At 37.8% G+C, this 57,671-nt stretch carries 42 protein-coding genes and 1 pseudogene (2 of these 43 cut by a window edge); 29 read left to right on the forward strand and 14 right to left on the reverse strand.

The genetic code is table 11. From position 1 onward, the window contains the following. Nucleotides 1-636 carry the 5' end (the start) of a deoxyguanosinetriphosphate triphosphohydrolase gene (locus AC4CVF_RS04775; protein WP_004724400.1) on the reverse strand. 705 nt of this gene lie to the left of the window's left edge, so 636 of the gene's 1,341 nt are visible here — the first part of the coding sequence; its start codon is at nucleotides 634-636; its stop codon lies off the left edge, out of view. Nucleotides 637-1,127: 491 nt separating this feature from the next. Between AC4CVF_RS04775 and AC4CVF_RS04780 the strand changes: the two genes are divergently transcribed. The 4 genes from AC4CVF_RS04780 to AC4CVF_RS04795 all read left to right on the forward strand — a co-directional run bounded on the left by AC4CVF_RS04780 (nucleotide 1,128) and on the right by AC4CVF_RS04795 (nucleotide 6,715). Beyond that, nucleotides 1,128-1,868 carry a hypothetical protein gene (locus AC4CVF_RS04780; protein WP_336953990.1) on the forward strand — a complete coding sequence of 247 codons (741 nt, stop codon included), beginning with the start codon at nucleotides 1,128-1,130 and terminating at the stop codon, nucleotides 1,866-1,868. 185 nt (nucleotides 1,869-2,053) lie between these two features. Then, entirely contained in the window at nucleotides 2,054-5,887 is a 3,834-nt protein-coding gene (gene purL, locus AC4CVF_RS04785; protein WP_490789029.1) for a phosphoribosylformylglycinamidine synthase, read from the forward strand. Nucleotides 5,888-5,940: 53 nt separating this feature from the next. After that, on the forward strand, nucleotides 5,941-6,465 hold the full coding sequence (locus AC4CVF_RS04790; protein ID WP_419360489.1) for a hypothetical protein: 525 nt from the start codon (nucleotides 5,941-5,943) through the stop codon (nucleotides 6,463-6,465). A gap of 124 nt (nucleotides 6,466-6,589) precedes the next feature. Beyond that, nucleotides 6,590-6,715 carry a KGW motif small protein gene (locus AC4CVF_RS04795; RefSeq protein WP_490789030.1) on the forward strand — a complete coding sequence of 42 codons (126 nt, stop codon included), beginning with the start codon at nucleotides 6,590-6,592 and terminating at the stop codon, nucleotides 6,713-6,715. A gap of 152 nt (nucleotides 6,716-6,867) precedes the next feature. Here AC4CVF_RS04795 and AC4CVF_RS04800 read toward each other — a convergent pair whose 3' ends face one another. Continuing rightward, the gene (locus tag AC4CVF_RS04800) at nucleotides 6,868-7,155 is read right to left on the reverse strand and encodes a hypothetical protein (protein ID WP_419360487.1); all 288 of its coding nucleotides are present in this window, start codon (nucleotides 7,153-7,155) and stop codon (nucleotides 6,868-6,870) included. Nucleotides 7,156-7,421: 266 nt separating this feature from the next. Here AC4CVF_RS04800 and AC4CVF_RS04805 point away from each other — a divergent pair, with 266 nt between their 5' ends. Beyond that, complete coding sequence (locus AC4CVF_RS04805; protein WP_336953984.1) at nucleotides 7,422-7,748, forward strand: hypothetical protein; 327 nt, start codon at nucleotides 7,422-7,424, stop codon at nucleotides 7,746-7,748. Between the two features lie 138 nt (nucleotides 7,749-7,886). On the opposite strand, the gene gltP is transcribed toward AC4CVF_RS04805, so the two are convergent. The 5 genes from gltP to AC4CVF_RS04830 form a co-directional block, all read right to left on the reverse strand. Beyond that, nucleotides 7,887-9,176, reverse strand: coding sequence for a glutamate/aspartate:proton symporter GltP (gltP, locus tag AC4CVF_RS04810; RefSeq protein WP_419327940.1), 1,290 nt, complete (start codon nucleotides 9,174-9,176; stop codon nucleotides 7,887-7,889). Nucleotides 9,177-9,453: 277 nt separating this feature from the next. After that, complete coding sequence (locus tag AC4CVF_RS04815; protein ID WP_490789031.1) at nucleotides 9,454-10,563, reverse strand: ABC transporter permease; 1,110 nt, start codon at nucleotides 10,561-10,563, stop codon at nucleotides 9,454-9,456. After that, entirely contained in the window at nucleotides 10,556-11,689 is a 1,134-nt protein-coding gene (locus AC4CVF_RS04820) for an ABC transporter permease (protein ID WP_490789032.1), read from the reverse strand. Before AC4CVF_RS04820 ends, AC4CVF_RS04815 begins: the two co-directional genes overlap by 8 nt. 2 nt (nucleotides 11,690-11,691) lie before the next feature. Continuing rightward, nucleotides 11,692-12,948, reverse strand: coding sequence for an HlyD family secretion protein (locus AC4CVF_RS04825; protein WP_336953981.1), 1,257 nt, complete (start codon nucleotides 12,946-12,948; stop codon nucleotides 11,692-11,694). A gap of 13 nt (nucleotides 12,949-12,961) precedes the next feature. Continuing rightward, on the reverse strand, nucleotides 12,962-14,455 hold the full coding sequence (locus AC4CVF_RS04830; RefSeq protein ID WP_336953980.1) for a TolC family protein: 1,494 nt from the start codon (nucleotides 14,453-14,455) through the stop codon (nucleotides 12,962-12,964). A gap of 197 nt (nucleotides 14,456-14,652) precedes the next feature. Here AC4CVF_RS04830 and AC4CVF_RS04835 point away from each other — a divergent pair, with 197 nt between their 5' ends. Together AC4CVF_RS04835 and AC4CVF_RS04840 are read left to right on the forward strand one after the other, a co-directional pair. After that, on the forward strand, nucleotides 14,653-15,063 hold the full coding sequence (locus AC4CVF_RS04835; RefSeq protein WP_336953979.1) for an SRPBCC domain-containing protein: 411 nt from the start codon (nucleotides 14,653-14,655) through the stop codon (nucleotides 15,061-15,063). An 85-nt stretch (nucleotides 15,064-15,148) separates the two neighbouring features. After that, nucleotides 15,149-15,745, forward strand: coding sequence for a LysE family translocator (locus tag AC4CVF_RS04840; protein ID WP_336953978.1), 597 nt, complete (start codon nucleotides 15,149-15,151; stop codon nucleotides 15,743-15,745). Between the two features lie 40 nt (nucleotides 15,746-15,785). On the opposite strand, the gene AC4CVF_RS04845 is transcribed toward AC4CVF_RS04840, so the two are convergent. After that, nucleotides 15,786-16,598, reverse strand: a complete 813-nt coding sequence (locus AC4CVF_RS04845) for an AraC family transcriptional regulator (RefSeq protein ID WP_336953977.1) — start codon at nucleotides 16,596-16,598, stop codon at nucleotides 15,786-15,788. Between the two features lie 349 nt (nucleotides 16,599-16,947). Between AC4CVF_RS04845 and serC the strand changes: the two genes are divergently transcribed. Continuing rightward, nucleotides 16,948-18,027, forward strand: a complete 1,080-nt coding sequence (serC, locus tag AC4CVF_RS04850; protein WP_336953976.1) for a 3-phosphoserine/phosphohydroxythreonine transaminase — start codon at nucleotides 16,948-16,950, stop codon at nucleotides 18,025-18,027. A gap of 871 nt (nucleotides 18,028-18,898) precedes the next feature. On the opposite strand, the gene AC4CVF_RS04855 is transcribed toward serC, so the two are convergent. Continuing rightward, nucleotides 18,899-19,828 carry a hypothetical protein gene (locus AC4CVF_RS04855; RefSeq protein WP_419360542.1) on the reverse strand — a complete coding sequence of 310 codons (930 nt, stop codon included), beginning with the start codon at nucleotides 19,826-19,828 and terminating at the stop codon, nucleotides 18,899-18,901. Nucleotides 19,829-20,073: 245 nt separating this feature from the next. Here AC4CVF_RS04855 and AC4CVF_RS04860 point away from each other — a divergent pair, with 245 nt between their 5' ends. The 7 genes and pseudogenes from AC4CVF_RS04860 (at nucleotide 20,074) to AC4CVF_RS04890 (ending at nucleotide 28,318) form a co-directional block, all read left to right on the forward strand. After that, on the forward strand, nucleotides 20,074-20,574 hold the full coding sequence (locus AC4CVF_RS04860) for a YaiI/YqxD family protein (protein WP_336953975.1): 501 nt from the start codon (nucleotides 20,074-20,076) through the stop codon (nucleotides 20,572-20,574). Between the two features lie 203 nt (nucleotides 20,575-20,777). Beyond that, a complete protein-coding gene (locus AC4CVF_RS04865; protein ID WP_490789033.1) occupies nucleotides 20,778-21,686 on the forward strand; it encodes a DMT family transporter in 909 nt (302 codons plus the stop codon). Between the two features lie 745 nt (nucleotides 21,687-22,431). Beyond that, nucleotides 22,432-23,823, forward strand: coding sequence for an LLM class flavin-dependent oxidoreductase (locus AC4CVF_RS04870; RefSeq protein ID WP_336953973.1), 1,392 nt, complete (start codon nucleotides 22,432-22,434; stop codon nucleotides 23,821-23,823). Between the two features lie 329 nt (nucleotides 23,824-24,152). After that, on the forward strand, nucleotides 24,153-25,403 hold the full coding sequence (locus AC4CVF_RS04875) for an SfnB family sulfur acquisition oxidoreductase (RefSeq protein WP_419360477.1): 1,251 nt from the start codon (nucleotides 24,153-24,155) through the stop codon (nucleotides 25,401-25,403). Nucleotides 25,404-25,435: 32 nt separating this feature from the next. Next, nucleotides 25,436-26,410 (forward strand): annotated as a pseudogene (locus AC4CVF_RS04880) (acyl-CoA dehydrogenase family protein); the annotation flags it as partial. Next, entirely contained in the window at nucleotides 26,394-27,221 is an 828-nt protein-coding gene (locus AC4CVF_RS04885) for an SDR family oxidoreductase (protein WP_490789034.1), read from the forward strand. The pseudogene AC4CVF_RS04880 and the gene AC4CVF_RS04885, both read left to right, overlap by 17 nt. Nucleotides 27,222-27,367: 146 nt before the next feature. Then, nucleotides 27,368-28,318: a LysR family transcriptional regulator gene (locus AC4CVF_RS04890; protein WP_336953968.1), complete on the forward strand. Its 951-nt coding sequence runs from the start codon at nucleotides 27,368-27,370 to the stop codon at nucleotides 28,316-28,318. A 457-nt stretch (nucleotides 28,319-28,775) separates the two neighbouring features. Here the strand turns inward: AC4CVF_RS04890 and AC4CVF_RS04895 are convergent, their stop codons facing one another. Both AC4CVF_RS04895 and cysS read right to left on the reverse strand, forming a co-directional pair. Next, nucleotides 28,776-29,396 (reverse strand): TetR/AcrR family transcriptional regulator, encoded by a 621-nt coding sequence (locus tag AC4CVF_RS04895; protein ID WP_004822589.1) that lies wholly within the window; start codon nucleotides 29,394-29,396, stop codon nucleotides 28,776-28,778. Nucleotides 29,397-29,718: 322 nt separating this feature from the next. Next, the gene (gene cysS, locus AC4CVF_RS04900; protein WP_419360475.1) at nucleotides 29,719-31,140 is read right to left on the reverse strand and encodes a cysteine--tRNA ligase; all 1,422 of its coding nucleotides are present in this window, start codon (nucleotides 31,138-31,140) and stop codon (nucleotides 29,719-29,721) included. Nucleotides 31,141-31,337: 197 nt separating this feature from the next. Here cysS and AC4CVF_RS04905 point away from each other — a divergent pair, with 197 nt between their 5' ends. From AC4CVF_RS04905 to AC4CVF_RS04945, 9 genes are all read left to right on the forward strand, one after another. Further along, nucleotides 31,338-32,330 carry a KpsF/GutQ family sugar-phosphate isomerase gene (locus AC4CVF_RS04905; protein WP_419327953.1) on the forward strand — a complete coding sequence of 331 codons (993 nt, stop codon included), beginning with the start codon at nucleotides 31,338-31,340 and terminating at the stop codon, nucleotides 32,328-32,330. Between the two features lie 3 nt (nucleotides 32,331-32,333). Further along, the gene (locus AC4CVF_RS04910; protein WP_004822583.1) at nucleotides 32,334-32,873 is read left to right on the forward strand and encodes a KdsC family phosphatase; all 540 of its coding nucleotides are present in this window, start codon (nucleotides 32,334-32,336) and stop codon (nucleotides 32,871-32,873) included. Nucleotides 32,874-32,912: 39 nt separating this feature from the next. Continuing rightward, on the forward strand, nucleotides 32,913-33,458 hold the full coding sequence (gene lptC, locus AC4CVF_RS04915) for an LPS export ABC transporter periplasmic protein LptC (RefSeq protein WP_336953964.1): 546 nt from the start codon (nucleotides 32,913-32,915) through the stop codon (nucleotides 33,456-33,458). Nucleotides 33,459-33,468: 10 nt separating this feature from the next. Then, the gene (gene lptA / locus AC4CVF_RS04920) at nucleotides 33,469-34,011 is read left to right on the forward strand and encodes a lipopolysaccharide transport periplasmic protein LptA (protein ID WP_336953963.1); all 543 of its coding nucleotides are present in this window, start codon (nucleotides 33,469-33,471) and stop codon (nucleotides 34,009-34,011) included. Further along, entirely contained in the window at nucleotides 34,011-34,754 is a 744-nt protein-coding gene (lptB, locus tag AC4CVF_RS04925; protein ID WP_336953962.1) for an LPS export ABC transporter ATP-binding protein, read from the forward strand. The genes lptA and lptB overlap by 1 nt, the downstream gene beginning before the upstream one ends. Before the next feature lie 609 nt (nucleotides 34,755-35,363). Beyond that, complete coding sequence (locus tag AC4CVF_RS04930; RefSeq protein ID WP_490789035.1) at nucleotides 35,364-44,066, forward strand: BapA/Bap/LapF family large adhesin; 8,703 nt, start codon at nucleotides 35,364-35,366, stop codon at nucleotides 44,064-44,066. Nucleotides 44,067-44,179: 113 nt separating this feature from the next. Then, nucleotides 44,180-44,776, forward strand: a complete 597-nt coding sequence (locus AC4CVF_RS04935; RefSeq protein ID WP_336954402.1) for an IMPACT family protein — start codon at nucleotides 44,180-44,182, stop codon at nucleotides 44,774-44,776. Continuing rightward, the gene (locus tag AC4CVF_RS04940; protein WP_336954403.1) at nucleotides 44,769-45,386 is read left to right on the forward strand and encodes an acyltransferase; all 618 of its coding nucleotides are present in this window, start codon (nucleotides 44,769-44,771) and stop codon (nucleotides 45,384-45,386) included. The genes AC4CVF_RS04935 and AC4CVF_RS04940 overlap by 8 nt, the downstream gene beginning before the upstream one ends. A gap of 127 nt (nucleotides 45,387-45,513) precedes the next feature. Beyond that, a complete protein-coding gene (locus tag AC4CVF_RS04945) occupies nucleotides 45,514-46,356 on the forward strand; it encodes a universal stress protein (RefSeq protein WP_336954404.1) in 843 nt (280 codons plus the stop codon). A 378-nt stretch (nucleotides 46,357-46,734) separates the two neighbouring features. On the opposite strand, the gene AC4CVF_RS04950 is transcribed toward AC4CVF_RS04945, so the two are convergent. Then, nucleotides 46,735-47,400, reverse strand: coding sequence for an O-methyltransferase (locus AC4CVF_RS04950; protein ID WP_336954405.1), 666 nt, complete (start codon nucleotides 47,398-47,400; stop codon nucleotides 46,735-46,737). A 199-nt stretch (nucleotides 47,401-47,599) separates the two neighbouring features. Continuing rightward, on the reverse strand, nucleotides 47,600-48,652 hold the full coding sequence (locus AC4CVF_RS04955) for a Rieske 2Fe-2S domain-containing protein (RefSeq protein ID WP_419327735.1): 1,053 nt from the start codon (nucleotides 48,650-48,652) through the stop codon (nucleotides 47,600-47,602). 860 nt (nucleotides 48,653-49,512) lie between these two features. Between AC4CVF_RS04955 and AC4CVF_RS04960 the strand changes: the two genes are divergently transcribed. The 4 genes from AC4CVF_RS04960 to pstB all read left to right on the forward strand — a co-directional run bounded on the left by AC4CVF_RS04960 (nucleotide 49,513) and on the right by pstB (nucleotide 54,323). After that, on the forward strand, nucleotides 49,513-50,520 hold the full coding sequence (locus tag AC4CVF_RS04960; protein ID WP_419359514.1) for a substrate-binding domain-containing protein: 1,008 nt from the start codon (nucleotides 49,513-49,515) through the stop codon (nucleotides 50,518-50,520). A gap of 103 nt (nucleotides 50,521-50,623) precedes the next feature. Then, entirely contained in the window at nucleotides 50,624-52,003 is a 1,380-nt protein-coding gene (gene pstC, locus AC4CVF_RS04965) for a phosphate ABC transporter permease subunit PstC (RefSeq protein WP_490789036.1), read from the forward strand. Further along, nucleotides 52,000-53,394 (forward strand): phosphate ABC transporter permease PstA, encoded by a 1,395-nt coding sequence (gene pstA, locus AC4CVF_RS04970; protein ID WP_419327736.1) that lies wholly within the window; start codon nucleotides 52,000-52,002, stop codon nucleotides 53,392-53,394. Before pstC ends, pstA begins: the two co-directional genes overlap by 4 nt. A gap of 17 nt (nucleotides 53,395-53,411) precedes the next feature. Next, nucleotides 53,412-54,323: a phosphate ABC transporter ATP-binding protein PstB gene (pstB, locus tag AC4CVF_RS04975; RefSeq protein ID WP_336954409.1), complete on the forward strand. Its 912-nt coding sequence runs from the start codon at nucleotides 53,412-53,414 to the stop codon at nucleotides 54,321-54,323. 559 nt (nucleotides 54,324-54,882) lie between these two features. On the opposite strand, the gene AC4CVF_RS04980 is transcribed toward pstB, so the two are convergent. Further along, a complete protein-coding gene (locus AC4CVF_RS04980; protein ID WP_004719230.1) occupies nucleotides 54,883-56,229 on the reverse strand; it encodes a dicarboxylate/amino acid:cation symporter in 1,347 nt (448 codons plus the stop codon). A 619-nt stretch (nucleotides 56,230-56,848) separates the two neighbouring features. Here AC4CVF_RS04980 and sohB point away from each other — a divergent pair. After that, nucleotides 56,849-57,671 carry the 5' portion of a protease SohB gene (gene sohB / locus AC4CVF_RS04985; protein WP_336954479.1) on the forward strand. The gene runs 149 nt beyond the window's last position, so the window shows 823 of its 972 coding nt (coding positions 1-823); its start codon is at nucleotides 56,849-56,851; its stop codon lies beyond the right edge, outside the window.

Consider the following 57,671-nt stretch of genomic DNA (forward strand, 5'->3'; position numbering starts at 1 on the left):
AGCTTGATAACAGCCAAATTTAGCCCGTTTGCTTGCAGGAGTATTCCCTTGAGATTCGATGGTCTTAGAGAGCCAAGGATACTTTAAGTAAGCTCCTAACGTTGCGTAAGTAAGACGCATACCTCCATCATGAGGATGATAGTCAATTTTAGTAAGCAGTCTTAAACCTTGGGCATTACCTTCGAACTGTCGCACATCTGCTTGTTGTTCAGGGCTCAGGTCTTGTAAAAAATTTGTATGTGCAGCATCATCAAACCATTCACGAATCGCATATTCACCAGCATGCCCAAAGGGTGGATTACCAATATCATGTGCCAAACATGCAGCTTGAATAATTGCCCCTACATCTGCTGGGGAGATCCAAACGGGGAGTTCATTTTTGATTTTTTCAGCAGCGAGCATTCCCAAAGAACGGCCAATACATGACACCTCTAAAGAGTGCGTGAGCCGTGTATGAATACCATCATGTTGGGTCAGTGGATGAACTTGAGTTTTACGATTGAGTTGTCTAAAACTTTGCGAAAATATAATGCGGTCATAATCTTTATGAAATGGACTTCGTGCCTGTTCTGTACTTTGCTTTTTACTACCTAAACGAACTGTTGAAAGGAGTTCTAACCAACGCATTTGAGTCATTTATCATTATTCATTCTTTCGTTAATCGTATGATGCCAAATTTATTGAAAATGTACTAGGGGCGGGCGACATAAGTTGTCTTGGTCGGTTTATATTTGAGAAATATTTTCCCAGTATTTTTCACCCTTATATCCAAAATAATTCATAATGAAGTTATAAAAGTTGGCTTCAACACTAAACCAATCATCTCTCGCTGTAATTGGATTCACGACAACAACAGAGCCATAATCAGGTTTTTCAGAATCAAGGCGAATTAAAAGCTGTTCACCATCATCTAAAAATTATTCAATAATACAATTGTTGTTAATTTTTGATCTTTTCAATCCACTAAATATTGAGCAGTAAATTTTTGAATGATCTGTAAAGCAATTTATAATCTAGATAGTCCAAACATTAGGAAAATTTCCATGATTAAAGTTAATATGTTTATCCCTATAAACAGTTAAAATGAATAAACATTATCCTTGTATCACTTAAGAAATAGAGTACACATGAATAAAAATTTCTTCTTATTAACTATGATTATTCTATTTGCAGGGTGTAGCCCAACTGATAAAAATCTATCCAATCAAAACAAAGAAATCGAAACTCAGAAAAAAAATGAAGCGAGCAAAGCTGAAATCGAAGAAAGCATTCCTGCCAAGCCTGAACCAGTAGATCAAGCTTTCGCGACTTTTGCTTTTCAAGAAACGCCAGATGGTCATCTGACAAATAATTGTATTTGGACAGATGATCCAAATGCTCAAAATAAACAGTATTGGAGTATCTTACCGAGCAGTATGTTGAATGGAAAAGCTAAATTTACAATAGAGGATCTTACACCTAGCAAGGTAAAGATTGGGCAACCAATTAAAAACTGCAACGAAGCTTATAAAAATGATACGGCAAACTATGCGTATGCGATTAATAAAAGTGGCGATTTGGTTAATGCGGTGGCCCTCAAGCTTGATCGAATGACTCAAAATGCGGATCATACCTATACAATTGATCTGAATAAAAACTCGCATCCTGAAAAAATCTATGTGTGCTATAACATGGAAAGTTTAGATGTATTTTTCATTGACTCTGCATCTCAAAACTCATATTTAGAACATATAAATGTCCGATTATCCTATGATATTGATGGTGAAATCGATCCTGAGATTTCTTGTGGAAAAGTCTTTTATCAAAAAAGCGGAATCATTGCGAAAGAAGATCCTAAAACGGCTGAGTTTCATTATACAGCTCAATAATTCAATTGTTACGAATCATGTTTAAAGACGAAAGTCAAAGTAAATCGGATATTTAAAACCAAGATTTCAGCGTTTTTTAAGTGGGATATGACTAGCTGAAATCTTGCTTTCACAGTAGAATATGCGCTCTCTTCAAGTCACATTGAGGTGGGTTGCCAAAACCTGCCCGTGGAGCCAAAAACAGCATGTTTATCGTTGCCGGTGCACCTGCACACTCTTCTTTTAAGCAAACACAACTATTAACACGCCTTGCGTCGATCAGTTCTGTTCAATCAATAGAAAGCCAATGGGTTTACCTTTTCGACCAAACGCTCAACGAGCAACAACAGCAATCTGCTTTACAGCTTTTAAACGATGGCGCATCGTTTGAAGTTCGTCAGGCTGCAAGTGACGAAGTCCAGATTTTAGTCACGCCACGTGTCGGTACAATTTCACCGTGGTCATCTAAGGCAACCGATATTTTTGCCAACTGTAATACACCTGTACACCGCTTAGAACGCGGTGTTTTGTTTACTTTAAAGGGAATTTCTGAAATTTCTGATGAAGTAAAACAAATTTTACATGACCGTATGACAGAAAGCGTTTTCAATAAAATTGATGACGCAACAGCTTTATTCTCTGAAACTGAGCCTAAACCTTTATACTCAATTGATATTTTGGGGCAAGGTAAAGATGCACTGGTTAAAGCAAACTCTGAGTTTGGCTTTGCATTGTCAGATGAAGAAATTGATTATTTAACTGCAGCATTTAATAAGTTGGGGCGTAACCCGCATGACATCGAGTTGATGATGTTTGCTCAAGCAAACTCAGAACATTGTCGTCATAAAATCTTTGGTTCAGAGTGGACAATTGATGGTGAAAAACAACCATTATCATTGTTCCAAATGATTAAAAATACCTATAAAGAATCACCTACAGATGTTTTGTCAGCATATAAAGATAATGCTTCTGTAATTGTTGGTTTTGACACACAGCGTTTCTATCCGAAAAAAGATGAAGCCACGGGTCACCATATTTATAAATATAAGAGCCAAGCTGCCCACATTCTTATGAAAGTGGAAACCCACAACCATCCAACCGCAATTGCTCCATTTGCAGGTGCTGCGACAGGTTCTGGTGGTGAAATTCGTGATGAAGGTGCAACAGGCCGTGGTGGTAAACCAAAAGCAGGTTTAACGGGCTTTACGGTTTCTAACCTTAATATTCCAGGTTTTGAACAGCCTTGGGAAGAAAACTACGGTAAACCATCTCGTATGGCATCACCACTTCAGATCATGATTGATGGTCCTTTAGGCGGTGCAGCATTTAACAACGAGTTTGGTCGCCCTGCGTTAAATGGTTACTTCCGTACTTTTGAGCAAAATGTTAATGGCGAAGTAAAAGGTTTCCATAAACCGATTATGATTGCGGGTGGTTACGGAAATATTCGTCCTGACCATGTTGAAAAAGATGCAATTCAGCCCGGCGATTTACTGATTGTACTGGGTGGTCCTGCGATGCTCATTGGTTTGGGCGGTGGTGCAGCTTCTTCTGTAGATAGCGGTAAATTAGGTGAAAACCTAGATTTTGCTTCTGTACAACGTGAAAACCCAGAAATGGAGCGTCGTTGTCAGGAAGTGATTGATGCATGTTGGAGAATGGAAGACTTTAACCCGATCGTATCTGTACATGATGTGGGGGCGGGTGGTGTTTCCAATGCAATGCCTGAACTTGTGAATGATCACGAATTGGGTGCAACTCTTGATCTTCGTAAAATCCCATCGCTTGAACCAGGCATGTCACCAATGGAAATCTGGTCAAATGAAGCACAAGAACGTTATGTGCTTGCCATTAAACCAGAATCATTAGAGTTATTTGAATCGATTTGTGCCCGTGAACGTTGCCCATTTGCGGTATTGGGAGAAGCGACTGAAGCACGTCAATTGACTGTAAACGATCCATTGTTTGAAAACAAAGCAGTGGATATGCCAATGCAAGTCATGCTTGGTGGCACGCCACGTATGAGTCGTACATACGAAACGATTCAACGTAAAGGTGATGAGTTTGATGCATCTAAAGTCGATTTAAAAGATGCAATCTTCCGTGTATTGAAAAACCCGACAGTGGCTTCAAAATCATTCCTAATCACCATTGGTGACCGTTCAATCACGGGTATGGTATCGCGTGATCAGATGGTGGGCCGTTGGCAAGTTCCAGTTGCGGATGCTGCGGTAACCACAACAAGCTTACAAGGCTATACCGGTGAAGCAATGGCAATGGGTGAGCGTCCTCCTGTTGCATTGTTAAATCCTGCTGCTTCTGCACGTTTGGCCGTGGCTGAGTCCATCACCAATATCATGTGTGCCAATATTGAACAGATCAGTGATATTAAACTGTCTGCTAACTGGATGGCGGCCGCAGGTCAAAAAGGTGAAGATCAAGCATTATTCGAAGGTGTAAAAGCCATCGGTATGGAAATGTGTCCTGCATTGGGTATCGCAATTCCAGTGGGTAAAGACTCATTGTCGATGCGTACGACTTGGAATGACGAAGGCGAAGATAAATCTGTGACTTCACCAATGTCTGGTGTCATCACTGCATTTGCACCTGTGTTGGATGTTCGTAAAACATTGACACCTGAATTGAAAAATGAAGATTCAGTTCTAGTACGTATTGATTTATCTAAAGGTCAGTTCCGTTTAGGCGGTTCGATCCTTGCACAAGTGTATAAGGCAATTGGTTCTGTTACACCTGATGTTGATAACTTTGATGAGTTCAAAGCATTCTTTGCATTGGTTCAAGATTGGAATAATCGCGGTTTGATCAAGGCGTATCATGACATTGGTGATGGTGGCTTATTGGCAACTGTTGCTGAAATGATGTTTGCTTCACGCTTAGGTGTAGCACTTGAAGATCAATCTACTGAAAGCTTATTTGCCGAAGAAATTGGTGCAGTATTGCAAATTTCTAAAGCAGACTGGGCAAGTTTGACAGATGAAGTTGCAACTTCAAGTTTAAAAGAAGCGATTAGCGTTGTTGGTACTGTCAATGATTCTGATAAATTGTCAGTGAACGGTTTGATACTTGATCGCGCTGAATTGCAACAAGCTTGGACTGAAGTTTCTCATCAAATTCAACGTTTACGTGATAATGTAGAAACAGCTGATTCAGAATTTGCATTAATTGGTGATAAAAATCATAAAGGTATAATTGCATTACCAACATTTGATTTAAATGAGCCTGTTGAAGCTCCTTATATCAATGAACGCCGTCCAAACATGATGATTTTACGTGAACAAGGCGTGAATGGTCATGTTGAAATGGCTGCGGCATTCGATAAAGTTGGTTTTAATACTGTTGATGTTCACATGAGTGATTTACTTTCAGGCCGTGTAGATTTAGACGACTTTGAAGGTCTGGTTGCTTGTGGTGGATTCTCTTATGGTGATGTTTTAGGTGCTGGTGGTGGTTGGGCTAAGTCTGTGCTGTTTAATCCTAAACTTCGTGATCAATTTGAGAAATTCTTTAACCGGGACAATACTTTCTCTGTAGGTATTTGTAATGGTTGTCAAATGTTGGCTCAGCTTGCGCCACTCATTCCGGGTGCAGACAACTGGCCACGTTTCCGCCGTAATACTTCAGAAGTATTTGAAGCCCGTGTTGTGAATGTGAAAGTTGAGAAATCTCCATCGATTCTTTTAGAAGGTATGGAAGGCTCTATTTTACCAATCGCTGTTGCACATGGTGAAGGTCGTGCAGAAACTTCTGCTGAAAACTTTGCTGCGTTAAATGCCGGTAATCAAGTGATTTTACGCTATGTAGACAGCTTGGGTAATGCGACTCAACAATATCCACTGAACCCAAATGGCTCTCCTGAAGCGATTTCTGGGGTGACTTCAAAAGATGGTCGTGCAACGATTATGATGCCGCATCCTGAACGTAATTTCCGTGCAATTCAGCATTCTTGGAAGCCTGAAGAGTGGACGGAAGATGGTGCATGGTTACGTATGTTCCGTAATGCGCGTAAGTTTATTGGTTAATTAAATCCTAGGTCAATGAATTGTAAAAGCCCCGTAAGGGGCTTTTTTAATCTATGATGGTTGAAAATATTGAATACTTACTAAAAATGAAAAAAAGATTATTGGATGTGACAAGAGTTATTTTGGATAAGTTTAGCAATCGCTATCATGATTATTATGGCTTTTGGGGTATAGGCGTACTGTATACGCATGCAAGACATTTAAATACCTTTAGTTTTACTTTTAGATTATTGAATCAGCACCATGACATTAACGATAATTTTTTAGAGAAAGTCCATCAAAGATTTTCTAAATATTTAGTTGATTACTTAAGTGTCCATCATAAATTTCTTACTGATTTAAGTTTAGCCATGGTTAAAATTGACTTCGATCACGGTCATCTTTTAAAGCCCTCGACGTTATATGGGGATTATTTTTGTGTGCAAGTCGAGTTGATAGATCAAAAAGGTCAGCGTTTTTTTGCTGAATCGGATGGTTATTGTTTTCCTCATATTGAGTGGATTCAACAAAGAAAATTGATTAACTCATTGTCATTCGGAAAAAAATTTTACTGGGAAGCCTCGAATGAACATCAATGAAGGTATTGGAAATTTGTTACACTTTTAGGGTTGGTTTATTTTTTGCATGTTATAAATTGTCTATTAAAAGACCGATGTTTTGCCCCAAAGATGTTCCATGATGTAGCAAGAATGAGGTGATAAAATGATAAGAACAGTCAATTATTCAACAGCAGATAAGGTCATCCTTCGCCAAAAAGGCTGGAAATGGTTTAGTATTATTTTAGCTATACAAATGCTGATTATTCTCAGTGCATATTTAATCGCGTAGCTAACGAAATGAGTACGTTCTCTGATTGAGAGTTTTTAGTTGCTAATGACAAAAGGCACTTTATTGTGGTTTTTATCTCTGATAAAGATATGTTCATGAGATAAACACAAGAGCAAGCTATTTGCATGTTTACTGCAAATAGCACTTTCTATTCATTTTGATTTAGATGGTTTTTCTGTTGCTTGTGCTTCTCGTTCAGCAGCTTCTGCAGCATCAGCGGCTGCAGCCGCCGCATCTGAAGCAGCTGTACTTGTTGATATGTCAAAATCAACATTTTCAGCTTCCAAAGCTGCTTCCTGTATAGCATCAATAGATACAATTCCAGCCTCTGCGCCACTAGAAATATATTCAGAAGATTGTGCTACATCATCGTTTTTAGCATGTGCTTGACTTAAAAATATGTTTGATAGCATGACTGCAATTAAATAGCTATTTCTCATTGGTCTTTCTTCTATGAAATCTAAAATATAAAGGTAACTATTTAATAATTTAAAGTAAATATAAGCCGCCTTATTTGGATAGCTTATAGGGGAATACAAAAATGTCAGATGATGAAAATAAAAAAAATTATTAATATGAGAGAATTGATTTAGAAAAATCAAAATTTTTTTAAATAGATGAGATCATGAAAAGAAGCATATTTCTAGTACCAATACTGATTTCTTTAACTAGCTGTTACCCGATATATAAAACACAGAAGCCTCAAGTGACTGTGACTGTTGTAAATGAGCAGGGAGTAGCAATTCCTGATGTAAAAATCGTGTTAGTAACATCAGTACATCCTGCAAAAATAGATGATCAATATGATGAAAAATTCACAAATAAATTGGGGATAGTGAATTTTGAAAAACAGGCCGAATGGAAAGTTGAAAGCTTAGTAATTCATGGGGTGCAAGTTTATGATTGGAATTTATGCCTTGAAAAAGATGGTTATATCATCCAAGAATTTGTCAAAGTAGGTAAAAAAGCGCAGATTAAAATCATTTTAAAGAAGGGTAAAACGCCATTAAAACAGTATCTTGATCAATGCTAGAAAGTTAATTATTCTGCATATCATATATTCAATCTTTTGGAGCGATTAGTGGAATTGAAAGTAGTCTAAAAGGTAGGTAATCTCAGTCAAGCATGTACAAAAAAACCACCCGAAGGTGGTTTTTCTGATCTTAAAAAATTAATGTGTGGCATCAAAATTATAAGATTTTTGTTTCTCAGTATCGAATTTGCCTTCCCATTTACTAATTACAAGAACAGCAAGTGCATTACCAATCACATTTAATACAGTACGAGCCATATCTAAAATACGGTCAATACCCGCAATAAATGCTAAGCCTTCTAGTGGGATACCCACGCTGCCTAAAGTTGCCAATAGAACCACGAAAGACACACCAGGAACGCCTGCGATACCCTTAGAGGTAATCATCAGGGTCAAGACCAAAACAAGCTGTTGAGTGATGGTTAAATCAATACCGTAAAGTTGTGCAATAAAGATAGCAGCAATACTTTGATAGAGTGTTGAACCATCTAAGTTAAATGAATAACCGATAGGAACAACAAAACTGGTAATTGATTTTGGCGCACCATAAGCTTCCATTTTTTCCATCATACGTGGTAAAACGGTTTCAGAGCTTGCAGTGGAGTAAGCAAGAATAAGTTCATCTTTTAAGATTTTGATAATTGTCCAGATACTAAAACCACAGAATCTAGCCACAAAACCAAGCACAATAAAGATAAAGAACAGGATTGCCCCATAAACTAAAACAGCAAGTTTAATTAATGGTAATAATGAACTAAAACCAAAGTTTGCTACAGTCGCAGCGATCAAGCCGAATACACCAAATGGTGCAAACATCATGATCATGTGAGTTACTTTGAACATTGTTTCAGAAACAGCTTTTAACACGTCAATCAACGGTTGCTTGGTTTCTTTAGTCAATGAACCTAGACCAATACCGAAAATGACTGCAAAGAAAATAATCGGCAACATGTGCCCATCACCCATTGCCGCAAAAATATTCGGTGGGATAAGTGAAAGAACAGTATTTACTAAGCCATGAGCTTCATGGCTGACTTCCTGTGTCGTTTCTTTATATTGCGAAATATCAGAGGTTGTCAGTGTAGACATATCAATGCCTGCACCAGGTTGGAATACATTGGCAGCAACTAAGCCTACAATAATTGCAACTGTCGTAATAATCTCAAAATAAACAATGGTTTTAAAGCCAAGTTTACCGACACTTTTACTGTCACCCGCATTGGCAATTCCTAAAATCAGCATGGAAAGCACAAGTGGAATTACAATCATTTTGATCAGATTGATGAAAATCTTACCCAATGGTTGTAAAAAGTTTGCAATGATGTCACCGCGAATTTCAGGTGCGTTGTGCAAAAAAGCACCAACAAGAATACCTAAGAAGAGCGCAATAACAATTTGCCAAGCAAGGCTAATTCTCATTTTCTTCATACTGAGCCCTTAAAATTCAGATTTTGGCGAAAAGGAAAACTCTATCAAAAAAACACAAAAGAAATCCCGCTAAAGCATGTGGGCGCCTTAGGGTGGGAGATTCTGAGTATTCAGAGTATTTCGAAAATGGCCTATTCTGACGCTATTTGCGTCAGCAGTACTAACTTTTTTATCAAAAATGCGTTCAAATGATTAAAAATAGTTCAGTTTGATTAAAGGATTCGATTTTATTGTTAATTTTAATTCATTATATAAATTAAATTTCACACAACTATTCTTATTTTTTATATGTTTGCATTAGGCGTATATATGCCCATATCATCAAAATTCCTGTTAAGCATACGAGATAAATTAACTTTGGCATAACCACCTGAATCGGCACACCCATTTGATTTAACTGAATAAATAAATTAATTCCTTGAGTGGACGGGAAGAGATGAGCAAAATACTGCATCCAAGTTGGCATTGCTTGCAAGGGCCAAGCTGCACCTGACAGTAAAAACAATGGAATTGAGGTGAAAACGATCAGATGTCCAGCACGTTCTGAAATATCTAGATAGCTGGCTAAAAGCATTGCCATTGCAATCACGCAACTAATAAAAATCGGAACGGAAAACAACATGCCCCAAAAATTGCCGCCTCTCGGATAGTCATTGATCCAGTAAGTGAAACCAAATAGATAATAGCAGCCGAGGCAACCAATCGTGAGTGCTGCTAAATAGATTCCCAAAAACTCAGTAGTTGTGGCTCGCCATCGTCTTTCACGATACCCCGCAATCAACATGCACAATCCTAGAACAATAGTCTGGTGAATGATCAGAGGCGCAATTGCAGGAAAGATATAACTGCCATATCCTGAAAGTGTGTTAAACAGCGGAATTTGATGGATCGGAAGCGCGACTTGGAAATGTGAAATTTTGCCAAACCTTTCGGCTTGTTCTGCAACGGCATTTTCAATTGCAGTGGCTAAGCCTAAACCAATCTGTTTGGTTTTAAGAAAATAAGCACTACTGAGATATAGACCAATACCACCAGCCTCACCTCGAACCACACTATTGGATAGGTTCTCAGGTAATAACAAAATACCATCGGCTTTTTGCTCTTGAACCATCCGTTTTGCTTGTTCAAAATTTCCAGTGATTTCAGTAATTTTTATATTGGGACTTTTGGCAACTTCAGTAATGATGGTATTGCTCAGATAGCTTTGTTCTTCATCAACAATAATAATCGGCAAACTTTCAGCAGTTTGCGCTTTATAGGCTGTAGGATAAAAAATGCTATAAAAAAATACTGAAAGCACCATAGTGGTCAAAATAGACGAGTTTTTCCCAATATTTTTAAAAGTGTCTACATAGTATCGAGCGAGCTCTTTAAAGAATTTAATCATGTTTTACGCCCCTTAAATTTTTATTGAGGAGTAAACTTGATAATGCAAAATAGAAAATACAATATGCAGCAAGGATGGCTAAAGGAACCATCGAATTAAAACTAGGACTGCCAACAACCCATTGCTCAGTTTGTAATTTCGCATAAGGTGTATAGGGAATAATGTTGGCCCAAAATTTGGTAAAAATTGGTGCATTATTTAAGGGAAGCGTGACACCTGCAAAACTTAGCGAAGAGCCACCATAGACTGCAATAAATCCAAAAGTTTTAGATAAATTTTTAGTTGCGAGAACGACGCTACTACTGATCAGTACATAGGCTGAATAAAGTAAGAACTGTCCAAGTAAAATCATCCATAAACTACCAGCAATGAACCAACCTCGGATTACCACCAGCCAAAACAGCCATACCCAAGTCCAAAAACAGAAAATTAACACATAGACCATATTTTTTGCCAGAAGTGCATTTAATACAGATTTGTCTTGAACCCATTGATTTAATGTGCCGTATTTCAATTCTTGACCCACTGCAAAAGCCACACAACAACATAGCAATAAGTGCAAAATTGCTGGAATCATAAAGGGTTCTAAATAGAACTCATAACTGAGATTGGGATTGAACAGGGGAGAAATTTTTATATTTGCTGTGGAAAGTTCAGCATAAGGAATTTTATTTTCAAAATATGAATTCTTTGCAAAATCAGCAATCGCTTCAACCGTAGAGAGAAGCATCGCTGAAGAAATCCCATTGCCAATACTAAAATAAGACTGATTAAACGCAATACTGATCTGTGAATCTTGTGCTTGAACCAGACGTTGTTCAGCACCTGCTGGAATATGCACATATCCCCAAATCTTGGTCTGATTGAGCAGATACTCAACTTCATTGGGATTGTCTGATACAGTGTAGATTGAAACCGTATGATTATGACTAAGATACTTTTCTATATTGCGACTAAGTTCACTTTGATCTTGATCAATAATTGCAATCGGTAAATGTTCAGCTTTTCCTGCATAAAACATACTACTGAATAAAATAATCACAAAGAGCGGGGCAAGTGTGACTAAGCATAAATCCCATTTATGCTTGAGCAAATATTGAAGCTCTCTTAACATGCCCGTCCACATGCTTATTGGCTCTCTTTTAATTTAAAGATCACACTCATGCCTACTTTTAATTCAGGTACGGCTTCAGCGGGTGTAAGCTTAACTTTAAAACTACGAATATCATAACCACCTGTCTGACGTGTGGTTTTAATGGTTGCAAACTCACCTTCAGCATCTATATTTTTGATGTTAAATGACACTGTTTTATTGAGTGCGGGTATAAAACCATCTAAGCTTTTTGCTTGATAAACTTGGGTGTATTGATCTTCACGGACATTTAAACTGACCCAATTTTCTTCATCTTGAATAATACTCACAACAGGAACACCAATAGCCACCAGTTCTGAGGGTTTACCGTAAGTTTTAGATACAGTGCCGTTTACAGGAGAGTATAGTTTGGTTTCTGCATCTAAAGCATTGGCTTCCGCAACAGCGGCTTTCGCGATCTCGACTTGTGCATCAGCCCCAGATTTTTGTTCAGTGGTACTGCCGCGTTTTGCACGTGCATATTGCTGATAAGCAGCTTCACTCATTTGAGTGGCTGATTGTGCAGCGGCATGCATTTCATCACGTCGTTGACGCGAGATAACCCCTTGTGCAAAGAGGTTAGCCCCACGTTGGTAGGTCATTTTTGCAAGATTTTCTTGCGCTTTTACACTTTGCCAATTGGCATATAAGGTATCAATATTTTCTTGTTGAGAACCTCTGTCTGCTGTCGATTGTAAGGCTAAGGCGGATTGTAAACTTGCCAGGGCTTGTTGTTTTTTTGCAGCAATTTCTGGACTACTTAGAGTAACTAACAGTTGTCCTTTTTTAATTTTTTGACCATCGCTGACAAAGATGCCTTCTATCCGACTCGGAACTTTAGTGCTGACATGTAATGTTTCAGCTTCAACACGTCCTTGAACATCTACTGTTTTAGGCTGATAACTTTTCCATAGACCAAACGCAATCAATCCCAATAATAGAATAAAAATTATTGCGCCAATGACCAGAATAGTTTTCTTTTTAGAAGGTTTTTGATCGTTGTTGATGTTTGTCGCAGCACTTTGTTCCTGTGCCGAATCTTTGATTAGTGTGTCTTTTTCAGATTCAATTTGGTCGGCTGTAGGTTGTTGCGCTACAGTTGCATCAGATAAAGCGGTCGGATCTGTATTGTTTTGTGTATTCATTTCTGGATGAACTAAATTTTCATTTAATGAAATATCTGAGTTTGCATCAGCTTGCGAAGTTGAAGATGAATCATTTTGTCCATTGTGATGGTCATGCTGTTTTGTCATTTTATGCTCCATCTTAACGAATATAATCTGTATTAGTTTGATTGACGTAGTCTTTGAATTGTTCAATAGAACCATGGCTTTGTAGCAAAGTTGCTAGGGAGAGCACGTATTTATAGGCATTGAGTGCTTTTTCGGTTTTGAGTAGGCTGAGTTGATTCTGTGCATCGATGACTTGAGTGGCGGTGCCCATATCTTCTTTAAATGATAATTGTTGAATTCTTAAATTCTCTAACACTGCTTGTTCATTTTGTTGTAGTAATTGATTGGACTGCTGTGCTGTGGCGAGCTCACTATAGGATTTGTAGATAATATTCTCAATCTCTTGTTGGGTGCGCGCTGTCATAAGCTCTGTTGCATATCTCTGTAATTCAGCTGCTTGGACATTTTTGTTCTTATCAATCCCTGAAAATAGGTTGTAGCGAGCAGCAACACCCACAATCCAATTTTGGTTTTGATCTAAACTATATTCTCCAAACGCAAAAAGGGTTGGTTTTTTTGCGGCGCTCTGGATTTTGACATTCTGATTGGCAAGCTGTGTATCCATTTGCATTTTTCGAACTAGGCTTGAAGTTTCAGGATAAGAAGCAAGGAGTTGGTTGAGTGATTGGCTTTGCTGACGATTGACAAATAAAGGTGTCGTCAATTGATCAATTTTGGATTTATGCAATAAATTTTGAAGTTGGAACTGACTGGCTTGTAAATTTGCCGAAGCATTTTGTTCTGAACGCTGGGCATTATTGCGCGCAACTTCAAATTGCATGCGTTGTCCTTTGCTAATAAATCCCTGTTTTTCAAGTTTGAGTGAATTGTCATAGTGTTGTTGCATTGCACTCAGATTGAATTGACTGGCATTGAATAGCTGTTGTTGTAATTGCACATTAAAATACGCCTGAATCACTTCAAAACGTTGTGTATCTTGCTGTTGTTTAGCATCGAGTTGACTACGTTCAACTTTTAAATTGGCAATCTGCTTTGTTGTCGAGGTAATCCCGCCAGTATAAATTGGCATCATCACAGAAACTGTAGGGCGAACAACTTGATCTTCAAGGACAACATTGGCTGTATCTGGAATTAAGCCAATACCACTATGAATTCCTTGGTTTAGTCCTTGTTTTAAAGGATCTGTGATATTCGATGGAATGTTCTGTTCAGATTGCCATTGATCAACCCGATCATTCACCCCTTGTGAAAGCGTCTGTTCTAGATTATTTTTGACCCCATTTAGTGGAATATCTGTTTCAGTATGAAACTTATAGGCACGTACATTTAAATCGATGCGAGGTAGACCAATATTTTTGACGGCTTCTGCTTGAAGTTTAGAAGCTTGACTGAGTGCTTGATTGGCTTGGGTGGTATAAGAGTTTTCAAGTAAATATTGTTCTGCTTGTACATAGCTTAGATTTTCAGCAAACGTGACGGATACAAAGGCCGTATTTAAGGCTACAAAGCTGCTTACTTGTATCAATTTTGATAATGCTTTAAGTGAATAGCAAGTTCTAAATTTCATCTGAAAAATCATCAGCATTTGTTTAAATTTGAGACTATTCTAACCTTGAATGACTAGAATAAATAATCTAAATGTATACTTTAATATGTGTGGTTTTTGTAGTTTCGATAATGAGTATAGATGTGATTAAATTATAATCAAAACCATGATAATTCAATCAATAAATTGAATCTCAAAATAGATATAAGGAGAAAAAAATGGCAAGAATTACCGTTGAGTCTGTGGTGACAGCACCAATCGAATTAGTTTGGGATATTTATAATAATCCAGAGGATATACAACAATGGAATACCGCTTCAGCAGATTGGCACACAGTCAATTCTAAAAATGATCTACGTGTGGATGGTCAATTTTCAAATCGTATGGAAGCTAAAGATGGAAGTATGGGCTTTGATTTTTCGGGTACATATACTGAAATTATTCCCCTTAAAAAAATTGCTTATTCTTTTGGCGAACGAAATGCTGAAGTTTACTTTGAACAGAAAAATGATGCTGTTGTGGTGAGGATTAGTTTTGATCCTGAAACGGTATATCCAATTGAACAACAGCAAGCAGGTTGGCAAGCAATTTTAGATAATTTTGCACGCTATGTAGAAAATAAAAGCTAGTTCTGCACAAACGTACAATACAAAATATTTCCACAGACTTACTTTGATCTTTTGAAATTCGTCTAGATCAAAGTTGAGTGTTGTTGTGGAAATCTTTCTTTATACCTTGAGTGTGATGTATAGCCCTGGTCCTGTAAATTTCATTGGATTGAATTCAGGACTGCTTGGGCAGCTTAAACAATCCATTGGTTTTTTCATTGGGGTGGGTTGTGCAATGTTATTTCTATTTTTGACCTTGGGCTATGTTGGTGAGGCTGTTATTCCTCACAATTGGCTAGACTATATTTCTTTGGTCGGGGCGGTATATACCTTTTATATCGCCGTTAAAATGTTGACAGTATATTTAGAAACAACTGAAAAAGCCGAATACCAACTGACTTTCTTAAATGGTTTCTTAATTCAATTATTTAATCCTAAAGGAATTCTGGTGATTTTACCCGTCACGACAATTATGTATCCTGCGGCTAAAATTACTGGCGTGATGATTTTCGTTGTATCTTTAATCATTTCTATTGGTGCTGCTGGAGCGCCGTTCGTATATGCTTTGGCGGGTAAATTTTTAGGGGATAAAATTTCTGATCCTAAATGGTTTAATTATTTAAATAAAATTATGGCAATCATGCTGATTATTACAGGACTTGGAATGCTTCGAGATTTTATTATAGGAATGCATTTGTTTTGATAAATCAAAATCTTGAACTGAATCTGTATGTGTTTTACACCTAAGGCAAATGATTGATCTTTTTCCAATGCGCAGGGCTGAGTCCAAATGCTTGTTTAAAATGTCGAGTCATATGGCTTTGATCATAAAAGCCTGCATCTGTTGCAGCTGCAACTAAAGAAGCCCCTTTGATTAAATTGATTTTAACTTTTTCCAGCCTGCGCATGGTTAAATAACGATGTGGGCTGGTTCCAAACAATAAACGGAAGTCGCGTGATAAACTCCACCGGTCGCGACCAATATTTTTTTCTAAATCATCCAAGCTGATATTTCGTTCAGATAATGTATGAATAAATTCTCTGGCTTTTTCTGCTGCACGATAATCAAAACTTAGCCGTTGTGATAATGGTTGAAAAGAAATTTCATTTAAAGCCATGGCCAGATCATACAGCGCATCTTCTTCTTCCAAGACTTCCATATGATTTTCAATACTTTGTAGAAAAGTATTGGTGGCTTTAAATAATCGAGGATCTGTACTGATCCCATGTTCGATAAAGGGTAGAGGTTTACCCTTTAAAATAGATTGAATTTTTGCAGGTTCTATATACACCATGCGATAGCGGAAACCTTCTTGTGTACCTGATTCGCCATCATGTTTTTCATCTGGATGCAGCACCATTGTCATACCTTGCTGGCTATGTTGCATGACACCTTGATAATGAAAACTTTGAACGCCTGAAAGGGTGCGACCAATGGCATAGGTATCATGCCGATGCGGTTCATAGGCATGATCATTAAAAAATGCTTCGATACGTTCAAATCGATCTGTTTCTGATGCTGTCCGAATCCAATCCTGATGATTTGAGGCTGGCATTTACCATCTACCAATGAATAAAGTTTAAGCTGGATAAATTATAACTGAGTTAAGCTTATAAATTGAGTTTTTATCCGTATATGGATATGAGTAACGGATATTCTAGCTTTGTGCAGTCAGTAATAAAATCAGAATGGCAATAAATTATTGTTTCAGGATGATGATTAAAATATCAATGCGCAGTCTAGCTACAATATTTTGCTTCTCTAATTGTCTATAGTTAATTGAATTATCAACTCTAAATCTTTAAACATATTGAAATATTGACTGACAAAGCTACTGCAAGAAAGGTCGATTTGTGGTTAAATGCGCCTATTTCATTCGTTTCACTTTTAAAAAGGGAAAAATCATGCGCGCGTACAATTTCTGTGCTGGTCCTGCTGCATTACCTACTGCCGTTTTAGAAAAAGCTCAGGCTGAGTTATTGGATTGGCATGGTAAAGGCTTATCCATCATGGAAATGAGCCATCGTAGCAAAGACTATGTGGCTGTCGCTGAAAAAGCAGAAGCTGATTTACGTAAATTGATGAACATTCCAGAGAACTATAAAGTATTGTTCTTACAAGGTGGTGCATCACTTCAGTTTTCTGCAATTCCGCTCAATTTATTGGGTAAAAATTCCAAAGCTGATTATATCCATACGGGAATTTGGTCAGAAAAAGCCACTAAAGAAGCGCAACGCTACGGCGATATCAATATCGTTGAGGCGGCAACAAGCATAAATGGAAAGCTTGCAATTTCTGAGCAAAGTACCTGGAACTTGTCAGACGACGCGGCTTATGTCCATTATGCTGAAAATGAAACAATTGGCGGTATTCAATTTGCCAATATTCCAGAAACAGATAAACCTTTAGTCTCTGATTTTTCATCAAGTATTTTATCTGCGCCACTAGATGTATCTAAGTTTGGTTTGATCTATGCTGGAGCGCAAAAGAATATTGGTCCTGCAGGTTTAACCCTTGTGATCGTGCGTGATGATTTATTGGATCAAGCAAAACCTGAAATTCCAAGCTTGTTAAAATATGGTTCGCAAGCGAAGAATGATTCTATGGTGAATACACCCGCTACTTATGCTTGGTATTTGTCTGGTTTGGTTTTTGAATGGTTGCTTGAGCAGGGCGGTGTAAACGCAATGTATAGAACCAACCTTGAAAAATCTAAATTACTATATGGTTATATTGATTCTAGTGATTTTTATAACAATCCGATCGCACTTCCAAACCGTTCAATCATGAATGTGCCGTTTACTTTGGCAGATGAAGCACTGGATAAATTATTCTTGAAAGAAGCTGAAGAAAATCATTTACTCAATCTTGCCGGCCATCGTTCAGTAGGCGGTATGCGAGCTAGTATTTATAACGCTGTACCTGTAGAAGGTGTACAAGCACTTGTCAACTTTATGGATGACTTTGCTCAACGTAACGGCTAATCATACTTCAAAACATTTAAATGATTTGTTGTGCGATCAGAACCTTAATTTCTCCCCCCTTGATTGAGTAAACAGAGGAGGAGGGAATTAAAGTCCTAGACATAAAAAAAATCCCTCCAGAGTGAGGGATTTTTTTTATGAGATAAATGCGGTAAAACATTAAGTCGTCGGGAATATGCCTAATATATGGATCATCATTGCAGCTAAAAACATACCTAGAACAAAAAAGCAGCAGGCTCCTTTATCCAAGCGTAAGTGAAAACCACTCACTTGATTGATTAGACTAGTCGATTGTTCAGGTATAATTTTCATTACTGAGCCTAGATTTTTAAATTATTGTTTAAATCCTATTGGTTCGTCGTATTTTTAACATAATTGACTGGTTAAATAAAGTGCTAAATTACATTATTAATATGTTGAGGTATTTATTATCTCGCGATCAATAAAAATATTATGAATTTATAATTATGATTTTGTGGGTACATTGTGGATAACTTGCCTATTTTTTAGTCTTTATATGAAAAATAATCCGAATTAAGTATAAAAATAGAGTCTATTTTTTAACAAGATCATGATATTTATTGGTTTAATTTTTATGTTTAAGCTTCTGTTTTTAAATTTATTTTCTGGGGATTCTTTAAATAGGGGGAATGTATTTATTATTTAAATAAACAGTCAATATTCTTCAGCTTAAATAGTTTTAAACAGACCTGATTATTTGATTTTGAATTTAAACTGTGGATAAGTAGTAAATTTGAATTCAAAAACATAAAAATTGCAGGGATGTATTTAGATATAATAGAAATGTTACAAAACATGTAATAAAAAAGCATGATGGGTTTCCCATCATGCTGATCAATCTGTTTTTGAATCAAGCAGCTGAATAAATGTTTGCTTGAATCCAAATATTGCCACGAATATATTGTCCAATTTCAAAATCTTTGAAAGCAGGATCTTTAGTTGCAATACGGATTAAGATTGCTGGTTGGTTCTCTTCAAGAATTAAAGTGACATCATAAAGTGTGTAGTTTTGTTGCATAAATTGCATTTCAGTTTTGCCAACAACTTTTCCTTGAAACCAAGCTTCATCCTCTTGTCCTAAAGTTTCTCCGTATAGGTATGCCACCATTTTAGAAAAATCAACAGTAACAGGAGCTTTGTCATCTTCTGACTTCGCTTCCCATGCATCAATTTGTTCTTGAAGATTTTCAGGCGTAATACCATTATTTTGTGAAAGGATATCGTTTAATGCACGATGGTGTTTGATTGAAGCAGGATCATCAACAATGATTTGTTCATGGTCTGAAACTTTTTCGAGCTCATAAGCCCATGCATTCAGTTGAACTTTATACTGTTGATCTTGAGAATATTGGTGTCCATTTACACTGTATAAACTGTCAAATGCATAGACCACACTATTTTCACCTACTTTTAAGCTAAGCACTGCTTGAGTGTTGGTTTTGCAGGTAATGATACGGTCGATAGAAGCATTTAATTGATACGGACTTTCAAAACTGGGGAAAGCCGTTTTTACAGCTTTAGGTTTGTTATTCTCGACATCAATCACTTGACAGAGCTGTACAGAAGAACCGTTTGGACCTTGGATTAACCAAGTTGATACATCCATATCACATTCTTTTGAACAAAGCCCCATGGGCATCACTGGTGCATCCAAAGCCAAACCTAACCATTTGGGTACTTCGGACGTTGGGTTTTCTGTCAATAGACTCCAATGTTCGACATGGCTACCAAAATTCTGATCTTCTATGATAATTGTTTCAGGTCTGTTTTGATTGTTCATTTTCACGATTTTAAATGCCTCTCTTATGCTATTAAATCGAGGATGATTGCTAGATTTCAAGTCCTGAAATGTAAAATCATAAGAAAAACCAGAATATTAAACTCAATTGCCATCAACCACGCCTTAAATTGTACTTTTAATCACCAAAATACAGATGAAAAGTTTGATTGGATTTCGAAGTCGTTAAAGATTTGCGCAATAAATAAAAGAATATGCATAGGACAGCGTAACGGCATTTTGCTAAAATGTTTAAAAATCTTTATCAGAGATGTTGTGTGCTGCCATTTAAACTTTGGGTCGATGCAGATGCTTTACCTAAAATTCTTCGTGAAGTGATCTTACGTGCATCAGACCGTTATCAATTAGAAGTTACTTTTGTTGCAAACCAGCCTGTGGGTATTACACCGTCTGTACGGATCAACTCAATTCAAGCAATGTCGGGTGCAGATCAAGCTGATCAAGAAATTGTTGATCGTATGAGTGAGCATGATATTGTGATTACTCAGGATATTCCTTTGGCAGCACAGGTCATTGAAAAGGGTGGTGTAGCAATTCACCCACGTGGAGAGGTTTATACATCAGCCAATGTCAAAGCTCGTTTACATTTGCGTGATTTTATGGATACCTTGCGTGGTGCTGGTGTACAAACGGGTGGGCCGCCACCGATTTCTGAGCGTGATAAACGTGAGTTTTCGAGTAGCTTAGACCAGACGATTCTCAAGCAGAAACGTAAGACTTCGATATAAGTCTAATGCTTGATTTAAAAATCATCTGCAACTGAATTTTTTCGACCTTTTGAATTAATCGAACTTGCTTTTCAATAGATATTTATATCAATAGAGCTTCCCGTTGCTTGATTAAGATTTAATTGAATTTGCAAAGATCAATGTAAAATTAATTTTTGAATCCAACAATTTAATTCACACCCAGCAGTCATTTAGGAATCTATATGCCCTCTAAATCCAACCTGATGACGACCTATATTTTATTGGTCTTAATTTGGGCAAGTACGCCTTTGGCAATTGTATGGAGTGTGGCAGATTTACATATGATGTGGGCTTTGGTTTTGCGGTTTTTTATCGCCTTGCCGATTGCTTTATTTTTGTTGCTGATTTTAAAAGTTAAATTACCGTGTAATAAAATTGCTTTACATAGTTATTTAGCTGGTTCATTTAGTCTGATTGGTTCACAAATTTTTACCTATGCCGCAACCAGTTATTTAAGTTCAGGTATTATTGCTTTGATGTTTGGATTAGCCCCGATTATGGCAGGACTTATTGGTCGTTTTGGCTTTAGTCAGAGATTACATGGGATTCAATGGCTTGGCATGCTGCTTGCTGTTGTCGGTTTAGCTATTATTTGTACCAGTAGCGGGGCCAGCCAACATGTGCATCCCGTTGGAATTATGCTGATGTTGATGAGTGTATTTACTTATGCTTTTTCCATCTTTTGGGTAAAAAAAGTGAATGCAGATGTCGTCCCAATGGCGCAAGCAACAGGTTCAATCTTGGTTTCTACGTTGGCTGCAATGTGTATTATTCCTTTTATTTGGCAGTATGCGCCTACGCATATTCCAGAAACTAAATCACTATTGGCATTGATTTATACCGTATTTATGGCTTCATTGCTGGCAATGTTTTGTTATTTTAAATTGGTTCAAAATATTAAAGCCACAACTTTATCATTGACTACAGTGATGACCCCAATGATTGCCATGTTTTTAGGCGCGATGCTCAATAATGAAAAACCAACTATGAATGTGTTTATCGGCGCGGTAGTTTTGATTTTCGGGTTATTTTTATACTTTTACAAAGATTTTAAAGCACGTCAATTGCTAGCCAAAAAGATTAAAAATTAGCATCGAATTTTTCTTTTTTCTTTTTTCTTTTTTCTTTTTTCTTTAGATTTTATGCTAAGTGATTAACCTTCAACTAAGCTTAGATTCAGGCTTTTGCATAGTTTATTTGTACAGCTCATTGAAGCTATGTAGATGCTTTTTAAAGAAGATGTGTTTTTAATTTTTTAAAATGTTAATCGATGCTTACAGATTGATGAAAGCCAATATATAGCCAACTTATCAAAAAACTCAAACACAAGAATATAATTTCCCTCAAATAATATTTTAAATTAAATCAAATACATGGCGGATAAGTTATTTGGTTATAAAAAGTTGGCAATGCCACACATTTCGTAGGGGGATGCCAAACTTTGCGCTGCAAACAAAACTCTGCTTTGTTTTTGCTCATGTAGAGCGAGGGGGACGTCCTCTACCCCCACCTAATGGCGGCTTCTCTGTCGCCTCACGGTAGGATCACCATCTTTGATTCAAAAATACAAAAAATGAATTGATAACCAGCAGTTCCATAAAGCGCATACAAAAAGATAGGCTTCATTTATGATCAGGAATTTGATGAAAATCACTTATATGAATAATTAGTTAGTTTGACGATAATTATGGTGAATAAACCAATTTGTATAAAAAAGTATATTTATTTCATTATTTTAGATAAAAGCAATCATGATAATAATTGAAGATATTGAGATAAAAGAATAAAGATAAATGGCATAGGATAAAAATAATATTCAAGATGAGTTGAAGAGAAATGACTAAGCAGATCCGCTTTAATGCCTTTGAAATGAATTGTATTGCACATCAATCTCCTGGTTTATGGCGTCATCCTTCAGATCGCTCAACAGAATATAAAGATATTGAATATTGGACTGACCTCGCTAAAATCTTGGAAAACGGGCTATTTGATGGCATTTTTATTGCGGATGTACTTGGGATATATGATGTTTACCACCAAAGTGCAGAACATGCATTGACTGGTGCAGTGCAAGTCCCAGTCAATGATCCTTTGCAAATTATCCCAGCGATGGCTGCGGTGACCCGACATTTAGGTTTTGGTGTGACAACATCAATATCTTTTGAACATCCTTATCCTTTTGCGCGAAGAATCAGTACATTAGATCATCTCACCAAAGGTCGAGTGGGGTGGAATATTGTCACCTCCTATTTGGAAAGTGGTTCTAAAAACTTAGGACTAAATACGCAATTAAATCATGATGATCGCTATGATATTGCCGATGAGTATTTAGAGGTGCTATATAAGTTGTGGGAAGGATCTTGGGAAAATGATGCGGTTTTAAGAGATAAACAGGCTGGAATCTTTGCAGATCATACAAAAGTGCATCCCATTTTACATGAAGGGAAATACTTTAAAGTTCCTGGTATTCATATTTGTGAACCTTCACCACAGCGCACACCTGTACTCTATCAAGCAGGTGCTTCTGCTCGAGGGCAAACATTTGCAAGCCAAAATGCTGAATGTATTTTTATTGCACCACCATCAAAAATAGCAGCCAAGAAAATTGTTCAAAGTATTCGTGAAAAATTAAAACAGGAAGGACGTGACCCTTATTCTGTTAAAATTTACACCTTATTGTCAATTGTAACTGATGAAACGGATAAAAGAGCTCAGGAAAAATTTAAAGAATATCAGTCGTATGGAAGTTATAACGGTGCTTTGACCTTAGTGTCTGGTTGGTCTGGTGTAGATTTTTCACAGTATCAACCTCATGATAAGGTTGAGTATATTGAAACCAATGCGATTCAATCGATGTTAGATGCTTATGTCAATGCGGACCCTAACCGTATTTGGACAATTGAAGAAATTGCCCATTGGAATAGTGTGGGGGGAAATGGTCCTGTGTTGGTCGGTTCAGCACAAACGGTTGCTGATGAGTTACAACAATGGGCAGAAGATACAGATGTTGATGGCTTTAATTTAGCCTATATTTTGGCACATCAAACTTTTATAGATATTGTAGATTTTATTGTACCTGAGCTACAACGTCGTGGTGCTTATCAAACAGAATATCGTCAGGGTACTTTACGAGAAAAACTATTTGAACAAGGTGCTTATTTATCAAAGAATCATCGAGGCTCACAATATCGCAAAGCGAATACGGATAGATTGGCACAAGCCAGTTAATCTTAAAATTATACTCTGAGATAAAATATTAATTCATCTGATTGTAGAGCATACATTGCCATTATCTAACAATATGAGTTGTATTGATTGATATTGTTTTAAAATTGATCTTTAAATGGTTTTTAAATTAGTCATTTATTTCATAATCATTTAGCTCGTTAGTCAGAACGTAGCCCACATAATGTGGGCTTTTTTTATGGTTTTAATGGATATGAATTTTAGTGATAAATTTATAATTTTGTTTTGAATAATAAATGCATTTATTTGTATAAATAGCATAAAAAAATAATGCTAGTTTAAATCCATGCTTATTTAAAAGAGTAACAACAATGACTGATTTAAACCAAAAAAACTTTTCTTCTCAGACGGCCGTTCCTTTGCAATTTTTTGAATTGAATCATGATGCACATGTTATTCAATCGGATGAAGAAGCTATTCAAGTAGCGAAAAATTTAGCCAAAGAGTTTGCCAAAGAAGCATCACAACGTGATTATGAACGACGTTTGCCACTTGAGGAGATACAGCTCTACTCACAAAGTGGTTTATGGGGGATTAATATTCCACATGCTTTTGGTGGGGCTGAAGTGAAATATCGTACATTAGCAGATGTGGTTAAAACTATTTCTAGTGTAGATCCTTCACTTGGACAAATTGCGCAAAATCATTGGGCTTTTATAGAGCATCTCCGTTTAGATGCCAGTATTGAACAGCAACAATTTTTCTTTGCTGAAATTTTAAAAGGTCGACGTCTGGGTAATGCCTTTTCAGAAAAAGGTAGCAAGACCGTTGCTGACTTAGAAACCAAAATACATAAAACAACTCAAGGCTATGAAATTAATGGTCAAAAATTCTTTGCTACAGGGGCTCTATTGGCACATTGGGTACCTGTCGTAGCAGTGAATGAAGATGGGCTACCTGTGGTTGCCTTAACGCCACGAACAAGTACAGGTCTGGAAATTGTCAATGATTGGTCTGGATTTGGACAGAGAACTACAGCGAGTGGAACTGTAGTACTAAAACAAGTTCAAGTTGATGAAAAATATATTGTGCCGATCCATAAAGCCTTTGAAAGACCTACAGCAGCAGGTGCGATTTCTCAATTCATTCAAGCCGCTGTGGATGCTGGTATTGCGCGTGGTGCAATTGATGAAACGATTCAATATGTACGCTTACATTCACGCCCTTGGATTGACTCAGGTTTAGAAAAAGCGAGCGATGATCCGTATACCATTGCAAGTATAGGGGAGTTAAAAATTAAATTACGTGCAGCCGAAGCCGTTTTAGACTTGGCTGGTGATGCAATTGATCAAGCAATTGCCGATCCATCTGAAGAGAATGCTAATCAGGCGGCATTACTGGTTGCAGAAGCCAAGGTATTAACAACTGAAATTGCCATTCTGGCTTCTAACAAATTATTTGAATTATCAGGTACTCGTTCAACATTGTCTGAATTAAATTTAGATCGCCATTGGCGTAATGCACGTACCCATACTTTGCATGATCCTGTACGTTGGAAATTTAATTTAGTCGGTAATTATTATCTCAATAACATTCACTTACCACGCCATGCGTGGAGCTAAGAATAAAAATAAGCAAATGATGGAGAGAAAAAATGGGTAACTTAGATATTCAAAACCGTTTTATTGAAGATTTATCAATCTCAGCAGACTATGAGACGGTTGCGTCAAAATATCGTGCAATTTTTGAAAAAATTTCACAGGGTGTCGTTGAACGCGAGCAACAGCGTATATTGCCGTATGAGCAAATAGATTGGCTAAAAAATGCAGGTTTTGGTGCATTACGTGTGCCAGTCAAGTTTGGTGGAGATGGGGTGTCTTTACCTCAGTTATTTCAATTGCTCACTGAACTTGCAAAGGCCGATTCAAATATTGTGCAAGCATTGCGGGGGCATTTCGCTTTTGTTGAAGATCGATTAAATGCACATAAGTTTAAGAATCAAGAATTATGGTTTAAACGCTTTGTTCAAGGTGATTTGGTGGGGAATGCATGGACTGAAATCGGTCATGTAAAAATTGGTGATGTGATTACCCGTGTAACTCAAAATAATAATCAATTGCTGGTCAATGGGAAGAAGTACTATTCAACAGGCACAATCTTTGCGGATTGGGTTGATTTATTTGCCTATGATGAACGTACGGATCAGCATGTTATTGCTGCGATTTCTCGACATGCTTCTGGTGTTGAAGTACTGGATGATTGGGATGGTTTTGGTCAAAAAACCACGGGAAGTGGCACTCTAACGTTAAGCAATGTTGCAATCGAAGCAGACCATATTTTGCCTTTTGAGCAACGTTTTAAATATCAGACTGCGTTCTACCAAGTCATTCATTTGGCAACCTTATCGGGTATTGCACAGTCAGCAGTTGCAACATTTATTCATGAAGTACAAAAGCGTGATCGTATTTTTAGTCATGGCAATGCTGACTTAGTACGTAATGATCCACAGATTTTACAGGTGATTGGTAAAGCTTCCGCACAAGCCTATGCAAGTCAAAGTATCACCACGCAAACAGCAGAAGCTTTGCAGCGTGCATATATTAGTCACTTTAGTGAATCCGAAAGGAAAAACACTTTTTATTACCGGTGCAAGCCGAGGAATAGGGCGAGAGATTGCACTAAAAGCTGCACAAGATGGTGCGAACATTGTGATTGCTGCAAAATCTACACAAGAGCATCCTAAATTAGGGGGCTCGATTTTTACTGTTGCTCAAGAAGTTGAGGCGGTAGGTGGTCAAGCTTTAGCACTTCAACTGGATGTACGTGATCAAGATGCGGTTGCGCTTGCCATGAAACAAGCAGCAAAGCATTTCGGTGGAATTGATATTTTAATTAACAATGCTGGTGCGATTAAACTGTCTGGCGTAGAGACGCTTGACCCAAACCGTTTCGATTTAATGTATCAGATCAATACACGTGCTGTGATGGTCTGTAGTCAAGCTGTACTACCTTATTTAAAAAACAGTGACAATCCGCATATTTTAAATCTTTCACCGCCGTTAAACTTGGATGAAAAATGGTTTGCTAGCTATGCACCGTATACCATTACTAAATATGGCATGAGTATGTTGACTTTAGGGATGAATCAAGAGTTTTCCGGTTATGGGGTGAGTGTAAATTCACTATGGCCGAGAACGATTATTGCCACAGCTGCAATTGAGTTTTCTTTAGGCGGTAAGCAATTATTTAGCAGAGCTCGTAAACCGAACATTATGGCAGATGCCGCTTATCGTATTTTAAACAGTGAAAAACGCGCCTTAACAGGACGCTTATTGATTGATGAAGAAATCCTCCGAGAGTATGGTATTACAGATTTTAATGAATATCGCTATGCTGATTCAGAGGATGAGTTAATGGTTGATTTGTTTGTTAAAGAATAATTGCTGAGCTGATCACGCCAATAATCCGTGCCGATTTTAAAATCCTGAGTTGATTGTTTAAAATCGGTACATTAAAACATTGGAAATTTTTATAAAAAAGCAGAAGATATAATATTGAATCTAGAAAATGAGTGAGATGTAATTTCGTGTATGAGTTAGATTGTAAGTTGCTCAGTATTTTTTACTATATCTACAAGTTTAAAAGTGTTTCTGTTGCCGCAGATCATTTAGCGATGAGCCAACCTACAGTAAGCAATATTCTAAATAAAATTCGTGTTCATTATAACGATCCGTTATTTTTACGGATTGGTAATGAAATGGTGCCTACAGAATTATCTAAACAACTTTATCCCTTGATCAGTGAAGCGCTGAGCAAAGTTGAAATTATTAATAATTTTAGTGTGGATTTTGATGAAACAGCATCTCAGCAACAGTTTACTGTCGCGATGACAGATGTTTCTCACTTAGTTTTATTGCCTAAAATTTCTCAATATCTCAAAGCACATGCACCACATGTTAAATTAAATGTTCGCGCCATCACCTCTGAAACCAGTTATCAGATGGCAAATGGTGAAATTGATTTGGCGATTGGGTTTTTACCGCAATTAGAAAATGGTTTCTATCAACAAAAATTATTCGAACAATTTTATGTGGTGATTGCATCAAAAGATCATCCACGATTAACTCAACAAAGCATGACCGTTGAACAGTATTTGAGTGAATCACACATCGATATTGATGCAGGTGTTGGGCATTACCACATCGCCAATGAGCTGTTAAATTTAGATTTAAAACGTAATGTGTTGATGCGTATCCCGAGTTATCTAGGCGTTGGATTGGTGGTGCAAGATACTGACTCGATTGCAACCGTTCCTTATTATTTGAGTGAAGTCTTGTTGTCACGAGGAAACTTACAAATTTTCCCAGCACCCATTTCGTTTCCGACTTATTCGATTAAGCAGTATTGGCATATGTCATGTCATCATAAAACTAGCCATCAGTGGTTAAGACATATGTGTTATGAGATTTTTAGTCAGGTGAATTCAATGCCTTTACCCAGTCAGTTATTGAACTATGCTGATCAGCCAGAAGTTTAAGGGTTTCTCGAATTGATACATCCAGAATGATTGGTATCAACAACTTGATAAAATATTATTGATGAAAAAGCTTAATATTTTTGATTCAGAAAGTTTAAACGAGATTTATACGCAGGTCAGCAGTTGAATGGATGTGTGTATAAACAATATGCACAGGAAAGCAGAATATCTTTTGCAATTAGGTCATTTTTCCCATCAAATTGTTCAAGCTTATCTTGATGTATTGAACTCGAATTATATGACACAAGTGCATGATGTATATCATTTTTTAAACAGCTATATTGTGACTTAGAAAAGCTATCACCAGTTCAACAGTATCAACTTAAAAGTGTAATTAATTGTTGTTTAACGGTCTTTAGATAATAATTTAGAACTGTAGCTTTTAGAAAAAAATCAAAATAAATTTTAAAAGGACTTTTTAAAACTAAATAGCTTAAGAACAGTTATCCTTTTAACATTAATTTGCTTGGTGCTCTGAATCGGTTAGCTTATCAGGTGTCATCAATGCTTGATTGACATAGAGTTTGATTAAGCGTTCACGTGAACCAATGGATTTTTGATAGTGCGTAGAATTTAACAATAATGATGCGCCATAAGTCACTGTCCAGATATAGGACAAGTAATCACGGATAGACATGCTACTGTTTAAGGCTTTGAGATGTGCTCCGAAAAGATCTTTAATTTCTAAAATACGTTGTTCACGTATGCTATAAAGTTCTTCGAATAAGTCTTTGAGTTTACGTTCATTATTGGTTAGACGCTCTTCAATCACATGCAGTAAAATTGTTCGATTCGAATTTAACATGTTATATAACATGTATTCAGATACATAGATTTTAATATCGTGATGGTAGGCTTTAGAAATATCTAAAAGTCGTTTTTCATTCAAAATAATCAGTTCAAGATACAGTTGGTTTTTACTTTTAAAATGTTTATAGATCGTTCCTTTTGCGATATCAAGTTCAGCAGCAAGCTCACTTAACGTAATATCCTGATTATTATCAAGCAATAAGGTTTCTGCCATTGCTAAAATTTTCTCTTTGCGAAGAAGAAAATTCTGTTGGCGCACTGAACTCATTCTATTGATCCAAAACTGCTGATGAAGAACTGGACTCAGAGTATATCAGCTATTTCGCTGATTCAATAAAACTATAGTCCATCATATTCAATAAAATATTTATTTTTTCAATATATTTAATAATTTAGATTTTATATAAGCAAATTAGCGATGTTAAAAATCTTAATGAACCATTTATAAAACTAAACTTAAGTAAGGTCACACTACGACTAAAAAAATGGCAAGAGATATACCGTTTAAAACATATTTAGTTAGCAACGACTTTAAAAAGAAAAACCTGATCGTTTGATCAGGTTTTTCTTTTTAATAAAGCTCTTAGAGATTAATCTGCGCGGCGCCAAATGGTACCTTGACGTGTATCTTCCAGTACTACACCTTGAGCAAGCAAAGACTGACGGATTTCATCTGCACGGGCAAAGTCTTTATTTTTCTTGGCATCAACACGTTGTTGAATGAAATCCTCAATATCCGTTTGAGATAAGCCAAGTGCTTCTTGACCAATATCTGATTTTAAAAAGTCATCTACATTGTATTGAACCAAGCCAAGGATATTGGTCAAGTGGCGTAACGTAGAATAATAAAGCGTAGATTGCGCTGCATTCTCTTCTTTAACCGCACGATTCAATTCTTTAATAATTTCGAATAAAACTGCAATTGCTTCAGATGTATTGAAGTCATCACGCATTGCTGAATTAAAGCGCTCGACTAGCGTTTCATCTAACAGGTCTGTGGTTTTATCGCCATAGACTTGTTGATACGCTTTAAATGCATGATAAAAACGAGAAAGCGTAGTTTTTGCTTCTTTTAGTGCAAAATCCGAAAAGTTTACAGGGCTACGATAGTGTGATGACACAATAAAATAACGAATCACTTCAGGATGAAATTTCTCCATCACATCACGAATGGTAAAAAAGTTGCCTAAAGATTTAGACATTTTTTCGCCATCGACATTGATAAAGCCAACATGCATCCAGTAGTTTACATATTGTTCATCTGTTGCAGCTTCTGATTGCGCGATTTCATTTTCATGATGTGGGAATAAAAGATCTGAACCGCCCCCATGAATATCGAAATGATTGCCTAAGCAGCAAGTTGACATTGCTGAGCATTCAATATGCCAACCTGGACGGCCATTGCCCCAAGGTGAAGCCCATGAAGGCTCATTTTCTTTAGCATGTTTCCATAGCACAAAGTCAAATGGATGTTTCTTCTCAACTTCAACATCAACACGTTCAGAAGCGCCAGCTTGCATATCGGCAAGTTTACGTCCTGAAAGTCGGCCATAGTTCTTAAATTTTTCAACTTCAAAATAGACATCGCCATTTGCAGAAGGGTAAGCCGTGCCTTTATTGACAAGGTTGCCAATCATATTCTGCATTTGATCGATATAATCTGTTGCGCGGGGTGCCTCATCGGGTGCTAAGCATCCTAAATTTTCGGCATCATCATTCATCGCCTTGATAAAACGATCGGTCAAAGCTGTAATGCTTTCACTATTTTCATTGGCACGCGCAATAATTTTGTCATCGATATCTGTGATGTTACGAACGTATTTAACATTCCAACCTTGACTACGTAAAAAACGAATAATGTAGTCAAAAGCAACCATCACCCGAGCATGGCCTATATGACAGTAATCATAAACTGTCATACCGCACACATACATGTCGATATGTCCTTCTTTACGGGGAACAAATTCAACTTTTTTTCGTTGCTCAGAGTTGTAAAGAACAAATGGTTGCATAGGTTTTCTAAAGGCTTCAACAAAATGATGATTAATCTTAACCTAAGCTCCATATTTCATAAAGTTTTATACGTTATTTTTCTAAGAAAATGAAATTTATACATTTAGGAAAGCAGCCTATTGTATTGCTATGCTAAAATAGCAAAAATATTCCATTCGATATTCAAAACTCTTTATAGAGTTAAGGTTAGCCCATTTTGAATCCTGAAAATAAATCAAATCAAGTTGATTTTCAAAAAGTTGCACTTGAAACTTTACGCATTGAAGAACATGCCATAGAGATTTTAGCGACTCAAATTGATGAGCGTTTTACGCGCGCATGTGAAATTATTTTACAGTGCCAAGGTCGTTTAGTGATTACGGGTATGGGGAAATCTGGGCATATTGGGCGAAAAATGGCAGCAACTTTCGCATCAACAGGCACACCATCATTCTTTATGCATCCTGGTGAAGCAGGGCATGGCGATTTAGGTATGTTGGTCAAAGGTGACGTGTTGATTGCAATTTCAAACTCTGGAAAGAGTGATGAGATTATGATGTTGATGCCACTGATTAAGTATTTGGAAGTACCTTTGATCACCATCAGTGGTGATGACAAAGGACCTATGCCACAAAATGCAGATGTTGCGTTGACACTTGGAAATATTAAAGAAGCATGTCCATTAGGTTTGGCGCCAACCTCAAGTACTACTGCAACATTGGTATTGGGCGATGCACTGGCTGTGGCGCTATTAGATGCACGTGGTTTTACTGCAGATGATTTTGCAATGTCACATCCTGCAGGTGCATTAGGCAAACGTCTGTTGTTACATGTAAAACATTTGATGCGTACAGGCACTGATTTACCAAAAGTATTTCCTGATACGCCAATGAATAAAGTTTTGTACGAAATTTCCAATAAGCGTTTAGGTTTAACCACGGTTGTCGATGAAAATGACAGCTTATTGGGCATATTTACTGATGGTGATTTACGCCGTTTAATTGATAGACAGCAAGGTTTTGATGTGAACTTGCCTGTTTCCGCGGTCATGGTTCAAAACCCTTCAACCATTTCAAAAGAAGCACGTGCAGTTGAAGCTTTAGAAAAAATGAATGAAAAGAAAATTAGTCAATTTATCGTCGTTGATGATGCCAATAAAGTGATTGGTGTAATTAGTATGCATGACCTGATTCAAGCTGGAGTAAATTAATCAATGGCTTCTTATGTTTTACTGGAACAAGCGCGTCATATTGAAGCATTGGTTTTAGATGTAGATGGTATTTTGAGTGATGGTTTTGTGACATTGACCAATACAGGGGATGAAATTAAATCCTTTGATATTCGCGACGGATTAGGTATGAAACTGGTGCAAAAATCTGGAATTAAAGTCATCATTATCACCGGACGTAAAAGCAATATTGTTGAAAAACGTATGGCTGATCTTGGCGTGGATTTGGTCTTTCAAGGTCGTGAAGACAAAGGTGCTGCACTTAAAGAAGCTTGTGCTCAATTCAATTTAGATCCTGAAGACTGTTTATATATGGGTGATGATTGGCCAGATCTTTCAGCCTTTGCAATTGCAGGGATGAAAGTCACTGTACCCAACGGGCATGTTGAAGTGCGTCGTCGAGCAGATTTAGTCACTCAGGCGATGGGTGGACGTGGAGCTGTGCGTGAAGTCTGTGATATGTTGCTGATGGCAAAAGGCACTTACCAAGAATTACTTGAAAAATATACAGCTATACCGCATTAATAGCGTAAATTCAGATTGATCAAATGTTGAATGTAATTTATGGATACTAAGGTTTTATATGTGACTGCAGTTGTCATCGCGGCAATCAGTGGTGGCTATTACTATTACAGTGGGAAAAGCAAAAAGTTGGATGCGAATTCAGCAAAAAGCATGACGTATACTGCTGAGGGTATCCAGTTGGTCCAAACAGATGAAAAGGGCAATCTTTATGTTCGTGCTCAAGTGGATCGTTTAGAACAAGATTTACAAAGAAAAACTTCAACACTGAGTAACCTCAATGCTTCGATGTTTCATCAAAATAAAGTTGATTCAACTTTTTTTGCAAAACAAGCACGAGGATTTAATGACAATGAAAAAGTCGTTTTATCTGGACAAGTTAAAGCGACCAAGATTGGTGAACGAGGGACCATGGAATTTCAGACAGACGAGTTAACGGGGTATCCTAAAATACGTCAGTTTGAAACGACTCACCAAGTGACTGTTAATGCACCTGATGCAGAATTTATTAGTCAGGGTTTAAAAGCTGATTTAAACCAAGGTCAATATGAATTTGCACATATTCGAGGAAAGTATGTACCTAACTAAGCCTTTTTTAATGAAACAATCTTTCCTAATAAAAGCGATCTGCACTGCCGGTTTAATGGGCTTGTCTGCAGCAGCATTTGCATTACCATCAGATCGTAATCAACCAATCTCATTGGTTGCAGATAAAGCAACCTATAATGAAGCTGCGGGTGTAACGACATATACTGGTAATGTCATCATTGAGCAAGGTACAATGAAGCTTCAAGCTGCTTCAATTGTGGCTCAATTAAATAAAAATAAGCAAATTAGCACCATTACTGCCACTGGGGGCCCAGCAAAGTTTCAACAACAAGTTGATACGGCAAAGGGTGTTGCTCGTGGGGAAGCACAAAAAATTATTTATAATGCTGAAACAGGTATTATTAATTTAATTGGTAATGCTTATTTATATCAAGATGGAGCAAGTATTCGCAGTAGTTCATTAAAATATAGTATGAACAAAGGCGATATTGAAGCTTCCGGTAGTTCAAATAGCACAGGTTCACCGAAAGGACGTGTACAAATTATTATCCCGCCAAATAGTACCAAGTCTTTTCCTGGAGCGCGTGATTAATGACAGCATCAAATCAGCCTCAAGTACTTTGTATTAAACATTTAGCTAAAGTTTATAGTAAACGCTGGGTGGTTAAAGACGTTTCATTTAGTATGCAAAGTGGACAGATTGTGGGTTTGCTTGGGCCGAATGGTGCAGGGAAAACTACCAGCTTTTATATGGTCGTTGGTTTGGTGCGAATGGATAAGGGAGAAATTCATCTAGATAATGAAGATATTTCTGATTTAGCTATGCATCAGCGAGCACGTAAAGGAATTGGTTATCTTCCTCAGGAAGCTTCAATTTTCAGAAAGTTAACGATTGCTGAAAATATCATGGCGATTCTTGAAACACGAAAAGACTTAGATAAACAGCAGCGCCAGCAACGTCTTAAAGAATTATTGGAAGATTTTAAAATCACCCATATTAAAGATTCACTTGGAATGAGCGTATCGGGTGGTGAGCGTCGCCGTGCTGAGATCGCACGTGCGCTTGCAGCAGATCCAAAATTCATGCTTTTGGATGAACCTTTTGCAGGTGTCGATCCAATCTCTGTAGGTGATATTAAAGATATAATTCGCCAGTTAAAAGATCGTGGGATCGGTGTTTTGATTACTGACCATAATGTTCGAGAAACTTTAGCGATTTGTGAGCATGCTTATATTGTGAGCGAAGGCGCTGTGATTGCGGAAGGTACACCAGAAGATGTTTTGGCAGATGAAACCGTGCGCCAAGTATATTTAGGTGATGATTTTACCGTCTAACTACTCAGCCTTTTTAAAAAGATGAAGGAACTCCTTCATTTTTTTTTGCTTTTTGTGCGGTATATTTGAAAAAAGATCAGTTTTGATTGAATATTTTATTAATTATTATTTCATTAAAATTTAACAACATAGTTTTAATGTGACATCTATCACTAATTAAGAAATGTGTTACATGTTTTGTTTAAAAATTAATCTAAGCTAAATTCTTAAGTTTCTATAATACCCATAAAATTTAAATGGGAATTACATACTTTTAAATACTATGAGTGGTATGAAAATAATAGTTTATTGTTTTTAAAATAGGCAGGATTATTAAACAAATTTAAATAAATTTATAAAATTGATCATTATGAATATTAATAATGAATATAAAGTGATAATTAAATTGAATCGAAATAATTTAGTAAAATAAACAAGTATGATTTTAATTAAATGATAATTACATCACAAATTAATGGTTTTAAAAAGACCAATCATTTAGCCATTATAGACAAGTGCTGTTTTTTATATGCTTATCTGATTTTAATATCAAAAATATACACTTGTGAAATTTATCTCACTTATTTATCTTTTTTGCATAACAGTAAATTATAAGACGGAAAAAATATTATGAAAAATATCACTATTTATGAAAAAGGAACGGCTAAGGTTCTTACTCAGGATTTAGTTAATAAACACTACTCAGTGTATAAAGTAAATCTTGATAGCGCAGAAATAGCCAAAATTGTAAAAGTTAATAATAATTTGGAGGTTTATTTACAAAATGGAGAAAAAGTCGTTATTGAGGATTTCTTTATTGGTGAAAAACCAAAAGAATTTACAATAGAAACTTCAGATGGAAAGCATTATTTACTTAACTTTCTTGAGTTTGATGCAAGTGGTACAGTAACTAAAATTGATTATTTGGGGATTGCTGATTTTCATGAATACCTTGTTGGTGAACACTCTGCTGTGCCAGCATGGGCTTGGGTCGCAGCTGCAGCTGGAGTAATCGGTATTGCAGCCGCATCAGGGAGCAGTGGTAGTTCAAGTCATTCGGGAAGTGGTGATAAAACAGGACCAAAACTAAGCTATGATATTTTAGATAATCAGAAAATCAAAATCACTGCAGATGAAGCAAGTAAAATTACAATAGTGGATGCGAGTGGTAAAATAATTGGATCAGGACAACTAAATCAAGCAGGTGGGCTTGAAGTTAGTTTAACAAGACCTTTAGTTGATAATGAAAAAATTACAATTACAGCAACAGATAATGCGGGAAATAAAACAACTGAAACAATAAATGTTGGGGATGTTACAAAACCTGATGTTGAAGTAAATATTGTTGATAATGACACCATTCAAGTCACTTCAAATGAACCTGGTAGTAAAGTTATAATTAAAAATGAAGCTGGACAAACAATTGCTGAGGGTGTAATTGGTGCTGATGGAAAATTAACAGTTGATTTAAACACACCTTTAAATGACGGTAGTAAGGTTATTGTTGATGTTATTGATGCAGCAGGTAATCAAACAGAAAAAGTAATTACAGTAGGTGATGTGACACCGCCTATTATTACGACAACTATTCAAAATGCAACTCATATTGAAGTTACTTCAAATGAAGTTGGTCAAGTTAAAATCACAGATGGAAATGGTAATGTAATTGGTACGGGTACCGTCACTGGTAATAACACGGTTGATAATATTCAGTTAACTCGCCCACTTACAGATGGTGAAAAAGTTACGGTTACTGTGACAGATGGCGCGGGTAATTCAAAAACAGTTGAAATTACAGCAGGTGATGTAACTGCACCAGTGATTACTACAAGCATTCAAGATGCGACACATGTTGAAGTTACTTCAAATGAAGCAGGTCAAGTTAAAATTACGGATACTAATGGCAATGTAATTGGAACAGGGACAGCAACGGGAAATGGTATTGTTAATAATGTCCAGTTAACCCGACCACTTACAGATGGTGAAAAAATTACGGTCACTGTGACAGATGGTGCTGGTAATCCAAAAGCGCTTGAAATTACTGCAGGTGACGTTACAAACCCGCAATTCCAATCTTCACATGTAGATAGTACAGGAACACAATTAACCCTTACCTACAGTGAAGCACTTGATCCATTACATCCACCTGTTGCTGGCGACTTTGCAGTGACCGCAGATGGTCAGGTGTTACCTGTAACAGCTGTTACAGTGAATGGTTCTAGTGTGGTGTTGACCTTAGGTACAGCAGTCACAGCAGGTCAAGCGGTTGAAGTGGGTTATACCGACCCAACTACGGGTAATGATCCAAATGCGATCCAAGATGTAGCAGGCAATGATGCAGCAACGCTTCCAGCAACAACGGTGGATAATGGTTCAACTGTGCCTGGCGGTGGAGATAGCACAGCACCGACATTTGTCAGTGCAGCACTCGATACAACAGGCACATCGTTGACGTTGACCTATAGCGAAGCGCTAGACGGCACCAACTTACCGCCATTGAACAGTTTCGTGGTGACCGCAGATGGTCAGGTGGTACCTGTAACAGCAGTTACAGTGAATGGTTCTAGTGTGGTGTTGACCTTAGGTACAGCAGTCACAGCAGGTCAAGCGGTTGAGGTGGGTTATACCGATCCAACTACGGGGAATGATGTTAATGCGATTCAAGATGCAGCAGGCAATGATGCAGCAACGCTTCCAGCGACAGCAGTAGACAATGGTTCGATTATTCCAGGTGGGGATAGCACAGCACCGACATTTGTCAGTGCAGCACTCGATACAACAGGCACATCGTTGACGTTGACCTATAGCGAAGCGCTAGACGGCACCAACTTACCGCCATTGAACAGTTTCGTGGTGACCGCAGATGGTCAGGTGGTACCTGTAACAGCAGTTACAGTGAATGGTTCTAGTGTGGTGTTGACCTTAGGTACAGCAGTCACAGCAGGTCAAGCGGTTGAGGTGGGTTATACCGATCCAACTACGGGGAATGATGTTAATGCGATTCAAGATGCAGCAGGCAATGATGCAGCAACGCTTCCAGCGACAGCAGTAGACAATGGTTCGATTATTCCAGGTGGGGATAGCACAGCACCGACATTTGTCAGTGCAGCACTCGATACAACAGGCACATCGTTGACGTTGACCTATAGCGAAGCGCTAGACGGCACCAACTTACCGCCATTGAACAGTTTCGTGGTGACCGCAGATGGTCAGGTGGTACCTGTAACAGCGGTTACAGTGAATGGTTCTAGTGTGGTGTTGACCTTAGGTACAGCAGTCACAGCAGGTCAAACGGTTGAGGTGGGTTATACCGATCCAACCACGGGGAATGATGTTAATGCGATTCAAGACATTGCGGGCAATGATGCAGTAACGCTGCCAGCGACAGCAGTAGACAATGGTTCGATTATTCCAGGTGGGGATAGCACAGCACCGACATTTGAGAGTGCAGCGGTAGATACCACAGGTATGCTGTTGACCTTAACTTATGATGAAGCGCTAGATCCATTACATCCACCTGTTGCTGGCGACTTCACAGTGACGGCAAATGGTCAAGCCGTTGCGATTATCTCGGTAGAGATCGTTGGCAATAACGTCGTATTAACCTTGGGTAGCCCAGTGACTGTTGGTCAAACGGTTGAGGTGGGTTATACCGATCCAACCACGGGGAATGATGTTAATGCGATTCAAGATGCAGCAGGCAATGATGCAGCAACGCTGCCAGCGACAGCAGTAGACAATGGTTCGGTTATTCCGAGCGATACTACAGCACCAACATTTGTCAATGCGACAGTTGATCCATTGGGTACGACCTTAACGCTGAACTACAATGAAGCACTTGATCCATTAAATCCACCAGTTGCAGGCGACTTCGCAGTGACAGCGGATGGTCAAGTGGTTGCGATCACGGGTGTGTTAGTGGTGGGTAGTAGCGTGGTGTTAACCTTGGGTGCTCCAGTGACCTTAGGTCAAGCGGTGCAAGTGGGTTATACCGATCCAACAGCAGGTAATGATCCAAATGCGATTCAAGACATTGCGGGCAATGATGCAGTAACCCTTCCACCAACTTCAGTGACCAATGGTTCGGTTATTCCGAGCGATACTACAGCACCAACATTTGTCAATGCGACAGTTGATCCATTGGGTACGACCTTAACGCTGAACTACAATGAAGCACTTGATCCATTAAATCCACCAGTTGCAGGCGACTTCGCAGTGACAGCGGATGGTCAAGTGGTTGCGATCACGGGTGTGTTAGTGGTGGGTAGTAGCGTGGTGTTAACCTTGGGTGCTCCAGTGACCTTAGGTCAAGCGGTGCAAGTGGGTTATACCGATCCAACAGCAGGTAATGATCCAAATGCGATTCAAGACATTGCGGGCAATGATGCAGTAACCCTTCCACCAACTTCAGTGACCAATGGTTCGGTTATTCCGAGCGATACTACAGCACCAACATTTGTCAATGCGACAGTTGATCCATTGGGTACGACCTTAACGCTGAACTACAATGAAGCACTTGATCCATTAAATCCACCAGTTGCAGGCGACTTCGCAGTGACAGCGGATGGTCAAGTGGTTGCGATCACGGGTGTGTTAGTGGTGGGTAGTAGCGTGGTGTTAACCTTGGGTGCTCCAGTGACCTTAGGTCAAGCGGTGCAAGTGGGTTATACCGATCCAACAGCAGGTAATGATCCAAATGCGATTCAAGACATTGCGGGCAATGATGCAGCAACGCTGCCAGCGACAGCAGTAGACAATGGTTCGGTTATTCCGAGCGATACTACAGCACCAACATTTGTCAATGCGACAGTTGATCCATTGGGTACGACCTTAACGCTGAACTACAATGAAGCACTTGATCCATTAAATCCACCAGTTGCAGGCGACTTCGCAGTGACAGCGGATGGTCAAGTGGTTGCGATCACGGGTGTGTTAGTGGTGGGTAGTAGCGTGGTGTTAACCTTGGGTGCTCCAGTGACCTTAGGTCAAGCGGTGCAAGTGGGTTATACCGATCCAACAGCAGGTAATGATCCAAATGCGATTCAAGACATTGCGGGCAATGATGCAGTAACCCTTCCACCAACTTCAGTGACCAATGGTTCGGTTATTCCGAGCGATACTACAGCACCAACATTTGTCAATGCGACAGTTGATCCATTGGGTACGACCTTAACGCTGAACTACAATGAAGCACTTGATCCATTAAATCCACCAGTTGCAGGCGACTTCGCAGTGACAGCGGATGGTCAAGTGGTTGCGATCACGGGTGTGTTAGTGGTGGGTAGTAGCGTGGTGTTAACCTTGGGTGCTCCAGTGACCTTAGGTCAAGCGGTGCAAGTGGGTTATACCGATCCAACAGCAGGTAATGATCCAAATGCGATTCAAGACATTGCGGGCAATGATGCAGTAACCCTTCCACCAACTTCAGTGACCAATGGTTCGGTTATTCCGAGCGATACTACAGCACCAACATTTGTCAATGCGACAGTTGATCCATTGGGTACGACCTTAACGCTGAACTACAATGAAGCACTTGATCCATTAAATCCACCAGTTGCAGGCGACTTCGCAGTGACAGCGGATGGTCAAGTGGTTGCGATCACGGGTGTGTTAGTGGTGGGTAGTAGCGTGGTGTTAACCTTGGGTGCTCCAGTGACCTTAGGTCAAGCGGTGCAAGTGGGTTATACCGATCCAACAGCAGGTAATGATCCAAATGCGATTCAAGACATTGCGGGCAATGATGCAGTAACCCTTCCACCAACTTCAGTGACCAATGGTTCGGTTATTCCGAGCGATACTACAGCACCAACATTTGTCAATGCGACAGTTGATCCATTGGGTACGACCTTAACGCTGAACTACAATGAAGCACTTGATCCATTAAATCCACCAGTTGCAGGCGACTTCGCAGTGACAGCGGATGGTCAAGTGGTTGCGATCACGGGTGTGTTAGTGGTGGGTAGTAGCGTGGTGTTAACCTTGGGTGCTCCAGTGACCTTAGGTCAAGCGGTGCAAGTGGGTTATACCGATCCAACAGCAGGTAATGATCCAAATGCGATTCAAGACATTGCGGGCAATGATGCAGTAACCCTTCCACCAACTTCAGTGACCAATGGTTCGGTTATTACTCCGCCACTTAATGCTGTAAATGATGAATTTGCATTGGATCTAGGTCAGGAAACTCGTATTGATCGTACAGAAGTTGCTGGTTCAGATATCGCAGTGGTTGATATCTTGGGGAATAATGCTACCGGTCTAGATTTTTCAATTCCACAAACAACAGGCAATGCAGGTAAGGGGTCGACTGGTAATATTTCTGTCACGGTTTCGCAACAAGATCTGATTTCGGTCGGTGAGGCTGTTCAGATTGTTATTTATCAGCAAACTACCAATGGACCAGTGGAGGTTGCACGTGGTACGAGTCAAGGTGGTATTGTCACTGTTGGTGGTATTGGAATCATTGGTGTCGTAAATAGCAACGATTCAATTAAGCTTGATTTTACTAATTTACCAGAAGGTAATTATACGGTAGCCGTTCAGGCAGATGATAGTGCTCTAACAACCTTACTCAAAGATGTTGCTATTAGTGATCTTGGTGGTGAAGGGGAAATTCTGGGGGCTTCAAATGCTGCAGCTATCGGGGCAGCAATTACTGCAGTACTCGGCCCGGTTTTGGGTGCTCCAATACTTGCTTTAGTCAATACAATTTTAATCCCTGTTAATACAATTGGCTTACCACTTTCAAGCGTAGTTAACCAGCTACTGGACGTATTACCAATTGGAGTAATTGATTACATTGTTGATGCTGCTGTTGCTCCTCTATTGTCAAACTTGTTAACGATTTATGAAAAAACAAATATCAGTGTAACTGGAACTGAAGAAGTTTTTGCTAACTATGAATTAACAGGTAATGTTTTTGCTGATAATGGCAATGGGCAAGATGTAGTCAGTGGTGGTTCGATTATTGAAATAGATGGTTCATCTGTTGCATCAGGTACTGTTACGATTCAAGGAGAGTATGGCAACCTTGAAATTAATACTCTAACAGGAGTCTTTACTTATACTGTGACAGCTGGAGAGGCGGCTTTAGGAAAAACTGAAATATTTGATTATAAACTGTCTAATGGAACAACATCGGATATTGCTCAAATCATTATTAATATTGCAGGAACACCAGCAGATCCTGGAGAGTTGACTCCACCAGATCATGTAGATCAAGTTGTGGCAAATGATGACCTTGCAACTGTTAAAAATTATCATGAATCTGTGGGTGATGATGTTGGTGAACAAGGACGAGCTTCTCAATTATTAGGTGTAAATTTACTCGGACTAAACATCTCTTTAGGTAATACTGTACCATTTAATTTTGAAGTTGAAGAAAACAGCACATCCAGTATTCATGTCAATGTGAGCGGTAGCGTTGTAAGTGCTGCGATAGGTGGACTTATTGGTGCTTTATTAGGAACAGCTGATAAGTTTTTCAATGCTGTACTTGAACGTCAATATGTAGATGAAAACGGCGTTATACAAAAAGAACACTTCATTGTGGAGGATGCTGTAAAACTAACGCCACCTGGATTGTTGGGCATTATCTTTAATTATTCTGGTCAGATTAATATAGATAATTTACCACCCGGCGTTTATACAATCGCGCTACAAGAGAAACCAACGGATTCTGGTTTATTACAACAAATTTTGAATTTATTGGATTCGACAGCATCTGCCCAGTTATTTGGTGGTGTTGAATTAACCATGCAAGATCAAACCAATAAATATTTGGGTTCAAGTACCATTGAAGGAAATGTAATTTCAAGTGTGGATGGTGCAGATGAAGTAAATACAACAACATTTGTTACTAAAGTGGCCAATGAAGTGGGTGATCCTGCAGTCACATTATCAGGTGCAAACACGGTTGTTGTAGGTGCTTACGGAACACTTTATATTTCTCCAAACGGACATTATAAATATGTGAGTAATGGTGATGCTGCAGATATTGGCAAGGTAGATACATTTACTTACACGATCAGGGACTTTAATGGCAGTGAAGCAACAGCGAATTTAAATATTCGTATTGATGGTGATAACTCTGGCGTGGTTTGGGATAATGCAAACCCTCAAAATGATATATCTCTTCCACCTCCAATTATTTTAGACAATGCAGAGCATGTCGCTATTGGTGCTGTAACGAATGTGGTACAAACAGTAAGTCCAGCCAATCAAGGTACATTTAATGTTTCAGCTGGTATATTTGGTGTCGGAGGTAGTGGTAGTTATACTTCGACAACATTTGATATTGCGAATACTGATACTTCAAAAGTACAAATCAAAGTTAATGTGCCAGCACTTTCAATTTCTGTATTGCCAACCTTTATTTTAACAATCAAGAATGCAAGTGGTGTAATCGTTGGTACAAAAACAGGTACACCTTTACTCAATGCACTTGGAAGTTCGTTGACTGTAGATATTGATAATTTACCACCAGGTAAATATACAATCGAAGCATCTGCATCAGGTAATACTGGTCTTGGATTTACTGCAACAGTGAGCTTAGCGCAAGATATTACCCATTATAATGAAATTGGCCCAGTAACCGCAGCTCCAATTATTGGCAACATGTTGACAGACGATACCTATAATCCATCTTATGCTAAATTTAGTATTGATACGGGTAATGGTCAGTTTGTAGAGGTTGGATATAATGGTGTGACAGTGCAAGGTGAGTATGGCAGTCTGTTCGTGAAAAGTGATGGAAGCTATGTTTATACACCAAGTGCGGGAGTAATCGGTCGTCAAGAAGTATTCGATTATAAACTCTCTGTTTTTGGTCAAGATCATACAGCATCTCTTACAGTAACAGTTGATGCACTAACCACTGGTGATGCTCTCCGCAATACACTGATTAGTGGTGAACTGAATGATACCTTTACGGGTAATGGAGGTTCAGATGTGCTTGTATATCATGTATTAGAAAGTGCGAGTGCAAGTGGTGGAAATGGCGTCGATCATTGGACAGACTTCCATTCAGGAAATGTGAACACTGATATGAATGCAGACATCATAGATATTTCTGATTTACTGATTGGTTTTAATAGTGCAAATATCACAACCGATTTAACAGCATCGGCAAACTATCTGAAAAACTATCTTGGTGTAAGAGTTGATGGTAATAATGTCACTCTCACCCTAGATCGTGATGGTGCAGGAACTACGTACACTGGCAAAACCGATTTACTCCAATTGGATAATTTAGCGCAATCAGGTGCTGCATTTAATGGCAAAACTGAAGATGATATCTTGAAACTCTTGCTTCAAAATCATCAGCTTGTTCTATAATTTAGTCAGTAAATTGAAAAACCCTAAGTTCGCTTAGGGTTTTTTATTGTCCCATGTATTTTAAAAGCACGTTATAATGACAATATATTGAGTTTGAATGCTTTATTTTCATTATGGTTTATACACTTGTATCTGAAACGATTTTTGAGGAAGACATTAAAAAGAGTCGCTTTCAAGCCATTGCAGCACCTGTTGAAAATGAGCAGCAAGTTAAAATATTTCTGGAAAAACATTTAGATCTAACAACAACACATCAATGCTGGGCATGGAAAATAGGTCATAATGTTCGTTTTAATGACGATGGTGAACCTTCAGGTACAGCAGGCCGACCAATCCTTGCAACCATTGAGGGTAATGATTTAACCAACACAATTGTATTGGTCAATCGCTGGTATGGTGGCATCAAATTAGGTACAGGTGGTTTAGTTCGGGCTTATGGCGGCTGTTCAGGGCAATGTTTGCTTTTGGCTGAGAAAATAGAACTGATTGAAAAGAAGAAAATTTATTTTCAATGCCACTTCAGCGAATGGTCGATTTTTCAGTATGAATTAAATACCCAAGACATTGAGTATAAAGAACAATATACCGCTGATGGTGTTGAAGTTGAGGCATTATTACAAATACATCAAATTGATCCACTTAAGTTAAAAGTTCAAGATGTAACGCGTGGGCGTGAGCAACTTAAATTGTTGGAAGACATTGATGAATGAGCAAGATCCATTACTAAAATATCGTGAACAACATAAGCATCGCTTAAACTATATGCCATGGCTGTATTATTCACTTAAACCGAAAAATCGAGTTTGGGCGGAGCAGTGGCAGCAGCAGTACCAAGCGTATTTGATGGCAATGGAAACTGTTGAAATAGGTAAAAATTGTTTTATTTCACCTTTGGCTCATATTTTTGCTGAGCCTGGTCGGAAAATTCTCATTGGGGATAATACTTTTATTGCAGCGGATTGTACGTTGCATGGGCCGTTAGAGATTGGTAATGAAGTTGCGATCAACCATCATTGTATTTTAGATGGGGGTAAAGTCGGTATTAAATTACATGATCAAGTCCGTATAGCCGCCTATTGTCATCTTTATGCTTTTGATCATGGTATGGATTTGAGTATTCCTGTTTATCAACAAGCTGTGACTTCCCAAGGTATTGAAATTGGTCAAGATGTTTGGTTGGGGGCACACGTTGGTGTAAAAGATGGGGTAAAAATTGCTTCACATGCCATAATTGGAATGAATAGTATGGTCACTAAAAATGTGGCTGAAAGAGAAATTGTGGCTGGAAACCCAGCACGTTTTATTCGTTATCGTGAATGAATGCACAGTTTGTACAAATACATAATTAAATTATGGAATTAATTACATAAAGTTGTCCAAACTTATAAAAACTTGTGCTAATTTAAATAATATAGACCCAAAGCTGTAAAGCTAAAGCGAGGTTAAAATGAACAGAGTAGTGGCTTGTATTGACTCTTCTCCGTGCATCAATGCATTGGCAGAAGCAGCCGCATGGATTGCTCAAAAAACTGGTCGTGAACTGGTTTTATTGCAAGTATTGGATTATTACCCTGCAAGTTATCATTTAGGGGAAATTAGTGGGGTAATTGGCTTCGAAAGTAATGCGATGTTGCTTAAAGAGCTGGCTGAGCTTGAACAAAAGCAAAGTGAATTAGCACTGGATTACAGCAATAATTTACTTAAGCATATTTCAGAAATGATTCAAGAAAAATACAATATCAGACCTATTCAAATTCAAGCCAAAGGTGATTTTCTAGAACAAAGCTTTAATGAGTTGACTGAAGATGATATCGCTGTAATCGGTCGAGTTGGTGAGCGTTCAGCTGAGAAGAATAAAATATTGGGCAGTAATGTTGAAAACTTTATTCGTGGAACGAAAAGTACTGTATTAACTGTTGGGCAAACATTTAAACCACCAACCCGTTTTATTTTTGCTTATGAGCTTTCTGAAACATGTCAAAAAATGCTAAAACGTGTTGAAAAAAGTGATTTACTTAAACTTTTACAATGTCATTTACTTTATGTCGGTGATCATCCTGAAATTCTCAATGAGCCTGCGCAACGTTTAAAAGATGCGGGTCTGGATGTAGTAGTAGAATATCGTTATGGTGATGTTGCTGAAAATATTTTGGATTATCAAAATCAACATCAAATTCAATTGATTGTGCTAGGTGCTTTTAGTCATAGTAAGATTCACCAGTTCTTTTTAGGTAGTGTGACAACCTCAATCTTTAGAAATGCCTCTGTTCCATTGTTAGTCGCAAAATAAGTTTTATCTTAGGAAAAAAAAGCAACTTCACCGTCGATATTAAGTCAAAAGATGGATGAAACAGAAGAAATGGAATGCCACAAATAATGGGATTTGTGGCATTTTTTTTGATTAAAAAATTTAATAAAAATATTGCATTTTGAAATGCAATAGCTTTTTAATGAACTATGAATTTAACTGGTTGAAAATTAATCGACAATTAAAAATATTTTATTTTCATAGGCTTATTAAATCATTATTGAGTTATCCACAATTCTACAAACAAGTTCAGGGGATAACTCTAAGGAAGATGATCTAAGCTTGAATAGATTTGTTAAAATCATAGCTACAAAAAAGCTGCTACATAAATAGCAGCTTTTAAATTTAGGTTACAATGGTTTATTTCACAATTGCAATGGCAAAACCATCATGTCCTTTGCTGCCAACTGTTTGTAAAGCAGTACATGACAGAATTTTAGGATGGTTTTGCATAGCTTTATACATGTCACGAATCCCTTCAATACTTGGTTTAATATTCGCTGGGTCAAGAATATCACCAGCACGAATCACGTTGTCCAAAACAATGACTGTTCCAGAATGTGAAAGGTTTAAGCTTAGCTCTAAATATTCAGGATAACTTTGTTTATCTGCATCGACAAAAATAAAGTCGAAAGCTTTAGTACTTTCAGGCAAATTCTTTAAAATATCAGCTGCGCGACCACATTTTAATTCAACGGTTTGCTTTAGATTAGCACGATCTATATTTTCTTGACCTAAAGCAGCATGTGTATCACGACCTTCAATCGTTAAAATATAGCCATCTTCAGGTAACGCACGGGCTAACCACATGGTGCTATACGCTGCAAAAGTACCTAATTCTAAAACACGTTTGCACTTGTTCATTTGAATCAACATTTGCAATAACATGCCCTGATTTGCGGCAACAGCAAGGTGGTCTGGAAATCCTTTATCCTCAGTGTTTTTTAATGTTTGTATGAGGATTGGGTCTTCAGGAATTAAATGTGATTCGATATAGGTATCGATGTCTGACCACATTTGTTGCATGTTATACCACCTAATTGGAGTCACTTCGTTTATGTAATTTGCATTTTAATCTTTTAAACGAAGAGTGCAATTTTAATAGAAACTTTTGAGTTAAATTTAATCAACTTGAAAAATAATAAATATATAGAACGATACATTCAGGTTTTATTGTTTTAAAGAAGCCAGATCAACTTCTATAAAACATGGTGATGAAACTGATTTATGCAGCGAAGAATGGGCTAAATCCAATTTTTTTTAATAAACGGCGATACATACTTGAACTGCGATCAGCAGGGAAGTGCGTCTCAATGGATAAATCTAAAGGTAGATATTCTGGTTTTTGTGTCTCAACGATCAAACGGTCTTCTTCAAAGATTTTAAGGTTGTATTCATAAGCATCTTCTATTGGTAAATCTTGATCATAGTTACGACAAATGGGGGCAAATAATCGAGTACTACGTGCTGTCATGGGCGAGGCAGCATTCATAATGACCTGTTTCGCTTGATTGGGGAAATGAATGGTTAATGTTGCGGTAAAAGGCAAATGAATTTCAAAATGGCGTAACCATTGAAAATCCGCTTGTCCTAATTGATCTAGACCAATCGGGTAACGACCTACACTACTGATATAATCAGCACTAAAACCATAGTCTGTTTCTTGCGTAGTGTAATCAGGCACTTCTGTATTTTCTGGGTCACCAAAAGTTTCTGGATGTACCCATGCAAAATGGGCAACATCGATAAAGCCTTCCAATTGTCGACCAGCAAAGCATTTTAAATCGACTTGAGGACAAACCAGTTGTTGGTACGCGGTCTCATCCCAATGCGGCATATTTGGAATATTGGCTATATCCTGTTCTTTTGCTAAAAGTGAACACCAGATTAATCCATAACGTTCAACAGCAGCATAGGTTTTTAGGTGGAAACGGTCCGAAATTTTATGATTGGGATGAGCAGGGATTCGATTACATTTACCATTTTCACCAAAGCGTAAACCATGATAACGGCAAACGATACCTTGACCATCATTTGTTCCGATGCTTAACGGAACACCGCGATGTGGGCAGGCATCTTTGGCAACAATAATTTCAGCACCTATTTTATAAATGACCAATGGCATATCCAGCAACATGGTTCCGAGTGGTTGCTCAGTAATATCTCTTGCTAATGCAATTGGATACCAATATTGGGCTAAGAGTTGCCAGTCATGTTCGGAGAAGCTCATATGAACGGGGAGGTCTGGGTTAAAGCTGTTCAGCGTTTTGCTATTCATATTCAAATCTTTTATGGAATGCTCATTTGAATATAAAACAATGCTGTGTTCTTTGAAATTTCAATTATTATGCGTAATGATGGAAAAAAAGAGAACACATGATTGACTACTAAGTATGATAAGCGGTGGATTTCCATATATAGGCTTAGCTGTAATAATCTTTTAACATTTTTCCAAAATTTAATAAAAAAGAACTGAGTACAATAAGTGCGATGGAGAAACTGCTGCAAAAGAAAATAATTTTTTGATAATTTAACCTGCAACTATTCATTAAAGGCAAATAGTAGACTTGATACATTGAGCGTAAGGTTTGCATGGTTAATATAAATAAACTGATGAAGCTAAAACTAATAACAATATTTTGGATCAGATTGTATTGACTAATTTGTGCCAATAAAAAGTAAATGATCCAACAGCTCATATAGATAATGAATGTAATCATGCTAGCTGAGGCTACCATTTTTAGAAAAGTTTCATGCCATTCTTTACGATTTAATCTCATTATTTAAATTGCTCTTTTTTATTTATTTTAAAGGTTTTTAGATGAGTAAATAAGGTTGATACGACGTATATTGTCGCTTTAAGTATGTAAACGTTAATACAGTTTTTGTGACATACACATGAAATATTACAATTTGAATTGTAATATCCTCAAATTTAAAAAATAGCACACAGTTGATTACATATTGAATTTAAAAGATTTTTAATAAAATCAAATGTGAATTATCAAATATCATAAAAGCGTCATAAAGCTGTAACTTATTTGTCATATTTTAAAATCAAAATGCAATTATCCGAAAAGTACTACACAACAAGAAGTGGTGTACTTCAAAATTGCAGTTTATTTAAGAGAGAAAAGAATGCGCATTAATCACATCGCACTTGCATTAGCAGTTTCAGGGGCAGCAGTATCAGCAAATGCTCGTGATACCATCCAAATCGCTGGTTCTTCTACTGTACTTCCTTATGCGAGTATTGTTGCTGAAGAATTTGGTAACACTTTCCCTCAATTTAAGGCACCTGTAGTTGGCTCAGGCGGTAGTTCTGCTGGTCTTAAACAGTTCTGTTCAGGTGTAGGCGATAACACAATTGATATCGCAAATGCTTCACGTAAAATTAAAGATACTGAAATCGCAGCGTGTAAAAAAGCTGGCGTAAACAAAGTCCAAGAAATAAAAATCGGTTATGACGGTATCGTTTTTGCTTCAAATGCAAGTAAAGCAGCTTATAAATTACGTCCACAACACGTATTTGCAGCCCTAGCAGCTGAATTACCATCAAATGGTAAATTGGTACCAAACCCATATACACGTTGGAACCAAATTGATAAATCGCTTCCAAATGAGCCAATTACTTTAGTTGTTCCAGCTTCTAACCACGGTACACGTGAAGTGTTCCAAGAGAAAATGGTTGAAGCAGGTTGCGAAACTTACGATTACTTCAAAAAGTTAGACAAAGATGCACAGAAAAAAGCATGTTCTAACTTCCGTAAAGACGGTAAAGTAATTGAAATTGCTGGTGATTATACTGAAACTCTAGCACGTTTAAAAACATCTCCAAGTGCGGTAGGTGTATTTGGCTTAGGTTTCTATGACCAAAACAAAGATAAATTACGTGTTGCGACAGTGAACAACGTTGTTCCTTCTGAGCAAACTGTTTTAAATGGTACTTACCCTGTATCTCGTCCTTTATACTTCTATGTAAAAGGTGAACACTTACAGTCAATCAAAGGCTTAAAAGAATATACTGAATACTTCCTTAACAAGAAGGTATCTGGTAAAGGTTCTAAGTTAGACAAAGCTGGTTTGATTTCATTGTCAGATGCTGAACGTGCAAAAGTATTAGCTGGTTTTAAAGCTGGTAAATAATAAAACCGCAATAATGGAGCTGATGGTGGGTGACTACCATCGGCTTTCCTTGCTAAGTAGAGTTTTTTCAAAGCATTGAAATTGAAAAAACGGTGGAGAATACATGAATCTGCTACTCATTGGCGTGTTATTGGCTTTAATCGCTATCGCATATCAAATCGGGCTACGAAAAAGCCGAAGCCTAGCAGGTAAGGGAAATAACACTGCAATTTTACATTCGCGTCCTGGCTACTATGGCTCTTTGGTGGCGTTGTGGTGTGGAATCCCAGCTTTTTTAATTTTGATTGTTTGGAATTTGGTAGAACCAAGTGTTTTACAACATCTAATTTTAAAAAATGTTCCAGCAACTGTTGCTTCATCGCTAGATACAGCTGGGGTAGATGTACTGGTAGATCGTATTAAAGCAATTGCCTCTGGCTTTGGTGTGACAGATACGCCAGCAGCTTATGAGGTTGCAGCTGCTGAACAACTCTCAAAATTTGAAAGAATTGGCTCGTTTGCAAAGTTTGCTGTGGTAACGTGTGCTGCGATCCTTGGATTGATTTGGGCAAGAAAAAGAATTAGTCAACAATTTCGTGCACGTAACGAAGTTGAAAAAACTATTAATGTTGTTTTGATCCTCTGTTCTGGTGTCGCGATTCTCACAACTGTGGGTATTGTGATGTCGATGTTCAGTGAAGCGATGCACTTTTTCCAGTTTGTAAGTCCAATCGACTTCTTCTTTGGTACAGAGTGGAATCCTGGGTTTAGTACTTCAGGAAATGCCGAAGGAAGTTATGGTTTGCTACCATTACTTTGGGGAACACTCATGGTCAGTGGTATTGCACTACTGGTTGCTGTTCCACTGGGTCTAATGATTGCAATTTATCTTGCTGAATATGCTTCACCTCGATTCCGTTCATGGGCAAAGCCAACAATTGAAGTTTTAGCGGGTATTCCAACCATTGTTTATGGTGTTTTTGCCATGATGGTGCTTGGTCCAATCTTCAAATCAATTGGTGATTCTATTGGCGTTGAAGTTAATGCGACTAGCGCACTAACAGCGGGTTTTGCAATGGGGATTATGATTATCCCATTTGTATCTTCTTTATCAGATGACATTATTACTCAAGTGCCGCGAGCTTTGCGTGATGGTTCGTTAGGTTTAGGTGCAACCAAATCTGAAACTATTCGCCAAGTGGTTCTCCCAGCTGCCTTACCAGGTATTACTGGTGCATTCTTACTCGCAGTATCTCGTGCGATAGGTGAAACCATGATTGTAGTACTCGCTGCTGGTAATAGTCCATTGTTACATATCAATCCACTTGAAGCTGTTTCCACAGTAACAGTAACGATTGTAAAACAATTAACAGGTGATACAGACTTTGCAAGTCCGCAGGCATTAGTTGCATTTGCACTGGGTTTAACTTTATTTACCATTACATTGTGTTTAAACATTGTCGCACTTTATATTGTGCGTAAATATCGTGAGCAATACGAATGAGTACATCAAATACATCTCCTGTGGATCAAAATGTATTTGATCCTCAAGCCGCTGCTGAGTTGCGAGAAAAACGTAAAGCTAAAATTGCTAGCTCATTGTCAAAACGCCATCGTAAAGAAAAGACCTTCCGTATTGCTGGCTTTTCAGCAGTGATTACTGGCTTGGCATTTGTAGCAATCTTATTTGGAAGTATTTTATACAAAGGGTTGCCAGCATTTTGGCAAGCAAGCATGACTGTACCTGTATATTTTGATCCCGCTATGATTGATGCAGGACCAAAACCAACGCAAAAAGTAGGGGAGTCTCCTGCTGTTTTTCAAGAGCGTTATGTAGACTGGCAAACTAAAATGGGTATGGTTGATTGGGATGCCTTGATTGTAAATGCAATCATTGCAAAAGATCCTACACTTGAAAGCCGTCGAGATGATCTTTCGGGTGTTTACACCAGCTCAGAAGCTTATCGTATCCGTGATATGGTCTTCAAAGATCCTGCATTGATTGGTAAAACAGTCGAACTCAACTTCCTTGCTGATGCTAATATTGATGTTTGGTTAGCAGGTCATATCGATCGTTCATTACCTGATGAGCAACAACAACTTAGCCCAGAAGTACGTCAACTTTCAGATGATTTGGCCGCAAAAGGGATTATTAACCGAACTTTTAACACACAAATGTTCACTAACCCTGATTCACGAAGTTCACCTGCAACAGCAGGTTTAGCAGGTGCATTTATGGGTTCATTGTTCATGATGTTAATTGTGATTGCGATTTCTATTCCATTGGGCGTGGCAAGTGCGATCTATCTCGAAGAGTTTGCACCAAAAAACTTTATCACAGACATTATTGAGGTAAACATCAATAACCTTGCAGCGGTTCCATCGATTGTATTTGGATTATTGGGCGCTGCCATTTTTATTGGTTGGATGCATTTGCCTATATCCGCACCTTTGGTCGGTGGTTTGGTATTAAGTTTAATGACCTTGCCTACAGTAATTATCACCACTCGTGCATCACTGAAAGCAGTACCTCCATCAATTCGTCAAGCGGCGTTAGGTATAGGTGCTTCTCGTTTACAAACAGTATTCCACCATGTATTGCCTTTGGCTCTGCCAGGGATTATGACAGGTGCGATTATTGGTATTGCTCATGCATTGGGTGAAACAGCACCATTACTCTTAATTGGTATGAGTGCTTTCGTTGCAAATATTCCAGTATCTCCATTAGACCAATCTACGGCTTTACCTGTTCAAGTTTACTTATGGCAAGGTAATGAATTACGTAACTTCTTCGAAGGGCGTACGGCTGCAGCCATCATTGTGTTATTGGCACTCATGGTCGGTCTAAACAGCTTTGCAATTTGGTTACGTAAGAAATTTGAAGTTCGCTGGTAAAAGAGGGCAGAATAGAGATGAATACTGTAGAAACTAAAAATTCCTTAAGACAGGATACAACCGTGAATTCTGAACAATCTCAATTTACATCGACTGACAGTAAGCAAAAGCAAGCAAGCACTTCTTTTGTATCCCAGTTTGAGTCTTCGACGCCGAAGAAAGAAAAAAATACAACTGTGAAAATTAGTGCTGAAGATGTGCATGTTTACTATGGTGAAGCTGAAGCGATTAAGGGTATTGATCTTCAAGTTTATGAAAATGAAGTGATTGCATTTATTGGTCCATCAGGTTGTGGTAAATCAACATTTTTACGCACCTTAAACCGTATGAATGATACGATTGATACTTGTCGTGTAACAGGTAAAGTGCGTTTAGATAATCAAGATATTTATGATCCAAATCTAGATGTTGTATTGCTTCGTGCTCAAGTCGGAATGGTATTTCAAAAACCAAACCCGTTTCCTAAATCAATTTTTGATAATGTTGCTTATGGGCCTAAACTACATGGTTTAGCCAAAGATAAGTATGATTTAGAAGAGATTGTTGAAAATAGTTTGCGTAAAGCAGGTTTGTGGGATGAAGTTAAAGATCGTTTAAGTCAGCCAGGCACAGGTCTTTCTGGTGGTCAGCAACAACGTTTGTGTATTGCGCGAACAATTGCTGTAAGCCCAGACGTGATTTTAATGGATGAACCATGTTCTGCACTTGATCCGATTGCGACAGCAAAAGTTGAGGAGTTAATCTCTGAGCTTTCTGCACAATATACAATCGCAATTGTAACCCACTCCATGCAACAAGCAGCACGTGTCTCTGACCGTACAGCCTACTTTCATTTAGGAGACTTAATCGAAGTGAACTCTACAGAGAAAGTCTTTACTCAACCAGATCACCAATTGACTGAAGCTTATATTACTGGTCGTTTTGGTTAAGTCGAGCACTGATTAAGTCCAGTTTAGTTGTGAAATTAAAGAGCCGTAAGGCTCTTTTTCTATAGATAAAGCATATAAAAATTTGAGACAATGAATTAAATTTATGAGAATGGTAGATAAAAAAATTAAAAACCTAAGCTGCCAAATAATAAATTGATTGTCTAAATCTTTTCTTTGTTGGGTGCTGAAATAGGGATGTAATGCAGTTTTAGTTAAGTCTAGTATTTTTTAATAAAACCAATTTAATAAGAATGGGTAAGGCTAAATAATTTAAGAGGTAGGAATAGATGAGCTATGCGTTCGTATTTCAATATAAGTGCCATGAAATAAATGCTTAATTATTTGAGCTTATAAGAGCGGGAAATTAGACAAAGGCTTTTTTAAGACATACATCATTTTAAACTTTGTGTATTAAACATATTTTTCAGTTAGGGCTTTATTTTATATGCGAATAGCAGTTGATTGTTATTTGTAATTTTCTGAGCTATTCATAGTTGCTTTATATAAAAAAGGAGCTCAAAAGCTCCTTCTTATTACCAAGATTGCTTATAGTATGTTTTTAATCGATTGGATCTTCACGATGTTGTTCAACTGCTTTAGCGTCATAGTGTGCTTTACTCGGATGAGCGAATGCAGCAGCCAGTTTGTCTTTGTCTAAAGCATTGTCCCAACGTGCCACAACAATCGTTGCACACGCATTACCGACTAAATTGGTCAGTGCACGGCATTCAGACATAAAGCGGTCAATACCTAGAATTAAAGCCATACCTGCAACAGGAACTGCAGGAACAACAGATAATGTGGCTGCTAATGTAATAAATCCAGCACCTGTAACACCAGCAGCGCCTTTAGAGCTTAGCATTGCAACGAGCAATAATAAGATTTGGTCTTGAATACTCAAATCGATATTGCAGGCTTGTGCAATAAAGAGCGCCGCCATCGTCATATAGATGTTGGTACCATCTAGGTTAAATGAATAACCAGTAGGAATAACCAAGCCGACTACGGATTTTTCGCAGCCTGCTTTTTCCATTTTACGCATCAATGATGGAAGTGCGGCTTCAGATGAACTGGTCCCTAAAACTAACCATAATTCATCTTTGATATAGCGAATTAGATCTGTAATTCTAAATCCATTGTAGCGCGCCACTGCACCCAAAATAACCAAAATAAAGAGTAAGGCCGTGATATAGAACGTCATAATCAAAAGTAAAAGATTTCCAATACTTTCAATACCATACTTACCAATTGTAAATGCCATTGCACCAAAAGCACCAATCGGAGCAAATTTCATCAGCATTCCAACTAAATGGAATACAGGTGCTGTAAGGTTGTTTAAGAAGTCTACAATCGGTTGACCTTTTTCGCCTACCGCAGCTAAGGATAAACCAAATAATACGGCAACAAATAGAACTTGTAGAATATCACCACTGGTTAATGGGCTAACGATGGTTGTTGGAAGAATATTCAGCAAGAAGTCGACAATCGAAGCGTCATGTGCTTTTTCAGCGTACTCAACAACTTTCTCTGATTTTAATGATGTAGGGTCAATATTTAAACCTTGTCCTGGTTTAATAATATTGGCAACAATCATCCCGACGATTAATGCGAGTGTAGAGAATGTTAGGAAATAAAGCATCGCTTTACCGGTTACTCGTCCTACAGTTCCCATATGTTTCATGCCTGATATTCCAGTGACAACCGTCAAGAAAATAACAGGTGCAATAATCATTTTGACCAGTTTAATAAATGCATCACCTAATGGTTTTAAACTTGCACCAATATCTGGCCAAAAGTGTCCAAGAAGGATACCAAGTACAATGGCAAAAATAACCTGAACATAGAGGATTTGATAAAACTTTTGTTTTTTAGGGGGTAGGTGTTCATCGTGTGAGGAGATATCCATACTCAATCCTTATCCTTGATGTTGATAAAATTAAACATTTTTTAAAGAAATGACATGCAAATGTTCATAAATTTTAAAAATGTAATTATTCTTTTTAACGTGTTGATTTTAAATAGTTTAATCAAAATAACAAATATGTTATTTAGATAAAAAGAGCTGCTAAATAAGCTAATATAAATTTTAAAAATGTGTGATATATGTTTATTTGTATTATTCGTTTGATATAAACATGTCTATGTTTTTTTATGTGAATTTGTCATAAGAAAAGCCAGCAAAAGTTCTACTAAGTGGCATTTGGCTTATTTTCAAGATAAAGTCGCTGAATATAATGAAATCATCAAAGCTTAACTTAGATGTAAAAACTATTAATAAAATCTTAATTTATTCACGATGTGCATCTTTACTCGAATTTTAATGCGTTTTAAAGTATAAAAAAAAGCTATATTATTCATAACTTAAATTTGGTTATTGTATTTTCAAAAGTCTTAATAAGACCGACTTTTATACTTTATATAGCCTAAGTGAGTTTAGCTTTGTCGAATTTTTCAAAAAGTGTATTGAAATTTACCTGATCCGTCCGCATCTTATTAGAAAAGCATTTCCTCAAATATTCGAGATTATAAATTCTATGTTATTCCATTTACCTAAAGTACCCGCAGAACTTCGCATTAGTCATTTAAATGCTCGAATTAATGAGCAAAGAAAAAGAATTGCTCAGTCTACTGCATCGAAATTGGAACTGTTTCAACTGACTCAACAGTTTGTAAAAGAAGCTCGTATACGTAAAAAGAATAATCAAAAAATCTATGTATTGGATTTTAAAGGAGATGTACAAGCTTCAGCGGTTGAGAATTTACGAGAAGAAATTACCTTAATTCTTGCGACAGCAAAAGCAGGGCGTGATCGTGTCATCGTACGTTTAGAAAGCCCAGGTGGTATGGTGCATGGTTATGGTCTTGCAGCTGCACAATTAGTTCGTTTACGTGATGCAGGCTTTAATCTGACGATTTGTGTGGATAAAGTAGCTGCGAGTGGCGGTTATATGATGGCATGTATCGCAAGTGAAATCGTCTCTGCACCTTTTGCTGTGGTTGGTTCGATTGGTGTTGTTGCTCAAGTGCCCAATTTTAATAGACTGTTGAAAGAGCATCATGTTGATTTTGAGCTATATACTGCTGGTCAGTTTAAACGTACTGTGACGATGTTTGGTGAAAACACTCCAGAAGGTAAAGCAAAATTTGAAGAAGAGTTACAACAAACACATCAATTATTTAAGCATTTTGTTGAAAAATATCGCCCACAACTCAATGTGGAAAAAGTTGCTACAGGTGAACATTGGTATGGTGAAGATGCGCGTAATTTAAATTTAGTGGATAAATTGCAAACTTCAGATGAATATTTGCTGAGCTTACTGCCACAACATGATGTATATGTGATTCAAA

This window comes from Acinetobacter sp. LipI_19 (assembly GCF_058242925.1).

Coding starts and splice junctions, on each gene's coding strand:
- purL (WP_490789029.1), top strand. CDS start 2,054: ATGTTTATCGTTGCCGGTGCACCTGCACACTCTTCTTTTAAGCAAACA.
- serC (WP_336953976.1), top strand. CDS start 16,948: ATGCGCGCGTACAATTTCTGTGCTGGTCCTGCTGCATTACCTACTGCC.
- AC4CVF_RS04780 (WP_336953990.1), top strand. CDS start 1,128: ATGAATAAAAATTTCTTCTTATTAACTATGATTATTCTATTTGCAGGG.
- AC4CVF_RS04960 (WP_419359514.1), top strand. CDS start 49,513: ATGCGCATTAATCACATCGCACTTGCATTAGCAGTTTCAGGGGCAGCA.
- cysS (WP_419360475.1), bottom strand. CDS start 31,140: ATGCAACCATTTGTTCTTTACAACTCTGAGCAACGAAAAAAAGTTGAA.
- gltP (WP_419327940.1), bottom strand. CDS start 9,176: ATGAAGAAAATGAGAATTAGCCTTGCTTGGCAAATTGTTATTGCGCTC.
- lptA (WP_336953963.1), top strand. CDS start 33,469: ATGAAACAATCTTTCCTAATAAAAGCGATCTGCACTGCCGGTTTAATG.
- AC4CVF_RS04875 (WP_419360477.1), top strand. CDS start 24,153: ATGACTGATTTAAACCAAAAAAACTTTTCTTCTCAGACGGCCGTTCCT.
- lptB (WP_336953962.1), top strand. CDS start 34,011: ATGACAGCATCAAATCAGCCTCAAGTACTTTGTATTAAACATTTAGCT.
- AC4CVF_RS04980 (WP_004719230.1), bottom strand. CDS start 56,229: ATGGATATCTCCTCACACGATGAACACCTACCCCCTAAAAAACAAAAG.
- AC4CVF_RS04940 (WP_336954403.1), top strand. CDS start 44,769: ATGAATGAGCAAGATCCATTACTAAAATATCGTGAACAACATAAGCAT.
- AC4CVF_RS04830 (WP_336953980.1), bottom strand. CDS start 14,455: ATGAAATTTAGAACTTGCTATTCACTTAAAGCATTATCAAAATTGATA.
- AC4CVF_RS04820 (WP_490789032.1), bottom strand. CDS start 11,689: ATGTGGACGGGCATGTTAAGAGAGCTTCAATATTTGCTCAAGCATAAA.
- AC4CVF_RS04945 (WP_336954404.1), top strand. CDS start 45,514: ATGAACAGAGTAGTGGCTTGTATTGACTCTTCTCCGTGCATCAATGCA.
- AC4CVF_RS04910 (WP_004822583.1), top strand. CDS start 32,334: ATGGCTTCTTATGTTTTACTGGAACAAGCGCGTCATATTGAAGCATTG.
- AC4CVF_RS04930 (WP_490789035.1), top strand. CDS start 35,364: ATGAAAAATATCACTATTTATGAAAAAGGAACGGCTAAGGTTCTTACT.
- AC4CVF_RS04790 (WP_419360489.1), top strand. CDS start 5,941: ATGATGGTTGAAAATATTGAATACTTACTAAAAATGAAAAAAAGATTA.
- AC4CVF_RS04935 (WP_336954402.1), top strand. CDS start 44,180: ATGGTTTATACACTTGTATCTGAAACGATTTTTGAGGAAGACATTAAA.
- AC4CVF_RS04865 (WP_490789033.1), top strand. CDS start 20,778: ATGCCCTCTAAATCCAACCTGATGACGACCTATATTTTATTGGTCTTA.
- AC4CVF_RS04795 (WP_490789030.1), top strand. CDS start 6,590: ATGATAAGAACAGTCAATTATTCAACAGCAGATAAGGTCATCCTTCGC.
- pstA (WP_419327736.1), top strand. CDS start 52,000: ATGAGTACATCAAATACATCTCCTGTGGATCAAAATGTATTTGATCCT.
- AC4CVF_RS04855 (WP_419360542.1), bottom strand. CDS start 19,828: ATGAACAATCAAAACAGACCTGAAACAATTATCATAGAAGATCAGAAT.
- AC4CVF_RS04800 (WP_419360487.1), bottom strand. CDS start 7,155: ATGAGAAATAGCTATTTAATTGCAGTCATGCTATCAAACATATTTTTA.
- lptC (WP_336953964.1), top strand. CDS start 32,913: ATGGATACTAAGGTTTTATATGTGACTGCAGTTGTCATCGCGGCAATC.
- AC4CVF_RS04845 (WP_336953977.1), bottom strand. CDS start 16,598: ATGCCAGCCTCAAATCATCAGGATTGGATTCGGACAGCATCAGAAACA.
- AC4CVF_RS04950 (WP_336954405.1), bottom strand. CDS start 47,400: ATGCAACAAATGTGGTCAGACATCGATACCTATATCGAATCACATTTA.
- AC4CVF_RS04815 (WP_490789031.1), bottom strand. CDS start 10,563: ATGATTAAATTCTTTAAAGAGCTCGCTCGATACTATGTAGACACTTTT.
- AC4CVF_RS04825 (WP_336953981.1), bottom strand. CDS start 12,948: ATGACAAAACAGCATGACCATCACAATGGACAAAATGATTCATCTTCA.
- AC4CVF_RS04835 (WP_336953979.1), top strand. CDS start 14,653: ATGGCAAGAATTACCGTTGAGTCTGTGGTGACAGCACCAATCGAATTA.
- AC4CVF_RS04870 (WP_336953973.1), top strand. CDS start 22,432: ATGACTAAGCAGATCCGCTTTAATGCCTTTGAAATGAATTGTATTGCA.
- pstC (WP_490789036.1), top strand. CDS start 50,624: ATGAATCTGCTACTCATTGGCGTGTTATTGGCTTTAATCGCTATCGCA.
- AC4CVF_RS04860 (WP_336953975.1), top strand. CDS start 20,074: ATGTTTAAAAATCTTTATCAGAGATGTTGTGTGCTGCCATTTAAACTT.
- AC4CVF_RS04895 (WP_004822589.1), bottom strand. CDS start 29,396: ATGAGTTCAGTGCGCCAACAGAATTTTCTTCTTCGCAAAGAGAAAATT.
- AC4CVF_RS04955 (WP_419327735.1), bottom strand. CDS start 48,652: ATGAATAGCAAAACGCTGAACAGCTTTAACCCAGACCTCCCCGTTCAT.
- pstB (WP_336954409.1), top strand. CDS start 53,412: ATGAATACTGTAGAAACTAAAAATTCCTTAAGACAGGATACAACCGTG.